This is a genomic window from Shewanella saliphila (assembly GCF_014648295.1).
In the GTDB taxonomy this organism is placed as follows: Bacteria; Pseudomonadota; Gammaproteobacteria; order Enterobacterales; family Shewanellaceae; genus Shewanella; species Shewanella saliphila.
This window is the reverse complement of the sequence record NZ_BMQV01000028.1, coordinates 1-57,671: the sequence shown is the minus strand read 5'-3', so window position 1 is coordinate 57,671 and position 57,671 is coordinate 1. Positions and strand designations below refer to the sequence as shown.

Sequence of the window (57,671 nt, the reverse complement as noted above, 5' to 3'; positions counted from 1 at the left end):
TTATTTCACTAATGCTCACTACTCCGTCGTTCCGGCAATGCTGTTAAGCCGGAATCTAGGTGTTGATTTTTTGCTTTTACTCAAGGTCAACAGAAACACCTAGATCGTCCCGGTAACGCTTATAAATCCGGGATCTAAGATCTCAGGGATGACGTGCGGTGGGGCAACACCTGGATCCTCAATAAAAGCTCTCGAGGATGACGGCATAGAGCAGTATCAAACACCGTCCACTACTCCGTCGTTCCGGCAATGCTGTTTAGCCGGAATCCAGGTGTTGATTTTACGCTTTTACATAAGGTCACAAGAAACACCTGGATCCTCGATAAAAGCACTCGAGGATGACGGCAAAAAAGTAAAGCATTAGAGCAACGCTAGGCCAGCTTCGTCATTTCACTAATGCTCACTACTCCGTTGTTCCGGCAATCCTGTTAAGCAGGAATCCAGGTGTTTAGTTTGTCATTCCGGTAACGTTTTTTAAAGCCGGAATCCAGGTGTTAGCTTTTAGGGTTTTAGGTCCTAGGTCCTAGGGCCTAGGTTCTAGGAACTCGCAAACTCGTCAGAGAGCGGACTTCGTCCTTCTAGAATCTAAGAAACACCCGGATCCCTGATACAAGCACTCGAGGATGACGGCATAGAGCAGTATCAAACACCGTCCACTACTCCGTCGTTCCGGCAATGCTGTTTAGCCGGAATCCAGGTGTTGATTTTACGCATTTAAGCAAGGTCAACAGAAACACCTGGATCGTCCCGGTAACGCTTATAAATCCGGGATCTAAGATCTCAGGGATGACGGGCTGTGGAATAACACCTAGCACCTAGAACCTAGCCCCTAATCCCTCGAGTCTTTAAGCGAAGCGTTTAGGCATGACGTTTTTTCTCGTCCCTTTGGTGGCTTTGGTATAAGATACTGCGCATAAAATGCGATGTGTAGTCGTTAAATTCGCTGACAAATAAGATACCCGATGAAAATAATTGCTGATGAAAACATGCCGTATGTTGATGCCTTGTTTGGCGATCTCGGTGAGATAGAATATGTTAATGGCCGTAACCTAACCGCTGAACAGGTGAGTGATGCAGATGTGCTGTTAGTACGCTCGGTAACTAAGGTCAACGCGGCATTGCTCAATAATGCACAAAAGCTTAAATTTGTGGGTAGTGCCACCATTGGTACAGACCATGTTGCTGTAGATTACCTCGCTGAACGAAAAATCCATTTTACTAATGCGCCAGGGTGCAATGCCACTGCGGTGGGTGAGTATGCATTTATCGCAATGCTAGAGTTAGCTCAACGTTTTGGTGACACCTTGCAAGGCAAAGTGGTGGGGATTGTTGGGGCAGGTAATACGGGCACTGCCGCAGCTAAATGTTTAGAGGCTTATGGCCTAAAGGTATTGCTGTGCGACCCAGTTAAAGCAGAGCAAGGCGATAACAGAGAATTTGTGTCACTGGACAGCTTAATCGCTCAGGCGGATATTATTAGTTTACATGTGCCAATTACTAAAGTTGGTGAGCATAAAACCTGGTATTTATTTGATGAGGCACGTTTAAATCAACTAAGACCCAATACCTGGTTGTTAAATTGCTGCCGTGGTGAAGTGATAGATAACCGGGCGTTAATTGCCTTTAAACAACAACGCGACGATGTAAAACTGGTGCTCGATGTATGGGAAGGTGAACCAAACCCTATGGCGGAGTTAGTTGCTTTAGCTGAGTTTGCGACCCCGCATATTGCAGGTTACAGCCTAGAAGGCAAAGCTCGTGGTACTTTTATGCTGTATCAAAAGCTGTGTGAAGTATTAGGCCTGGAGGCGAATAAATCGTTAGCCAGCTTGCTGCCGCCATTTCAATTTAGCCAGGTTTATCGTCAAAATGAATTGAGTGAAGGGCAGTTATTAACCTTGTCGCGCCTGGTATATGACTTACGTGATGATGATAGAAAGTTTAGAGGCTGTTTTGCTACGGCAGCAGGCTTTGATCAAATGCGTAAAAACCATACTTATCGTCGTGAGTACAGTGCCATTGCACTAAAGAGTGAAACATTGGTGGCTCCAGCAGATCATTCGATGTTACGTATATTAGGTTTTAATTAATTATACTGTTTATTCGCAGCGATAAATGGGCAGGGTAATGATAAAAGTACGCTTTTTTGCCCAGTTGAGAAAAAATCACTTGAAAGCCGGCTTTTTTAATACATTAACCCTAGTAAAGCACAGCGAAACTAGGGTAGATTGATTGCTCAAACAGGATAATAGGAGTCGAGCGTTAATTATGTCTCAGGAATTTAATGTAGTCGTTTTAGGTGCATCGGGCGCAGTGGGTCAAACTATGATTGAGATCCTCGAGCAGCGTAATTTCCCGGTTGCTAAGTTGTTTCCATTAGCGAGCAGTCGCAGTGCTGGCGAAACGGTCAGTTTTCACGGTAAACAAGTAGAAATTCTTGACGTAGAAACGTTTGACTGGAGCCAAGCACAAATTGGTTTCTTCTCTGCTGGTGGCGATGTGTCTGCTAAATGGGCACCCATTGCTGGCGATGCGGGTTGTGTGGTTATCGACAACACTTCACATTATCGTTATGACATCGACGTGCCATTAGTGGTACCAGAAGTTAACCCAGAAGCGATTGCAGATTTTCGTAACCGCAACATCATTGCCAACCCAAACTGTTCAACCATTCAAATGTTGGTTGCTCTAAAGCCAATTTATGATGCGTTTGGTATTTCGCGCATTAACGTTGCGACATATCAATCAGTGTCGGGTACCGGTAAAAAAGCCATTGAAGAATTAGCGGGTCAATGCGCTAAATTACTCCAAGGTTTACCTGCTGAGCCGTCTGTTTATCCTAAACAAATTGCGTTTAACGTATTACCGCAAATTGATGTGTTTATGGAAAATGGCTACACCAAAGAAGAAATGAAAATGGTGTGGGAAACGCAAAAGATTTTTGGTGATGACGAAATCGTTGTTAACCCAACTGCGGTTCGTGTCCCTGTGTTTTATGGCCACTCTGAAGCGATTCATATTGAAACACTTCAACCTGTTGATGCAGAAGATGTTAAAGCAGTATTACGCAATGCCCCAGGTGTCGAGTTATTTGAAAGCGATGACGAATACCCAACTGCTGTGACTGAAGCTGCGGGCAATGACCCAGTGTATGTAGGTCGTATCCGTAAAGATATTTCTCACTCACATGGTATAAATTTATGGGTTACTGCCGATAACATTCGTAAGGGTGCGGCATTAAACAGTGTGCAAATCGCTGAAATTTTGATTAGAGATTACTATTAATTGAGCGTTGCTCACGGTTAATTCATTAATCAATAAGTGATTTAGTTTAAAAAGCCTGCAGCCAGCAGGCTTTTTTGTTTTACTTGCGCCAGTAGTAGCAGGGCTGGCGGAACTAGTTTATAGTCGTAAATGTATCATTTTTAACATCTATACTGCCTTTTTAAGTGCAAAAGTTAGCTTAAAACCGATGTGATTTGATATAGTGATGGCATATACCCAATCAACTTGAAGAGACGTGTTTCAGAGCATCTTTAGGTTGATTGGGTATAAATATTAATGATAAAAATTGCCTACAGCCTGTTGCCAAGATGGCAACTCAATTGCGCTTAAAGGGAAGGATTGGATGACTTTGCGTACTTCTTATATTCTGGGTTTAATTGCCTGTACGACCGTTGGTTTCACCAGTTTACAGTTGATTGATTCTGCACATGCTGAAACATTGAACATCACTGGTCCAAATGGCGAGGTTAAGCAGCAAGCTAAGCGTCAGTATGGTCCAACGACGTCTAGAGACACCTTTTGGAGTATTGCCCAAAAAGTCAGACCCAATGATCGCGTCAGTGTTTACCAGGTAATGGCGGCATTATTTGACGCCAACCCACACGCCTTTAGTGGTAATAATTACAACACGCTCGAGCGAGGGATGATTTTATTAATCCCGTCTGCTGATGTGATGGCTGCCATTCCAGACAGTAAAGCGCGTCGTCGCGCTGAACAAGATGACCGCCAAGTGAGTCGCCCAGCTCCAGTTACCCCACAGCCCGTTGTCACTAAACCTTCTCCCATTGTTGAAGTGGCTAAAAAGCCTAATGCAGATAAACCGCTACAAATTGTGCAAAAAACCCCCGCCGTTGAAGTGCAAACTCAAGCATTAAAACAAGCCAATGCTGCAGAAATTAACGATCTCAATAGCGTGCTAGACAAAGCTAATGCTAAAACCTTGATGCTCACTGACGAGCTTGCCCGCGCGCAAGACGAATTAATGGTCAGTAACAATGACAATCAAGTGCTTAAAAATAAAATTGAGCAGATGTCGTTAAATATTTCATCGCTTGAAGAAGATTTACAACTGCTAAGCGAAAAACATGACAAATTAAGACGCGAATACGAAAAACTATTACAACAAGTTGATAATAAAGAACCTGTAGTAGAACAACCCGCAGATTTTTGGCGCAGTTTAACAGACAACACCATGATGCTGATTATAGCAGCGTCGGTGCCTCTTTTATTAATATTTGGATTGATTTTTTGGTTATTAACTCGCCGTAAAAAGGCTGCTCAACAAACTGAAAATGAAGCTCAATCAGACGAACAAACTGAAACGGTAGCAAAACAAGCCAATACAGAGACAGAGTTAAACGATGATAACGCTGATGATGTGGTTATTCATTTAGACTCTGATGACGACGAGTCTATAGACGACTTATTAGATTTAGACAGTGTTGATTTACAACCTGAAGCCTCAATGGCGGACGACAGTGAAATGGACATGGCGTCTGAAATGTTCGTGGGTGAAGACACCGAGGATGATGAAGGTTCGTCGTTAGATGACTTATGGGCCGAAGCCATGGAAGAGCAAGACTCTGAACTGGAGCCGCTCGATGACGATGATGACTTAGACAGCCTATTAGCCGGACTAGATGACTTACCCGCCTCAACTGTTTCGTCTGCTGCCCCAGAAGATGATTTGGACAGCTTATTAGCTGATCTTGATGATGGCAGTACAAATAATAATGACGAATTAGATGATTCTGCAGAAAACGACATTGACTCGCTGTTAGCTGAATTTGATATGCCGCCAGAAACCGCAGAGCCTACAGTAGATGAGCAACCTGAGGCTGTTGATGAGTCACTATCAAATGATGACGATATCGACTCGCTGTTAGCCGAATTTGATATGCCGCCAGAAACCGAAGAGTCTGCGGTTGAAGAGCAACCTGAGGCTGTTGATGAGTCACTATCAAACGATGACGACATTGATTCCCTGTTAGCTGAATTTGATATGCCAGCAGAAACAGAAGAGCCTGCAGAAGATGAGCAACCTGAGGCTGTTGATGAGTCACTATCAAACGATGACGACATTGACTCGCTGTTAGCTGAATTTGATATGCCGCCAGAAACAGAAGAGCCTGCAGTAGATGATCAACCTGAGGCTGTTGATGAGTCACTATCAAACGATGACGACATTGACTCGCTATTAGCTGAATTTGATATGCCGCCAGAAACCGAAGAGCCTGCGGTTGAAGAGCAACCAGAAATCGTTGATGAGTCACTATCAAACGATGACGACATCGACTCGCTGTTAGCTGAATTTGATATGCCTGCAGAAGAGGCACAGTCTAGTGCAGAGGCAGATGAGACGGAATCGAGTGAAGACTTAAATGAAGAATCAGCAGAAGAATCTGATGATGATTCAAATGTTACAGCCGATGACGACATTGATTCGCTGTTAGCTGAATTTGATATGCCGGCAGAAACCGAGGCCGAGCCTCAAAGCGAAACCTCACTAGACGCTGACGACATGGCAGAGACATCTGATACGGATGAGCTACTGGCAGAACTTGAAATTGATGATAGCGATGCAGAAGCCAGTGATGAAGATATTGATGCTTTACTCGCAGGGTTAGCCACAAATCCAGATGATGAAGCCGAAGAAACACTGAACAGTGAAACCGTTAACGATGAAGATGATATCGCAGCACTCATTGCGGCAGAGCTGCAAGATGAAGATGATATTGAAGATACTACAGAGGCAGATGATCAAGACATTGATGCCTTATTGGCAGGATTAAACGAGCCGGTTATTGAATCGAGCGTAGCCGATATCAGCGCTGCTGAAGAGACTCTCTTAAATGCGGATGATGAAGATTTAACTGAGCAAATTGTCGCTGAATTAGCCGATGAGTCTGAGGAAACTGAAACACTTGCTTCTGACAATGATGATATTGACGCCTTACTCGCAGGCTTTGAACAAGACGATGACGAAGATGATATTGCTGCGCAAATTACCGCAGAGTTAGATGATAGCGACGATGATGTGACAATATCTGCCGATGTGGCAAATAGCAGTGATGACGATATAGATGCACTTCTTGCCAGTTTAGATGAACCTGAAATCGTGCCATCATTAAACCTTGATGAGCAAAACGATGACTTACAAACCACTGATACAAATCAAGTAGATGATTCAAGTGACGTTGACGACCAGGATTTATTTAACGAGCTTGATGAATACTTAAACGATTTAGACAACTCGCGTAGTCAAGCTGACGCTGATGCACAACCTGAAGATGAGCATGACAAAAACTTTTTTGCCCCAGGTTTAGATGCCTTATTGGCAGAAAGCAGTGAGACTGAGTCAGCTGATGAAACCGATACTAAAACTGATGATACTGGTGTCAGTGATGAGATCGAATCATCAGATGATGAACTTGAATTTAGTCTAGAAGATGAAGATCTAGATGCGCCTTTAGTGGAAGACATCAGTGACGAAGATGCAGAAGATGAGCTTAATGCATTACTGGCTTCAATGGGTGATGACGATGTCAGCCTGTCGTTAGATGATGATGCACAAGAAACTGATGGTTCTACTCAAAACACTGGGGCGAAAGCCAATAGGGACTCTGGTTTCTTTAATGATTTAAAAGCCAATAAATCTAAACCTGCAATGCTTGATTGGGAAAGTGACTTACTTAAGGCTGCAGAAACTGCCGTGGATGAGCAAGAGCCGCAACCTACTGTCAGTGATGATGATTTATTAGCGGCGTTTTCACAGTCGTTAACAGAAGATGACAGCGATAACTATACTTCTGAAGATGATTATCTTCTCAATGATGACAACCTCACGGTCGACGAAGCACTTGCCGCGTTAGACGAAAATGAACGCAGTAAGTCAGCTCAATATAGTGTTAGCGATGACGACTTAATGAGTTTTGAGCGTGAAAACGGCTATATCGATATTGATAAACTGCTCAATGATGCCGATGAAGACATTGATAAAACGGATCAGTATAAAGACGTAGATGTTGATGTCGGTGAAGTTAACTCGTTAATTGGCAACGCGGATATGGTTGATGTCGATGACGAAGAAAACTCAGTTAATGCTAAATTAGATTTAGCCCGTGCCTACATCGAAATTGAAGATCAAGACAGCGCCAAAGCCTTGTTAAAAGAAGTGCAAATTGATGGTAATGATCGCCAAAAAGCAGAAGTGGCAAACTTACTTAAAGGTTTTCGTTAGCCATTAACGTGTTGAGGTTCAATTGATTAAACGGCGCAGATATCTGCGCCGTTTTTTTTAACCGCAAAAATAGCAACTTATGTCACCCCTGAGATCTTAGATCCCGGTTTTATAGAGTTACCGGGACGATATTGGTGTTGCTCTATGTTGTCATCCTCAAGTGCCTTAATTGAGGATCCAAGTGTTGTTCTATGCCGTCATCCTCGAGTGCTTTAATTGAGGATCCAGGTGTTTCTTTTAACCTTGTGCCAAAACGTAAAAGCCAACACCTGGATTCCGGCTTAACAGCATTGCCGGAACGACGGGGTAGTGGACGGTGTTTGATACTGCTCTATGCCGTCATCCTCGAGTGCTTTTATTGAGGAGCCAAGTGTTTCTCTATGCCGTCATCCCTGAGATCTGTTATCAGGGATCCAGGTGTTTCTTTTAACCTTGTGCCAAAACGTAAAAGCCAACACCTGGATTCCGGCTTAACAGCATTGCCGGAACGACGGGGTAGTGGACGGTGTTTGATACTGCTCTATGCCGTCATCCTCGAGTGCTTTAATTGAGGATCCAGGTGTTTCTTTTGATTTGGACTTTAGTTTTACGGCCTTCAAGCCTAAAAGCCAACACCCGGATTCCGGCTCTACAGCGTTGCCGGAACGACGGGGTAGTGAACGGTGTTCGATACTGCTCTTTGCCGTCATCCTCTAGTGCTTTTATTGAGGATCCAGGTGTTTCTCTATGCCATCATCGCTGGCTTAAATGCGAATCAATTCTTGCGGTAATCAAGAATATTCAGGTTAATTGAGAATAAGTTTGAAAGTAGGGGCTCTTATGTCATTGACTCGTCAATTCATTAGAGTCAACAAGAGTGCCGATATGCAATTACATAATGTCTCAAATTGGTATAAACTTCGCGGCATTAATGAGTTGAGGAAATTGAAATGCGAGTTGCGTTAGGTATTGAATATGATGGTAGTGGTTTTTTCGGATGGCAGCGCCAGGCCGATGTCGTTTCAGTGCAAGCTCAGCTTGAAAAAGCTTTATCCTATGTGGCAAATGAATCGATAGAAGTCTTTTGTGCTGGCAGAACCGATTCTGGGGTCCATGGTACAGGGCAGGTGGTGCATTTTGACACCACCGCCAAGCGTCCATTAACCGCATGGACATTGGGCATTAATGCTAATTTGCCTGACACCATTGCCGTGCGCTGGGCCAAAGAAGTCGATGACAGTTTTCATGCGCGCTTTAGCGCCACTGCGCGCCGTTATCGCTATGTGATTTACAATCATCAATTACGCCCTGGGATATTACGCTCAGGTGTAAGCCATTATCATGGTGATATCGATGAAACCTTAATGCACCAGGCTGCACAATTATTGCTAGGCGAAAACGACTTTACCAGTTTTCGTGCCATTCAGTGCCAATCCAATACGCCGTTTCGTAACGTACATAAAGTCACGGTTACCCGCCAGGGGATGTATGTAATGGTTGATATTCAAGCTAATGCATTCTTACATCATATGGTGCGGAATATTGTTGGCTCGTTGCTTGAAGTTGGCCTCGGCAATAAACCGATTGAGTGGATAACTGAGTTACTGGCACTTAAAGATCGCAATCAAGCCGCAGCAACGGCAAAGCCCAATGGTTTATATTTAGTCGATGTGACGTACCCAGAGCAATATCAACTGCCTAAACTGGCACTTGGGCCGTTATTTATGTTGGATTAAGCCATTGTTCATTAGCTTAATTAACGTATAACTAACCTGCTTTTGTGATACAAACTATGACACAATATCGACAATAAAAATCAATTACCCTTGCGGTGAATCAGACTCGCAATGTAATTGACCCATTAAGTTAAAATAAGCCAAATGTTGTTATTTTGGCTTATTTACCCCTTTTCTTAACCTGAGTTAAGGTTAAACAGGTAACGCGTCAGTAGAGTTTAAATGGTATTTATATATGTCGACCATCAATGAAGTCAATGTCCCAGAGCAAGATGCTAGCCTAGCACAATGGCTAGATTATTTACTGGCTATACACCCAAGCGAAATCGACATGGGATTAACCCGGGTTGAAAAGGTCGCTAAGCGGTTAAATTTATTATCGTTAGCCCCAAGTAAAGTGATTACCGTTGCCGGTACTAATGGTAAAGGCACAAGCTGTGCGATGTTAGAGTCTATTTTGCGTCAGTCTGGTCTGTCTGTTGGGGTATATAGCTCGCCGCATTTATTACGCTATAACGAACGGGTGCGAATTAACCAACAAGATGCCAGTGACGCAGCGCTAATCGAAGCATTTTGTGCGATTGAAGCGGCGCGTGATGATATTTCACTGACCTTTTTTGAATACGCAACACTCGCCGGTTTGTATTTGTTTAAAGCTGCAAACGTAGATGTGGCTATTCTTGAAGTGGGTTTAGGTGGGCGCTTAGATGCCACCAATATTATTGATTCAACGGCTGTGATCTTGACCTCAATAGATCTTGACCATCAAGAGTATCTTGGAGACAGCCGAGAATTGGTTGGCCGTGAAAAAGCCGGGGTATTTAGGCAACATTGTCTTGCCGTAGTGGGCGAACCTGACTTACCTAAGTCGGTTAAAGATTATGCCGAGTATATGCATACTCGCTTGTATCGCGTGGGTAATGAGTTTAACTATCAAGTGTCTGATAGTGATTCTGCACGGTGGGATTTTACATCAGCGCAAAGCAACTATTCTGGTTTACCTGTGCCCAGCTTACCCTTACCTAATGCTGCGAGTGTAGTGGCGTTAATCAGCCAGGTATGGCCGCAGATCACCGAGCAGCAAATTGCCGATGGCCTAGCCAAGGCCAAACTCGCAGGGCGCTTAGAGCAAGTGAGTCAGCAGCCAATCGTTTTACTGGATGTTGCTCATAACCCACATGCAGCTCGTTATTTAGCTAACCAGTTACAGGCCTATCAAGGCAAACGAATTGTCGCTGTGTGTGGCATGTTAAAAGATAAAGATATTAACGCGGTGATAGAAACACTTGCACCGCACATTAGCCAGTGGAATCTAGTGAGTTTAGATAATCCTCGCGGGGCATCGGCGCAATTGTTATATGATGCATTGCCACAGGCGAGTCAACAAAACGCACAACTATATCAAGATATGAGCAGCGCGTGGCACGGCTTACAAAAAGACATAAACGAAGACGATGTGGTTATTGTGTTCGGTTCTTTTTATACTGTTGCGGGCGTTAAATCATACATAGGTTAATTTTTTTAAAGGGAATTCGCTTTGAATCGTCAATTTCAAAATCGTTTGGTCGGAACCATTGTGCTTGTGGCTTTAGGGGTGATTTTTTTACCTGACCTATTAGATGGTAAAAAGACTCAGGTTGTAGAAGAATTTACTGAAATACCATTACGACCTTTAGCCAAAAACACCCACAATTCAAATGGTAGTGAACAGGCAGAGCAAACTGCAGACACCATTGAAGAGTTTCAGGTGTTAACTATAGCGGAGCCGCAAGACCTTGGCAGTGATGTGGTTGAGCTGGGTGACGATAAGCCTGCAGAGGTGGTTCAAAAAGTTGACCCAAAACCACAAGTAACAACACCCGTTAAACCCCAACCCAAACCGGCAGCCGTAGTGGCGCAAACCAAAACACCAGCCAAAGCCGCGATAACCGCAGGTTACACTTTACAACTAGGTGGCTTTAATAACGCTGCCAATGTCAGTGCGCTTGTGGCACAGCTGCGCAAAGCAGGTTTTACTGCTTATACCTTGCCTGTTAAACCGGTTGACGGAAAACTGACTCGGGTATTTGTTGGCCCTGAAGTGTCTGAAGCTAAACTTAAAGCTCGCCAGGAGCCTATCTTCAAACTAACCGGATTAAAGGGCAAGATCATCGCCTACAATCCTCAAGAACATTAACTCGTTCAGACGGTAGACTCAGTGCGTGGTTGAAAATATCAAATTGATTGTTCGCAATCGCGCATGAATAATTTATGCAATCAGGGGTGAGAAACATCTCTGTCTCTGTTAGAATCGCGCCGTCTTGAACCCTATACCGGATCCCCATTTTCATGGTTTGGATTGATTACGCAATTATTATCATTATCGGGTTATCAACTATTATTAGTTTGATCCGCGGATTCGCAAAAGAAGCCATGTCACTTGTGGTTTGGTTTGCCGCTTTCTTTATTGCTAGCCAGTTTTATCTCGATCTTGCCGCGCATTTAACCCAAATGCAGGACGAGTTAGTGAGAAACGGTGTCGCGATTGCCATTCTATTTGTCGTTACCCTGATCCTAGGGGCTTTAGTCAATTATTTATTAGGCCAGTTAGTGTCTAAAACTGGCTTGTCAGGCACAGACCGTGTACTTGGTTTGTGTTTTGGTGCCATTCGTGGCGCTTTGATTGTAAGCGCATTACTGTTTTTTATGGATGCATTTACTGCGTTCCCAGACACCGTTTGGTGGCAGGGCTCAGTACTTGTACCCGAATTTGGCGTGGTTATTCAGTGGTTTTTTAACTATCTCGAAAACACCTCAAGCTTTGTACCCAAAATCTAAAATTATAAACATAAAACACCTTACAGTGAGGAACCTTACCCATGTGTGGTATCGTCGGAATAGTAGGAAAATCAACAGTTAACCAAACCATTTATGATGCGCTGACTGTGCTTCAACATCGTGGGCAAGACGCAGCAGGCATTGTGACTGTAGACATCAATGCGTTTCGTTTACGTAAAGCAAATGGCTTGGTTAAAGATGTGTTTGAACCCAAGCACATGCAACGTTTACAGGGCAATGCGGGTATTGGCCATGTGCGTTATCCTACCGCGGGTAGTTCTAGTGCATCAGAAGCACAACCGTTTTATGTTAACTCGCCGTTTGGTATTTCGTTAGCGCATAACGGCAACTTAACTAACACGCTTGAGTTAGCTGAAAGCCTGGTCAAAAAACGCCGTCATGTTAATACCACCTCTGACTCAGAAATCTTGCTTAATTTATTAGCCGATGAACTACAAGAAACACGTAGCTTGTCACTAAGTGCTGATGAAGTGTTTGATGCAGTGGCTAAAGTACATGCGCAAACTCGCGGTGCTTATGCCGTGACAGCGATGATTATTGGCCAGGGTTTAGTCGCGTTTCGTGACCCATTTGGTATTCGTCCATTGGTGCTTGGTAAGCACGAAACTGCAACCGGTACTGAATACATGGTCGCATCTGAAAGCGTGGCATTAGATGCCGTTGGCTTTGAAGTGATGCGCGATGTTGCTCCAGGTGAAGCGATTTATATCTCACTTGATGGTCAGTTATTTACTCGCCAATGCGCTGTTGACCCAAGCTATGCGCCGTGTATCTTCGAGTTTGTGTATTTTGCTCGCCCAGATTCAAGCATCGACAAAGTGTCTGTTTACGCAAGCCGCGTTAACATGGGTGCCAAGTTAGGTGAAAAAATCAAAAAAGAATGGGATGATCACGATATCGACGTCGTTATTCCGATCCCAGAAACCTCTTGTGATATCGCGCTTGAAATTGCCCGTGGTATGGGCTTACCGTACCGTCAAGGTTTTGTAAAAAACCGTTATATTGGCCGTACCTTTATTATGCCGGGTCAGCAAGAGCGTAAAAAGTCAGTTCGTCGTAAGCTCAATGCAATTAATACCGAGTTTAAAGGTAAAAACGTGTTGCTAGTTGATGACTCTATTGTACGTGGTACCACGTCAGAGCAGATCATTGAAATGGCACGTGAAGCTGGCGCTAAGAAAGTATACTTTGCTTCAGCGGCACCTGAAATTCGCTTCCCGAACGTTTACGGCATCGACATGCCGACTTCAAATGAGTTGATTGCTCATGGTCGTGATGCAGATGAAATTGCAAAAATCATTGGTGCTGATGGGATTATCTTCCAGGACTTAACTGACTTAGTTGAAGCCGTAAGAATGGAAAACCCAGAGATTAAACGCTTTGAAACCTCTGTATTTGACGGCCACTACATTACCAACGATGTGAACCAGTCTTACTTAGACCATTTAACTCAGTTGCGTAATGACGACGCCAAAGCCAACCGCAGCAAAGACATTGGCACCAACTTAGAAATGCACAACGAGTGTCATCCATAAGTTAACCGCGTTATTGCTTCGACTTAAAAACCAGCATAAACATGCTGGTTTTTTTATGGGTTTAAAATAGCTTAAAACCTAAAACCTAAAACCTAAAACCTAAAACCAAAATCGACAGCAACACCTGGATCGTCCCGGTAACGCTTATAAATCCGGGATCTAAGATCTCAGGGATGACGGCATAAAAATACGTCGCCCCGGCAATGATTCCTACTCCGTCACCCCGGCAAATGCTGTTGAGCCGGGATCCAGGTGTTGCTTTTTCTACGTCGTCCCAGCAATGCTTCCTACTCCGTCGCCCCGGCAAATGCTGTTGAGCCGGGGTCCAGGTGTTGCTTTTTCTACGTCGTCCCGGCAATGCTTCCTACTCCGTCGCCCCGGCAATGCAGTTAAGCCGGGATCCAGGTGTTTGTTTATTGCGTTTAAGAACTGATGAAGCATTAAGGGCAACAGCAACACCTGGATCGTCCCGGTAACGCTTATAAATCCGGGATCTAAGATCTCTGGGATGACGGCATAAAAATACGTCGCCCCGCAATGCTTCCTACTCCGTCGCCCCGGCAATGCTGTTGAGCCGGGGTCCAGGTGTTTGCTTTACGCTTTTACAAGCCCACAAAACGGCACTCTTCTGATTTCTAAAAGCGGACCATTCGATAATCTTGCAGCGCTTGTGCTGCTTTTTGTGGGTTCGACATGCTGATTTTTTGATAATGTCTGAGCATTTTATCTAAATAACGCTGTGCAATATCAAGCTGTTGCTGTGTGTTTACTTGCCACAGTTTATTGCCCACAGGGCTAATAAGAGTGCTAGGGTCATTGTCACGTGACGAAGCTTTGCTGTGGCGAGACACATACAATATTTCATAAAAGCGGCGATTTTCTTCAAGCAAGGTTTCATCAATTAAACGGCAATCAAGTTCAATCAATTTTTGGCGTAATTCGTGCTGATGGTGCACTGGGCAGAGCATAAAATCAATTTTCAGTTCAGAGTTATTGTGGCAAATAGAATTAACAAGTTCGATCATCAAATCGCCACCCACGCCCGCGATAATAACCAATGGTGTTTCTGGATAATCTGACAAAGAAATTTGGGCAACATCCATACAATGAACTTGCCATTGAGGAGGATTTTGCAGTGGGTAAAAGCGTTCGAGCTTACGTTCAAGCTGTTGCATCAAATTTGGCACAATATCAACAAAATGAATCGTCGGTGCCGCTTGTCTTGATAATAACGCCGCACCTAATAAACCATGGTCACAGCAACAATCCCAAATGTGCGTATAGCCTGTTGGGATCATGTCATTAAGTTGGGTTAAGCGCTGTCCAAGTTTCATTGAGCGAATCGTTTATAAAAATAAAACCCGCATTGTAATGATTTTTGCCGTGAATACTATGTGATTTGCAGCAAGATAAATTAACAGGTAATCTACACTGTAATTTTATACAGTTAATTGGCGCGATTTATGTTTTGTTCATTGAATCTTTGCTGCCTGATAATGGATTATGATTTTATATATTGCTGAAAAACCCAGTTTAGGCCGAGCCATTGCTGATGTACTGCCAAAGCCTCACAAAAAAGGTGATGGTTTTATTACCGCCGCTAACGGTGATTGTGTGTCATGGTGTATTGGCCATTTGCTCGAACAGGCTGAGCCAGATGCGTATGACGATGCGTTCAAATCATGGAAGCTTGAGCATTTGCCCATCGTGCCACAAACCTGGAAGCTACAGCCAAAACCTAAAACCCGCAGCCAACTGACCGTGCTGCGTAAACTGGTTAAGCAAGCATCATCAATTATCAATGCGGGCGATCCAGACAGAGAAGGGCAATTGTTAGTCGATGAAGTGATTTCCTATCTGGGCGTAAAAGGCGACAAACTCAATCAAGTTCAGCGTTTATTAATTAGCGATTTAAACCCTCAGGCGGTAAAACGAGCTTTAGGGCAGTTACGCAGTAATCGTGAGTTTGTGCCGTTATCAACCTCAGCATTGGCACGCAGCCGCGCCGATTGGTTATACGGCATGAACATGACCCGTGCTTATACTATTCAAGGGCGTAAAGTGGGTTATAAGGGAGTATTGTCGGTTGGCCGTGTGCAAACGCCTGTGCTCGGATTAGTGGTTCGCCGCGACGATGAAATTGCCAATTTTACCCCCAAAGCATTTTACGAAGTGCTAGCCCATTTACTGACAGACCAACAACAAGCGTTTACTGCCAAATGGCAACCGAGCGAAGCTTGCCAACCCTACATGGATGAAGATGGCAGAGTGTTAGCCAAAGGGTTAGCTGAAAACGTAGTTTCGCGCATATCTGGTCAACCCGCTGAAATCACCAAGCTTGAAGCCAAAGATAAACGGCAAAATCCGCCACTGCCCTACAGCTTATCGGCGCTGCAAATCGATGCCGCCAAACGCTTTGGTTTGTCGGCTAAAGAGGTATTGGATACTTGCCAAAGTTTGTATGAGCGACATAAGTTAATTACTTATCCGCGCTCTGACAGCCGTTATTTGCCTAAAGAGCAGCATGCGTTAGCGCCTAAAGTGTTAGATGCCGTGCTTAAAGGTGCAGCTGGGTTAGTTGAAGGCTGCGATGGCCCTAATGCCAAGCTTAAATCTAAAGCCTGGGATGACAGTAAAGTGGATGCTCACCATGCCATTGTCCCTACCGAAAAAGTCGCTAACTTATCGGCATTATCAAGTAATGAGGCTAAGTTGTATCAACATGTGGCGCGCCAATACCTTGCACAATTTTACCCCGCTTATGTGTATGCCGAAACCGCCGTTGAAGTGACCATTGCTGGTGGCTTATTTACCACCAAAGCGCGTCAGGATAAAACCCTAGGCTGGAAACAGCTGTTTAAACGAGCTGCAGCAAGCCAAAACCAATCAAGTAGCAATGAAGATGAAAACGACGATGCCGTACAGTCATTGCCGCCGTTAGCAAAAGGGCAAATATTACAATGTGAGCGTGGTGAGTTATTAGAAAAAATGACTCAAGCCCCCAAGCATTTTACCGATGCGACCTTATTAGGTGCCATGACGGGTATTAGCCGTTATGTGACCGATAGTGAGATTAAAAAAATCCTCAAAGAAACTGATGGCCTCGGCACAGAGGCCACACGGGCAGGCATTATTGAGTTGCTGTTTAAGCGCGGATATTTGGTTCGCCAGGGGAAAGCCATTAAAGCGACGCCAGTGGGTGTTGGCTTAATACGCAGTTTGCCCGAATCATCCACGACACCCGACATGACTGCCTTATGGGAAAACAGCCTCGATGCCATCAGTCAAAAACGCTTAAAGTACGATGCCTTTATGCAGCCATTGCTGAGCCAGTTAGATGGGCTAATTACTCAAGCGTCAAATCAGTTACCCTCAGCATTACAAGGTGTTGCCAGTACTGCGCCAAAGCGCAGTTTTAAAAAAACGTATAAAAAGAAGACCAAAGCAAAAGCGAAATAATGGTAATGTAATGTAGCGCTTGAGGTTTTTCTCAGTTAAAGGGGTTTGCACCTGTTTTACCCGCATACTTAATGGAAACAATAAAATGGATCTTTTAACAAGAATAAAAAACTTGCTTAAGAAGCAAAATATTAATTTTGAAACTAATTTAGGTGACCTCGAGTCGAGCAATGATTTATTTCAAATTTTCGAAAGTCTGACACCAGATCGCTTTCTTCATTATGATCCAGAGTGTATCGATGGGATCGAATCCTATATCAACGTATTTAAGCAGCATGGAGATGTGACTCTTGGCGAATTTAAACCTAGCAATATTTTTGTTACTGGGAGTATAGATACAACAGTCACGTTACAGTTTGAATATAGGGAGAGAAAAAAGAAATTTAACATTTTTCAAGATGGGTCTAGCTGGGTTACAGATAGTTTTTATGACAAGCTAAATAATTATATTCAAAAAGAATTGCAAAGTAAGTACCTGATCCTTCCAACTAATGATCAAACGATGGCTGTGGTTTATTTACCTAAAAAAGCCGCTAATACAATTAATAAGCATTATATGGGCATGAGTAGTGCCGATGATATTGTCGCGTTTTTGGTTAAAGGCGGGCTTATTGAGCATATTAATTGGGAACATACCGCACCAGATGCATACAATGGTTATACCTCAGAAGGCGAAACCATTGCGACCGCAATACTAAAAGCAAAATTACCCGAAGGCACTCCTTACCCGCCAAATCCGCGTATAGATGGGATGTTTGAAATGTTCACTGAGACAACACCTGTTAATGTTCATCTACAGAATAAAAAGGGAGAAACACCTTACCGCTTGGCACTGACTGGTGACTCCGTATTTTTGAAAAAATCTTTAGGTGAAATAAGTCAAGATTGCATCAGTTTTTCTAAGTTACTCAGTCGGGAATTGCTTTCTATTAATCCGGCAATTTTGAAAGTTATTGAGCCAATGAAAGACAGTTTGCAGCGCGCTAAATTCCATTCTCACTCTGGTTTTTGTAGTGTGCTATTTTCTCTAGAAGACAATTTCATCATTAGTGAAAATGCATTTTCTATCGAGGGTAGAGAAAACGTTGAGGGTGTTTTTTATTATGAAGTGTTCATTCAGAAAGCTGGAAACGGTAATAACACGATATTAAGAAACTTCTCTGAAACAGAAATTGAAGATATCCAAGCTCTCATCAAGCAGTATTGCGATAATACCCTTTGGCACGAGAGTTAAGCGAAAAACACGTATGAGTCTTGTGCCGGTTAATGGGTTAGCGGAGGTTATTTGGCGACTGTGGCATTAAAGTTTAATCAATGCCATAGTGAACCTTTAGCCTTTTAAATCCATATTGTAGTGTTGTGATCGGTAGCATAATCAATAAAAAATTAAAGGAGGGTGCTATGAAAAGCACACTAGTGTTAACCGTGCTTGCCGCAAGTTTATTGGCTTATGCGTCGAATGCCAGCGCAGATAAAACCATTTTGGCTGGTGGTTGTTTCTGGTGCATGGAGTCTGATTTTGAAAAACTTGATGGTGTAACAGATGTTATTTCAGGATTTACTGGAGGAAACATCAAAGACCCTACCTACAACGGCAACCACCGAGGTCATTATGAAGCGGTTGAAATTACCTATGATCCTAACAAAGTTAGCTACAAAGAACTGTTAGATTATTACTGGGTTAACATTGACCCTTTTGATGCACAAGGGCAATTTTGCGATAAAGGCTCGAGCTATTTAAGTGCGATTTTTGTGGCAAACGATACCGAAAGAGCAATTGCACAACAGTCTAAAAGCCAGGTTGAAAAGCAATTCCCCAATAATAAAGTGGTCACGCCTATTTTAAATGCGTCTATCTTTTATCCGATAAAAGGCGATGAGAGTTACCATCAGGATTACTATAAAAACAACCCTATTAGATATAATGCTTACCGCTGGAGCTGCGGCAGAGACAAAAGATTAGCAGAGATTTGGGGCGATAAAGCAACACATTAAGTTTAACGTTTAAGAGCTTTTGAGCTGTTATGTATAATCTGCGGTGTCGAATGTCGTCACCGCAGGACATTAATGGTGTACATATGAAATCGCTGAACCTCAGCTTAACAATATTAATCCAGCACGCTTTTATCTAAAATGCCTTTAGCGATTAATTGTTGCAAAATAACTCTGGTTTTTTGTTTCAATGTATCGCGAAGTAGGCGGGCCGCAGGAGTGATGGATTGTCTGCTAGGGAAGATTAACCACAGTTCTGTCGCGTTGGCACTGTATTCAGGCAGAATATTGATGAGTTTTCCGGACAATAAATCATTTGAGATATCCAGAGATGACTTTAACCCGATCCCTTTGCCTGATAGGCTCCAGCGGTGGACTAGTTCGCCATCGTTAGACACTCGATTACCTTTCATTTTAATTTTAAACTGTTCATTATCTTTAGAAAACTCCCACACGTCGTAGGTTATATCATTCAGTTGGTATAATAATCCGTTGTGGGATGCTAAGTCTTGTGGGTGGGTTGGTGTGCCGTATTTATCTAGGTAGGCTTGAGATGCACACAATAAACGAGGCACGTTACAAATTTTAAAACCATATAAGTTGGCATCGTTTGGGGAGCCATATCGCAAGGCTAAGTCGACTGAATCGCGATAAAAGTCTAGGTTGCTGTCATTAATATTGGCTCTAAGGCTGACCTCTGGGTAAGTTGTCATAAAGTCATCAATCCATGGGATCACAATATTGCGGCCAAGGTCTGATGACATCGCCAGGCGTAAATCGCCGTCAATGATATCAAGCTCACCTTTCATATTTTGTTTGGCTTGCTCAAGCATCAACATGGCTTGTTCGCATTGCGGAATGTACTTTTCGCCGGCGCTCGACAAGCGTAATTGCCGCGTGGTGCGAATAAACAACTCAGCACCTAAATTGGCTTCTACTCGCTTTAAAGCCGCACTGGCTGTGGCTGTTCGCATGTCTAAATTGGTTGCTGCAGCAGTAATACTGCGAAATTCGGCAACCTTAAGCACCACTTGTAGGTCTTCTAATAGCATGATTATCCATTTTTGATTGATAATGTTTCAATTATTATGCTGTTTATGACAAATAAAACAAGCGCTAATATAGCTTCATCAAGTTTGAACCTTATTTAACACTTATTTTATAAATATTAGCTCCTCATTAGATTATTAGGAATAACAACATGAAAGCCATCGGATATAAGCAGTCTCTACCAATAAATAACCCAGAATCATTAATCGACGTTACTCTAGCGCAGCCTATTGCAACTGGTCGTGATTTATTAATTAAAGTCGCAGCCATTGCGGTTAACCCTGCAGATTATAAAGTACGTTTAAACATGCCACCTGCTGATGGTGAAGTTAAAGTGATTGGTTGGGATGCTGTAGGCGAAGTGATTGCTGCCGGTGACAAAGTGAGCCAATTTAAACCAGGTGATCTTGTATATTATGCGGGTGACATTACCCGTTCAGGTAGCAATGCTGAATATCAATTGGTTGATGAGCGTTTAGTGGGTTTTAAGCCAAAAAGCTTATCAAATGCAGAAGCCGCCGCTTTACCATTAACAGCCATTACCGCATGGGAATTATTGTTTGAACATTTAACCATTAAGAAGCAGAGCCCAACGTCAGTTGAAAAATCAAATGAAGTGATTCTAGTGGTTGGCGCAGCGGGTGGTGTGGGTTCTATTTTTGTGCAAATTGCTAAAGCCATTACAGGTGCAACTATTATTGCTACAGCATCACGTGAAAGCTCAAGTGATTGGGTTAAAAAACTGGGTGCTGACTATGTTGTTGACCACACTAAGCCACTGACCGCGCAAATCGAAGCATTAAACATTGGCCCTGTAACGCATGTTGCTAGCTTAAATAGCACTGATGCTTACTTTGAAAGTTACATAGAAGTGTTAGCGCCATTTGGCAAGATTGCCATGATTGATGATCCAGAAGCGCTTGATGTGACTAAACTGAAGTTAAAGAGCTTGTCATTGCACTGGGAGTTCATGTTTGCTCGTTCAATGTTTAATGCTGCAGATATGCAAGAGCAAAGCCGTTTACTAAACCGTGTGGCTGATTTAGTTGACCAGGGTTATATTCAAACGACTTTAGGCCAACACATGGGCGAAATTAATGCCGCTAACTTACGTGCCGCTCATGAAGCATTAGAAGCTGGTCGTTCTATTGGTAAAATTGTACTTGAAGGTTTTTAATTTTAAGTCATATAAAGTATATATATCAACATTATAAAAATATCAATTAGACTCAAAATAGAGGATTCAAGATGTCACAATTAACGATTGTTGCCAATATTAAAGCGAAAGCGGACAAAATCGAGTTAGTGAAAGCTGAATTAATTAAACTGGTTGAAGCCACGCGCGCTGAAGAAGGTTGCATTAACTACGACCTACACCAAGATAATGCTAACCCAGCTCATTTTATGTTTTATGAAAACTGGCAGAGCCGTGAGTTATGGCAAGCACATATGGGTAACCAGCATATTGCTGAGTACGCCTCCGCTGTTGAAGGTGCTGTTGTAGAGTTTGTATTAAATGAAATGACCATTATTGCGTAGTTTTTACCGTTGCTACAATTAACATAAAAAGCAGATCATAATCATGATCTGCTTTTTTTTGTTGTAAAGTTAATGCTTGATTGGACACTCAATCAATGTAACTGATATAACAGGCATATTTATCCCTAATTTAGATTGTTTAGTGTAAAGCGTATGGAAGGGTAACAATGGAAATTAGATTTGCACAACTGCAATGCCGTTCATCGAGCGTTACGATGAATATTGATGACTGGCTTATTGAGTCGCAACAATCTTGGGGGGTGTTTAGTACCGAAGGTGATGTGGGTGAAATGCTCGGGCAATTACTGACCCAAGATGCTGTCGACAAAACCCTTGCGTATTCGGGGCAAATCACTGGGGCCGACCTATCACAGGTTGCATTTGTGTCATTGCAACAACAGCAGCAATTGCTTGAAGATATTTTAGAGCAGGATGACAGCGAATCTCTGGGGTATACCGACCCTAAAACCACTGTTTTTAGAGTTATTTATGATCAGTGTCATGATAACAACTTAAGCCATCAATTATTGCAACAGTTAGATTTAACCCACCTCAGTCAAAGCAGCTTTAGCCAATTATCTACCGGTGAAGGTCGCAGAGTCATGTTGGCCAGAGCTTTGGCGACAAAAGCGCCTTTTTTAGTATTAGATGAACCCTATGCAGGGCTTGATGTTGAGCATCGAAGCACTTTGACCGCGTTTCTTGAGCAACTATCACACACCATGCAAATGTTGGTTGTGGTATCGCGCGAAGAAGATATGCCGCAATGGATAGAGAAAATTGCCTTGTTTAACCAGGGTAAACTTGACAGTGTGATGAGCAAAGATCAATGGGTTAATCATCCAGTTATTCATCAATTAACTGCACAGTCTGGGCAGCAAAGTGAAGAGCTATTAGCACTTATTCGACGTCATCGTCACAGTGCCAAGTTTGCCAACCCGGTATTTGAACTGCATAACGGCCGAGTTGCTTACAGCGATAAGGTGATTTTTTCTGGAGTGAATTGGCGTATCGATAATGGCGTGCACTGGCAAGTTAAAGGGCCAAACGGCTGCGGTAAAAGTACCTTATTAGGGCTTATTTTTGGCGATCACCCGCAGTGCTATAGTAATGATATCGATATTTTTGGTAAAAAAAGAGGTTCGGGTGAGAGCATATGGGAAATCAAACAGCATATTGGCATGGTGTCGTCTGCGCTGCATATGCAGTATCGCGTTAACTGTAATGCCATAGATGTGATTGTGTCGGGCTTTTATGACTCAATCGGTTTGTACCAAAAGCCTACGCAACAGCAAGTGGCTATCGCAACCGAATGGTTAGCCATGTTACATATGGGGCATTTAGCTAAAACCGCGTTTAAACAGTTAGAATATGGCCAACAACGTTTATTGTTAATTGCCCGGGCAATTGTAAAACAACCTACATTATTGATCCTCGACGAACCCTACCAAGGCTTAGATTACTTAGGCCGCAGGCTGATTAAAAACTCACTTGAGCTTATTGCCAAAGAGCAGTTAACCCAATTGCTATATGTATCACACTATCAACAAGATAGCCTTGATAGCATTGAGCACTTTATTGAGTTTGTTGCCGATGATAGCCATCAAGGTTATCGGGCCGAGGTCTCTGGGCCAACGCTAAAATAAATCCTTATATATGCCATTTATTTTGCTGTACCGCTTAAGGGGCTGGCAATTTTGTGGGTAATTTTCATCCGCCAAGATCGTTAGCCCTTCATTCGATTATTAAATAAAAATTGAAAATGTTTCAATTTTTATGATGTTTATGGCGATTTAAAATATCGGTATGATGACTTCAACAAAATATGGTTTGCCAAAGAGTTGATGTCAATGAACTCAAGTGCAGCATCAACCCATCAATATTGGTAAATAAATATGTTACTCGATACGCCGATTTGTGATTTTGGCTGGAAAGCACCCGATTTCACTTTAAAAAATCCTTATGGTGATGCGTTTACCATGAGTGAACATTTGGGTGAAAAGGGTTTGTTGATTATGTTTATTTGTAATCATTGTCCTTATGTTAAAGCCATCGCAACGCGTTTAGCTAAAGACACCCAGCAATTGATGGCAGAAGGAATTAACGTGTTGGCTGTGATGTCGAATGACTATCAAACAGTTGACGCAGATTCGCCAGCTAATATGCTTCGCTTTGCCGAGCAACACGGTTTCTCATTTCCGTATTTAGTGGATGAAGACCAACAAGTTGGCAAGCAATATGGCGCAGTATGTACCCCTGATTTTTTTGGTTTTAATCACCTTGGTGAGTTGCAATATCGTGGTCGCCTAGACGATGCACGTTTGCAAGATGATCCAAATCGTGAGCCTGAATTAGTCAATGCGATGCAGATGATTGCCGCCATTAATAAAGGCCCGAAACAGCAAACGGCCAGCATGGGCTGTTCAATTAAATGGCGTTAAAGCTGTTTACTGCATTGAAAAAGCAAACCTAAGCACCATATAGCTGTAATCACAAAATAGTGCTGATTAAACGGTGCTATCGAATACCGATTTTTTAACCATACAGCTCAGACTCGTTTGAATTGTATTATCCAGATTTTGCAAATTATCAGCACTCAATTGCTGAGCAGATAATGAGCATAAAAATTTATCGATAATCCAGTTGATATCGATATCTAAACATTATTAGTTGTTTAACATTTTTACGGAGCATCACATGACCCACGCTATTATTTCTGATTTAGAAAAACGTTACACAGCAAAACGCTACGATGCGACTAAGCGCGTATCAGCTGAAGACTTAGCCGTTATTTATGATGCAATGGTGTTATCACCTTCATCAATTAACTCTCAACCATGGAAGTTTATCGTGATTGAAAGTGATGAAGCCAAGCAACGTTTGCATGACTCTTTTGCTAACAAATTCCAGTTTAACCAACCACATGCTAAAGCGGCTTCGCACACAGTATTGTTTGCTTATAACCCTAAGTATACTCGTGACGATTACGCCAAAGTGGTAGATCAGGGTATTACTGATGGCCGTACTAAGCCAGAAGAGCGTGAAGGTGCATTTGGCGCGTTTGCGTTTGTGGATTTAAACACAGACGAAGCGGGTAATAACGCAGCTTGGACTAAGTCACAAACTTATTTAGCACTGGGTAACACCATGCACACACTTGCACGTCTAGGTATTGACTCTACTCCAATGGAAGGTGTTGACAGCGAAATGCTTGGTCAAATCTTTGCTAAAGAGCTTGATGGTTTTGTATGTGATGTGGCATTAGCTTTTGGTTACCATCATTCAGATGAAGACTACAATGCTAAATTACCTAAGTCTCGCTTAGCGGCTGAGCAAGTATTGCAAGTATTGTAATGGCTCAACCGTTGTAAAACGGTACAATCCCCATAAAAAGAGGCATAAGATTCAATCTTATGCCTCTTTTTTATGCTCGGGATATTTAGTATTGATTATCAGATCTTAACGCAAACAATGGCCGCGATTAAGGCTAATGAGCTTATCGAGAATACGTTCGCCATCCATTCTAATGCCGTTGTGCTCATACTCTGAGGTGAGCCAATATTTAAGGTTACCCACCTGTTTGGCTGTTTCTAGGCTGTATTGCATTTCAACATACATATCTTCACTATAAATGGCTGCAGCCACCGGAACCTTATTCGCGGACAGTGTTTCAAGGTTATACAAACTTGGCCAATCTTTTTTCGCGGCGATTAAATCTGCTGCTTGCTGTAAAGGCTCAAGTTGTTCAAATTGTGAAAACATCCACGGATATATCATTTCGCCAGTAAATAATAATGCCTTACCAGGTCGATAGTTAAATTGGTTAAACTCGGCCCTGACACGGTGCGCAGCCCAGGCTGAGGCGTGTTGTTGGCAATAAATCGACTCGTGCATTAAGGCAAAAATGGGGTTGGTGTTGTAATCAAGAAACTGGCTAAATTGATGTAAAAATAATGGGTTTACATCAATACCATGGGGCGTGTCTATTAAGGCCTGTTCCAGCAAATAGTAAACGGCTTCAGGGCCTTGCTCCATACCTAAATTAATGCCAAGGAGCTGGAGTTTTTCAACGGTAAGTAATTCGCCTGTCGCCAAATACACTTTATTGTCGAAAATATACTTGGCCAAATTGTCGACTAAGCTGCGCGCATCTTTAAAGCGAGTAAAAAAGTCGTTATTTTTGGCAATTACGCGCTGATAAGTCGCTCGATAAACTTCATCTGCCGTGCGGGTTAATGATGGAATACCGCCAGTAATGTAAGCTTCTTTTAAGCCATCTGGCGCGGCAGATAAATAATGCAATACACAAAAGCCGCCAAAACTTTGTCCTAAAATACTCCAAGGCTCACCGGGTGACAGCTTAGTGCGGATATACTCAGCATCGCGAATAATATTGTCAGCGCGAAAATTGCTTAAATAATCAGCCTGATCTGTAGCGCTCATGTAACTTAAGCTGGTGGCATTGACTGGTGTTGATAACCCCGTACCACGTTGGTCAAGTAATAATACTCGGTACTCGGTTAACGCACGTTTAATCCAACCACTATTGCTCACAGGCCTTACGGCAGCAAAGCCTGGGCCGCCTTGGAAAAACACTAAATAAGGCAGTTGCTTATGTTGATTTTCAACGCTAACGATTTCTCTCACAAAGACGGTAATTTGCTTACTGGGACTTTGTTGGTAATCGAGCGGTACCGAGAAAAAATGTTTACGAACTTTGATGTCTGATAAGGTGTTATCAATGTGCATATATCGCCTACTGAGTCTTTGCGGGTTGCAATCGCATTTTTTTATTACTTATATTGTACATCAACAATGCAAAGCTTGATGGGTATCACATTAAAAAGCTATCTAGATCAACACTGCCTAGGTAAAATTAACTGATAATCAACATATGATCATAAGCGCGAGGTTGTCGATGAAGTATCAAATCATCCCTGTCACCCCTTTTCAACAAAACTGCAGTGTTATTTGGTGTGAAAAAACCTTAAAAGCAGCGGTGGTTGACCCAGGTGGCGATATAGAACGCATTTTGGCGGAAGTGACCAAATTGGGGTTAACAGTGGAGAAAATTTTACTGACTCACGGCCATATTGATCATGTTGGTGGCGCTGCCAGTTTAGCGGCTAATTTATCGGTGCCCATTATTGGCCCGCATGAGGCAGATAAATTTTGGTTAGAAAACTTAGTGAAGCAGAGTCAAAATTTCGGTTTTCCGCGTACAGAACCCTTTGAACCCACGCAGTATCTTAAAGAAGGCGATGAGGTGAGCGTTGGTGAGCAAACCTTAAGTGTATTGCATTGCCCAGGCCATACTCCGGGCCATATTGTGTTTTACAACGCCAGTTCAAATTTAGCCTGGGTGGGGGATGTGTTGTTTCGTGGCTCCATTGGTCGTACTGATTTTCCGCAGTCTAATCACCAGGACTTATTACATTCTATTACCAGCAAACTATGGCCATTAGGGAAAAATGTAAGCTTTATTCCCGGTCATGGACCTATGTCGACATTTGATGACGAACGCCAGCATAATCCATTTGTTGCTGACCAGCTATTTGATTAAAAATTAATTATTTGCAAGTCATTCATAAAATTAAGACATAAATTGAAACCATTGATTCTTTGCATTGTAAAGGCAGTCTGTTAGCTTAGAAGACTGCGTTTATTATGATGGACAGTTTTCATGGTTCAACACCTTGTTGATTTACTCGATGCCTGGTTACCTACTTATCAAGAAGACTGGGTTGTAGCAGTATTAACTCAAGTGCAAGGGTCTTCTTATCGTAAACCCGGCGCTATCATGTTGTTTCACCCTATGGGTAAAAGTTTAGGCATGTTAAGCGGCGGTTGTTTAGAAGCCGATCTTCGTCGTCACGCTCAGCGTGCAATCCAAACCCAGCAAGTATTGCAATTAACCTATGATGCTACGGATGAGTCTGATACCAGTTATCAGCTTGGTTGTGGTGGTATTGTCAATATTATGATGGTGTCTCTGAATAAAGCGAATAATTACTTAGGCTTAGTGAACGTTCACGATGCGTTAATGCGCGGTGATAGCGGCTTCTATCAGCTTAATATTGCTGATGATGGCGCGCCGAGCAATGCGGTGTCTGGTCAGTTCATTGAAAAAAATCAAGATGGGCAGATTACGGTTACCCTGAATACCAAAACTCAAAAAGTGATTGAGCAAGATACGACGCTATTAAATATTCCACTTCGTCCTCCGGTGCACATTGGTATTTTTGGGGGCGGTTTAGACGCGAAACCCATTGCACAAATGGCCCAAACCATGGGTTGGAAAGTCATTGTTTTTGATGAGCGTACCGCTTATGCGCGCACTTATGACTTTCCCGGTTGCCAAATTATTAAGCACCCGTGCCCAAGTGTATCTAAAGATATACTCAACACTTTAGATGCGGCATTTGTGATGAGCCATAATTTGCAAATAGATGCTAAAACATTAGCCACTTTGCAACCTCTATCAATAGCGTATATCTCGTTATTAGGCCCAGTGCATCGCCGTGACAAAGTGCTTGAGTTAGCCCAATTAAGCCTTGATGACTTTAGTGGCTATTTTTCAGCGCCTGCTGGTTTAGCGCTAGGGGGGGAATTACCCGGCTCGGTAGCATTGAGTATTTTATCTCAGTGTCATGGCGTGCTGTATCACAGCAAATTAACCAGCCTTGATAGTGTGATGCTATAACGATGACAGCGCAATTAACGGCCAATATCACCACGGTTATTTTGGCTGCAGGTGCCAGTAACCGCTTTAATGGCTGTAAAATCACCGCCCAAATTCAGGGCGGGCAAAGCCTTTTAGCGCATAGCATTGAAACACTCAAACACGTGACTCAAACTGCCAACATCCCCCCCGCCGCGGTGGTGTTAGGCGCGCATATTAATGATGAGATTATGGCGATGACCGAGGGTTTGCCGAGGATAATGAATCCACACTGGCAAACTGGGTTATCGAGTTCTGTGAAACAGGCTGTGGCTTATGCGATTGATGCTAAAGCGGATGCCTTGTTGTTGGTATTAGCCGATCAAGTCGCCATTACTGCAAATGAGTATTTGAGTTTAATCGCGGCTTTTTTGCATAACAGGCAAACCTGCTGCAGTTTTTACCTGCAAGATGTGGGTGTGCCTGCCATTTTTCGCGCGGATGATTTTAGTGCGCTAATGTCGCTTGAAGGCGATAAAGGCGCTAAAAGCGTGTTAAAACAACATGCAAAAAACCATAGTGTCACTATATTGCCTATCGATAATGGCGCACGCGATATCGATACCCCTGCCGATTTAACTCATTGGTTAAATCAACAATAATCCGCTGAACTTAACTTAAGCCAGTTCAGCTAAGTTTAATCAAATTCAAGTAACGTGATGTAGCTGCAAGTCACTGCTACGAGACAGCAATAATTTATATCAGTATACCGTCTGCCCTAATTAAGGAGTGATTATGACAACCTCAATACAAAAACTACTGGTCAATGGTAAGGACTTTACCCTTGATGCCGACCCCAACATGCCGGTGTTATGGGCATTGCGTGACATCTTAGGTTTTACAGGGACCAAGTTTGGTTGCGGCGCGGGTTTATGTGGCGCGTGTACTATCCATGTGGATGGCAGCCCAATGCGCGGCTGTTTAACCAGCCTTAAGCAAGTACAGGGTAAGCAAGTGACCACCATTGAGGGCCTAGAAGCGCAAAATCTTAAGCAAGCCTGGTTAGAACACAACGTGCCTCAATGTGGTTATTGTCAGGCAGGACAATTAATGTCTGCAGCAGCGCTATTAAAAACCACAGCAAAACCAACCGATGCACAAATAGATGATGCCATGTCGGGCAACATATGCCGCTGTGGAACCTATCCGCGAATCAAAGCGGCAATCAAATCAGTATCGGAGGCTTAATCATGACGACATTTACCGCAGTTGAAAATATTAGCCGTCGTAATGTGCTTAAGTTATTTGGTGCAGTGGGTGGTGGTTTAGCCCTTGGTGGAACCAGTTTAGCTTGGAGCCCAATGGCGCTCGCCCAAGACAAACAAGCATTAATGAATTTATTTGTCGCCATAGGTGAAGACAACAAGGTTTACCTAACGTGCCATCGCTCTGAAATGGGCCAGGGTATTCGTACGGGTATTCCACAAGTATTAGCCGATGAGCTTGAAGCGGACTGGGATAAAGTGGTTGTGGTACAAGGCTTAGCCGATAAACGTTATGGCAGCCAAAATACCGACGGCAGTCGCAGTATCCGTAAGCATTACCACCGCATGCGCCAAATGGGCGCTACCGCGCGAACTATGTTAGAACAAGCGGCAGCACAACAATGGAAAGTGCCTGTTGCAGAGGTGTATGCCAAAGCACATAAAGTGCATCATAAAGGCAGTAATAAAACGCTATCTTATGGTGACTTAACACTTGCAGCATCCAAGCTTGCGATGCCTGAGTTAGCCACAGTGACATTAAAACCAGAAAGTGAATTTATCCATATTGGCAAATCACATACCATTGTCGATATGGACGCCATGCTCACTGGCAAAGCCAAGTATGGTTATGATATTAAGCTTGATGGCATGTTATACGCCAGTATTACTCGACCACCGGTTCTGGGCTGTGATGTTATCTCTTTGGATGACACTAAAGCGCGCAGCATTGCGGGCGTTGTCGATATTATTACCTTGCCTGTCCCTAAAGGTGCGCCGTTATTCCAGCCACTTGGTGGCGTCGCTGTGATTGCCACCAACAGTTGGAGTGCGATTGAAGCACGTAAAGCGTTAAAGATTACCTGGTCTGAGTCTGTCAATGACAGTCATGATTCTGATATGTACCTCAAAGAATTGGTTGAGCGAGTAAAACAGCCCGGCAAAGTGATCCGCCAATTGGGTACATCAATGACTGATTGGCCCACAGATAATACGGTTAATGCGGTGTACACCGTGCCTTATTTAACCCATGGCATGATGGAGCCTCCCGTGGCAACGGCGAGTGTGACCAAAGATGGTTGTGAATTATGGGCATCAAGTCAAACACCGCAAAGTACTCAGCAAAATGTGGCAGGGGCATTAGGGCTTAAAGAAGAACAAGTTAAGGTTAATGTCACCTTACTGGGTGGCGGTTTTGGACGTAAATCAAAACCTGACTTTAGTGTTGAAGCCGCTATTTTATCGCAAAGACTCAATAAGCCGGTTAAGGTTTGTTGGAGCCGTGAAGACGAAATTCAAAATGGTTATTACCACGCGATTAGTGCGCAAATGTACCAGGCCAAAGTTGATGACAACAAGTTGCCCACGGCTTTACTTGCGCGCACTGGATTTCCTGCAATTAGCTCAACCTTTGCTGAAGGAGTTGAATATCCGTCAGACGGAGAGCTAGATCTTGGGTTTCGCGATGTGCCATTAGCACTAGAGCATATTCAACTTGAAGCAGTTAAAGCCACTGCCAATACTCGTATTGGTTGGATGCGCTCAGTGTGTAATATTCAGCATGCATTTGGCATGGGCAGTTTTGTGGATGAACTTGCGGTCAATGCCAACAAACCCTGTATTGATATGTGGCGCCAATTATTAGGTAAACCGCGTATCGAAAACTTTGAAAATAATCACTTTAAATACGCAAACTATGGTGAAGCGTTAGCGGATCATCCGGTTGATGTTGCTCGATACCTTAAGGTGTTAGATGCTCTAGAAGCTGCGCTGGCCAAAGCCCCTAAAGCGACTAAAAACCAGGGGTGGGGCATGGCGGTACATCGCAGCTTTGTGAGTTATGTGGCGGTAGCCACTTTGGTTGAAGTGGTAAATGACCAGCTCAAAGTGATTAAATCTATCGCGGTAATGGATGCTGGTACTGTGGTGAACCCTGATCGCGTTCATTCGCAGTTAGAAGGCGCGGTGATTTTTGGATTAAGCCTTGCGATGATGGGCGATATTAGCTTTAAAAATGGCAAAGTGGTGCAGTCTAATTTTCATGATTATCCACTACTGCGTTTACCACAATGTCCAGATATTGAAACGCATATTGTCTCGTCGACGGCCAAACCTGCAGGTGTTGGTGAGCCAGGAGTACCGCCTGTTGCGCCAAGTTTAACCAATGCAATCTTTGCCGCAACGGGTAAACGTTATCGTGACTTACCATTAAATAAGGTGCTCGCGGTGTAGTGTTAACTGCCTTAGACAGTAAATTCACTGGATGTAGCACTTAAGTTTTACTCATTTAAGTCGATAAACATTAAGCCAAATGCCTAAGTGTATTCGCACTTAGGCATTTTTACTGTTTTTTGATTGGCTCAACAATGGAATCGACTCGCTCGGCTATACTGATATAGAGTTGAATCCCACAAGTAGATTGATTTTCCAATAAAGTTTTCGTTTGCATTAAATTGCCTTAGGAAGCGTAAAGATGAAGCAAATCCAGTTTAGAAAAATTGACGCAATCATGATTAAATTCAGCCTTAATGGTAAGTTTTGGATTGTGTGTTCAATGGTCGCGGCAATTACCTGTGTGATTGCATTACTTAACTACCAGCAAGCAAATGCTCTTATCGGACAGGCATCACAAGCCAGAGTCAGCGCCAGTGTGCAAAGTTTTGCTGTTGTCGCCAACCAACAGAATTTACCCGCAGCTGAACTTCAGCAATTTGCCTCTGACAATCAATTACAATTAACCTCTCGTGACAACACTGGCCGAATAGGGGATACCGTCACCGCTGCTGCAAGAGTTGGTAATCAGTATTTGTCTTTAAATCAGAATGTAGCCCAGTGGGAACAAGATCCTCTGAGTGATGCGCAATTTATGCTGATCATCGCACTAGTAGGATTACTGCCGCTGTTTCAATTAAGCTATTGGATTTCGACCTCATTAGGCGGCGGGCTGTGGGAAATGTACATGGCCATTAAACGCTTAGCCGATGGCGATTTAAGTTTTAGATTAAACTTTTTTGGCACCGATGATTTCAGTTTAATTGCCAAAGACATTGACCGCTGCGCTGATAACATGAGTGAAATGGTTAAGGCCATACGCAATAATGCGCAAACGTTAGCAACCGCGGCGAATGAGTTTAATCATCAAGCGGTGACAAATGATGAGTTAATAGATCAACAGCATCATTTTTTAGATTCAGTGTCTCATGCCATGGAGCAAATGACCTCAGCCATTGCCGATGTGTCTCATCATGCGAGCGAGACCTCATCATATACGCAAAATAATGCGCAGCACATGAAGCAAAGTCAGCAAAAAATTGACGACGCGGTTAAGCGGATTAATTACTTATCTGAGCGTATTGGCGAAGCGTTTTCATCGGTAGAACAATTGTCTCTTGATGCCACTCAAATTAATGACGCAGTGACCACCATCGACAGTATTTCTGAACAAACTAACTTATTGGCACTAAATGCTGCCATTGAAGCAGCGCGGGCGGGTGAACAAGGTCGCGGCTTTGCCGTTGTGGCTGATGAGGTGAGAACCCTTGCTGGCCGCACGCAGGAAGCCACGGTGCAAATTCAAAAAATGATTGAAGGGCTGCAAAAGGGCTCTAAAAATTTAACCCATATTACCAACGTGATTGTTGAACAGGCCGATCAGGGCAGTGTGAGTATTAAAGGCGTGGGTGATGATATTAAACAAATGGCGGGGTCTATCAATTCGGTGTTTGATATGAGCAGTCAAATTGCAGCATCCGCCGAACAGCAGAGCACGTCGGCGGGTGATATTTCAGGGCAAATTAATCGTATTCGCCAACAATCGGATACGATTAGAGCATCAGCTAAGCAGTCAACCGCATTAGCTAAAGAACTTAATGACTCGTCAACAGGGCTCGCTGAAATTTTAAGCCAATATAAAATATAACTAAAATGAAATAAATCATGCTGTTGTTTGGTCTATTATGATTGGTATGAGTCAAAGAATGAAAGCTTAGTTTAATAAAGGAGTGTTGATGGCTGTTTTGTGTGTAAGTGGTGCTAAATTAAAGTCTAGTTTTAGAATATTGTTGGCTAGTGTAATCGCTTTGTTGTTTACGCTCAGTGCCAACGCGCAACAAATTACTGTGCTCAATCAACAAGGTCAACCCGCCGCAGATTTGGTGGTGTACTTACAGCCGCATCATGATGCAAATCTTGTGGTTGATTTTGTGCCAGCAAAAGCGGAGGTGCATCAAAAAGATAAACAATTTTCACCTTATATTACAGTGGTGCAAAAAGGCCAAGAGGTTGCGTTTGTTAACCAAGATGACATCACTCACCATATCTATTCTGCTTTAGGCCCAAAGCGATTTTCATTTAAATTGCGTAATGAGCAAGCTCAAGAGTTAATTTTGTTTGAAAAGGCTGGACATGTGTCGATGGGATGTAATATTCATGACTGGATGTCGGGACATTTACTGGTGGTTGATACGCCATTTTATGCTATCACTGACAGCCAAGGGCAGGTTGTTTTTGACTCACTGCCAGAGGATGACTTTACTGTGCAGGTTTGGCATCCGCAATTAAAGCTCACCGACAACCAACAGTCACAAACATTTCATTTACCTCAAGAACAGCCACTGACCATTACCTTAGAGGCAGAATTTGATAGTATCCCTAAACAACAAAGTTTAGATGAATTCGAATTCCTAGAGGGATATTAATATTGGTTTTGTTTAATCGTCTGCAGACACGGATTTTTGCGTTTTTTGTATTGGTTATTATTGCGGTACTGGCCCTGTCTTTTTGGCTTTCATATCAATCTAATCAACGACTCGAACAACAATACGTTGCCAATCAACTTGAGGTAGCGAGTTTAGTGTTTGAGTCGCAATACGATAATCGTAATTATTATTTGGCGGCGTTTGCCTCTACCGCAGCAAAAGACTTTGGCTTAAAAGACATATTTATTGACGGTGACAACCGCAGTTTTCTGGTGGCGCTCAATAATCATCGTAGCCGAATTAATGCGTCTCTCGCCATGGCGGTGTCGGGTGACGGTACGGTAATAGGGCAGCTGGTTGCCACACAAGATGATTTAGGCCAAGAAGTTGTGGCGTTAGGTTCAGAGCAACATGCGCCTTTTCGTTACCAAATTGACACTGAATTTGACCAAATCAGTCCGTTTTATTTGCTTGATGACAAGTTATATCAAATCAAGTTTTCGCCGCTGACTAGCGGTGGTAATAGCGTGATTGGTTGGGTGGGTTTTGGTTTTTTAATTGGTGATTCATTAGCCAATTCTTTGCAAAAACTCACCGGGTTGAACAGTGGCTTTATGTTAATTGAGCAAGACGCAATCAGCCATGTAGGTCATTCTGGCTTGGCAATTGAACAACATGATACTCAGCTAGTGACCCAATATATTGTTAAAGATCAGCTCGATAACGACTTCATTTTATGGAAGCAATTTTTAGGTGAGGTGGATAATAAATCATTACATGCCTACATGTATAAATCGCGCTCTGATTTACTGGCCTCACTAGAGTCGCAATGGTTACAACAAGTGGCAGTGCTGCTGCTGATGCTGCCTGTATCATTATTATTGGCTTTTTGGATTTCGGGCACCATTACTCGGCCCATTAAGCAATTAATTGACCAAGCGCGGTTTATTGCTAAAGGAAACTACCATTCGAATGTGAGTGTCGATTCGAGCGTTGAGTTACAGCAACTGGCGAGTGAGTTTACCTCAATGCAACAGGCGATTGTGGCACGTGAGCAAGCCATTGAACATCAAGCCTTTCATGATCCCTTAACTAATTTAGCTAATCGAAACCAACTACACCGGGTGTGTGAGCCTTGGATTGAGGCGGGTTCATCGATGGCGATATGCTTAATCAATATTCGCCGTATGACCGAGGTGAACGTCACTTTAGGTCATGTTGTGGGTGATGAAGTGATAAAAGAAGTGGCTAAGCGCTTGTGCCATATCAACCCTAATGCCTTGGCATGTCGTTTGTCGGGTGATGAGTTTGTACTGGCTTTTAAAGAGTTTGAGCGCTCAACCTTTGACGCTTTTCTTGCCATGTTGCAAGTACAAATTGGTCAACACTATTGTTATAAAGATATCTCGCTGCATTTACAGTTTACCGCGGGAGTGAGCTTTTCTCAGCCTGGTGTTGATATTGTGACTTTATTAAGGCAAGCCGATACTGCGTTGCAGCATGCTAAAATGAACAAGCGCGATTATCAAATTTACGATGCTAATATCGATAAAAACAGTATTGAACGTTTTCAATTAATTAATGAACTGAAAGAAGCCATTGAACAAAATCAATTAGTGCTTTACTACCAACCTAAATTGAATTTAGCCCAGCAAAAAATTACCCATGTTGAAGCCTTAGTGCGCTGGATACATCCTAAGCGCGGCATTATTCCGCCTGATACATTTATTCCTATTGCAGAAAAAACCATGCAAATGGATGCGCTCACTCGCTGGGTTATTACCGAGGCAATCACCCAGTACCATCGTTGGCAGGCTAAAGGGATTGATATGTGTATCGCAGTGAATATTTCTGCCGAAAACTTAAAAGATGAGCAATTTTGTCATTGGGTTATTGATACGTTAGCGCACCACAGCGTTCCGGTGTCAGCATTGACGTTAGAAATTACCGAAGATGCGGTCGTGTCAGATCCTGAGCTTGCGATTAAACAGCTAACCTTATTACGTAACAATGGTTTGACCTTATCTATTGACGATTATGGAACGGGTTATTCATCATTAGCGCAATTAAAACAATTACCTGTAGATGAACTTAAAATTGATAAGTCTTTTGTGCAAAAATTACTGCATACCGAGGCTGACCAGATCATTGTGCAATCAACCTTACAATTGGCGCATAACCTAGGGCTTAAAGTCGTTGCAGAAGGTATTGAAGATAAAGAGACCTTGCAATGGCTCACTGAGCGTCATTGTGAAATGGGCCAAGGTTTTTATTTGTCTAGACCATTACCTGAGTTACAGTTTAACGACTGGCTCAGTCAATCAGAATTTAACTAGGAGTCGCTTATTTACCGCTTAATCATCATTGCTTGTGGTTTATTGTGTATCGTTCAGGCCAAAGCTGAGTCAAATGGAGTTGGTTTTAGTGATGTTGAACATAGCATCCATGGTGTCGTTGATATCCGGGTTGGCTATGCTGATACTATCGACTCGTACCTTGATGGCGGATTAGGTAAGCTCGCTGCCAACAATGGCGGCCAAATTGCGTTGTCGCAACTTGGACTGAATTACCAGGCTCAGTGGGGCGACGCGTGGTCGAGCCGTATTGTGGCTAATGCCTATGTCGATGGGATTAATAATGGTATTGGCTTAACTGAAGCCATGGTGCGTTATCGCGATATTCCAAGCGAGTCGGGTATTCGACTCGATGTTGAATTTGGCTTAATGTACCCCAAAATATCACTAGAAAACGTCGCCACAGCATGGGCATCGCCTTACAGTTTAAGTTATTCAACCATGAACAGCTGGCTTGCTGAAGAGGTAAGGCATATCGGTTTATCGACCACGGTTGAGTCTTTAGGTAAATACCGTCAATCAGCCCATGATTTTTCGTTAACAGCCGAAGCGTTTATGTATAACGACACCACGGGCGCGATGTTATCTTGGCATGGTTGGACCCAAAGTTCACGCCAAACACTGCTGCAAGAAACCCTTCCCATCACTGCCATACCAGCTATGCAACCTGGTGGTATGCTCGACGAGCAAGCGGCAAACTCAGACCCTTTTAAAGAGCTTGATGATCGTATTGGGGCGCATGTAGTGGCTAAGTGGACTTGGCGCAACAACGGCAGTGTGCAAGCGGGTTATTACGACAATAACGCGGATACCTTAATTGTTAAGCAAGGCCAATATGCGTGGTTAACTCAATTTGGTCATATAGGGGCTAAATGGCGCTTGCCTATGGGGATCAATTTAATCAGTCAGTATATGCAAGGCAGTACGATAATGACCAATACTGATGGTTGGCCTGTGGTCGATAATGACTTTCACTCAGGTTATATCATGCTAAGTAAGCGTTGGTCGCAGCATAGAGTCAGTCTACGAGTAGAGGATTTTTCGGTTACTGATAACGATGACACACCTGAAGATGATAACAACGAGGATGGGCAGTCGTTTACTGTGGCTTATCAGTATCAGCTTGATAGACCCTGGTTTATGCAGTTTGAATACAATGTGATTGACTCAACTCGGCCTGCAAGAAAGTATCTAAACCAGCCTATCGATCTTGTTGAACAACAATGGCAACTGTCTAGCCGTTACTTTTTTTAGGTTTAATAAAAAATGCTACACCAATAATGGCATAGCATTTTTTTGCCGAACTATTTCACTGCCGAACTATTTCACTGCCGAACTTAAGTACGCTGAGTGAGCTTAACTAAACGTGGTCCAGATAGGCGCATGATCAGACGGTTTTTCAATGCCGCGTAAATCATAATCAACATCAGATTCAACGAGGCGAGCAACCATAGGCTGAGTGACCAAAATCACGTCAATACGCAGGCCGCGGTTGTCATCAAAGCCTTTGCTGCGATAGTCAAACCATGAATAACGCTCAGTGCGACTTGGGTGTAAATGACGGAAACTGTCAATAAAGCCCCATTGTTGCAGACGCGCTAACCACTCACGTTCTTCTGGCTGAAAGCTGCATTTGCCGGTTTTTAACCAACGCTTTGCATTGACATCGCCAATGCCGATATCTAAATCAGTGGGTGAAATATTAATATCACCAATAATCGCGATGTCTTCATCTGCTTGATGGTGCTTTTCTAGGTGCAGCATCAAATCTTGATAAAACTTACGTTTGGCTGGGTATTTCGTTTCATGGCTAATGTTTTCGCCTTGGGGGAAATAACCATTGAATACGGTTAATGTACGGCCATTATCTTGTTTGAACTGACCAATGATTAAACGGCGTTGGGCATCTTCTTCGTCGGTTTCAAAGCCTTTAATAATGTTTAAAGGCTCAGCCTTAGACAGCATAGCCACACCATAATGGGCCTTACCACCATGATAGTGAACCTTATAACCCATGGCTTCAACGTCTGCCAATGGGAAGGCTTCGTCGTGCACTTTGGTTTCTTGCAGGCCAATAATGTCTGGCGAATGACTGTCGATCAGCGCTTGCAATTGATGCAAGCGTGCGCGCAGACCGTTAATGTTAAATGAAACAATCTTCATTAAGGCAATACTCGTTTAAATGGCTTAACGATAACGCTTTTATAAACGCCAGCAGCAATATACGGGTCAACGTCAGCCCAGGCTTGTGCGTCTTCTAAAGATGGGAAATCAGCAACCACCAATGAACCAGTAAAGCCTGCGTCACCTGGATTTTCGTTGTCAATGGTTGGGTGTGGCCCAGCGGTTAATAAGCGACCTTCATCAGCTAACGCTTGTAAGCGAGCTAAATGGTCTGCGCGAACTGACATACGCTTTTCTAAGCTATTTTCTACGTCTTGAGATGAAATCATGTACCACATGTTGACGGCTTCCTTATTGAAATACGAATTGATGATCACTGACCATCTTCAGGGTTAATTGGTTCTTCTTGCATATTTCTGTACAGATAAACAACGGTTATTACCGTATTAATTAAGGTGAGGGCAGTAAGGCCGAACACCTTGAAGTTTACCCAGGTTTCAAGTGGTAAACTAAAGGCAATATAAATATTTGCTAAACCACATAATACAAAAAAACTGACCCAATACCATGTGAGCTGAGTCCAGATTTTGTCGTCTACTGTCATTTCTTTTCCTAGCATGCTTTTCAGCGCAGGTTTTCCCATGACTTGTGACACAATTAATCCCATCGCAAACAAAGCATAGACGATAGTGACCTTCCATTTGATGAAGGCATCGTCATGAAAAAACAAGGTTAACGACCCAAATACTGTCACCATTGCAAAGGTGGCTAAATGCATTTTTTCAATGTGTTTATACAATAAATATGTGATCACCAATTGCACAGCTGTTGCTGCAATCAATACACCGGTAGCAGTGTAGATATCATAAAATTTGTATACAGCAAAAAAGATCACTAAAGGTAAAAAATCTAACAGTTGCTTCATAAATATCTCAAACAAAAAAAGGTCGAAAATCGCACTAGCACGGCGATCAACTAGATAATGATGCTCGATTGTACATGAGGCTACAGCGTTTATGAACAGCAAGCTCTAGGTGATTGGCAATTGAAGCAGGTTTTACCCTCGAATGTGATCCACTGATATGACTTGTAATGCAATGCGATATTTTTTAGTCGCACTAGAGAGGGTGGGAGAATAATCTTTGAAGCGTTTATTATCCCGAGCTCAGGTTATTTAGGTGTGATTATGTCATGGTCATAAAAAAAGGAGCAAACCTGTTGCTCCTTTTATTTGGCATATACTAAATCGACCTTAAGTTGCCGCTTTCATTGCGCGGGTAAACTCAGCAAGCTTAGCTAACAGTGTGGCTTCATCATGTTGATGCGCTTCAATAATTTTAACCACAGCAGACCCTGAAATAGCACCAGCAGCGCCTGCGCTAATCGCGTCACGAACCTGCTCAGGCTCGGCAATACCAAAGCCCAGTAATGGTGGTGGGGCATTAAACTCTGCAAGCTGAGCTAAAATGTTTTCAATCGGTTGGCCTGCTTTTGACTCAGTACCGGTCACGCCCGCACGAGACAATAAGTAGGTGTAGCCTTCGCCACTGTCACTGACAAGTTTTAATGTGTCAGCGTCGGCATTCGGAGGCGCAATAAAAATAGGCGCAATACCGTGAGCTTTAGCTGCTTGACCAAAAGGTGCTGACTCTTCAACAGGCACGTCGGCAATAAGCACTGAATCAACGCCAGCCGCTTGGGCTTTGGCATAAAATGCATCAATACCGTTAGCAAACACCAAGTTCGCGTACAGTAATAAGCCGATTGGTAAGTCTGGGTGTTGTGCGCGGATGTCAGCGATAAGCTCAAAACAATCATCAGGTTTAGTGCCTGCGGCTAAAGAGCGCAAATTGGCCCCTTGAATGACAGGGCCGTCAGCAAGCGGGTCTGAAAACGGAAAGCCTAATTCAAGGGCATCGGCGCCATTATCAACCAAGGTTTGAATAATTTTTAACGATAGCTCAAGGCCTGGGTCGCCAATGGTCACAAAGGGAACGAACGCGCCTTTTTGTTGGGCTTTAAGGGCTGCAAATCTGGCTTGATAACGGTTACTCATTGCCGCTCTCCTGTTGCTCTTTTTTAGCTGCTAAAATGTCCGATACGGTGAAAATGTCTTTGTCACCACGTCCTGATAAGTTAACCACCAGAATGGTTTCCTTAGTGGCCTCTTTGGCTAAACGTACCGCATATGCCAGCGCGTGAGCAGATTCTAATGCGGGAATAATCCCTTCGCTTCGAGCAAGTTCTTGGAACATGTCTAATGCTTCATCATCGGTGGCAGACTCGTAACGAGCACGGCCTATGGCATTCAAATGTGCATGTTGTGGTCCAACTGACGGGAAATCAAGCCCGGCTGACACTGAATATGATTCTTCAATTTGCCCTGAACTGTCTTGCATTAACGGTGACTTCATCCCAAAGAATATGCCTGTTTTACCGTGTTTAAGCGGCGCGCCGTGCATTGGGGTGTCGATACCTTTACCAGCAGGCTCTACACCAATCAGCTCAACTGATGGCTCGTCAATAAAGTCTGCAAACATACCAATGGCGTTTGAGCCACCATTTTCAAGTATTTGCTTTTTAGTTTCCTCGCCAATCATACGCTGGAACTCACGCACAATCGTTGGGAAAGGGTGTGGGCCTGCCGCCGTACCTAATAAATAGTGCGCTTTGTCGTAGCTTGCTGACCAGTCTCGCATGGCTTCGTTACAGGCATCTTTAAGGGTTGAAGAACCTGAGGTGACTGGAATAACTTCTGCACCCATTAGCTTCATGCGGAACACGTTTGGCGACTGACGTTCAACGTCTTTCGCGCCCATGTACACTTTACATTTTAAGCCTAAAAGCGCGCAGGCTAGGGCGGTTGCTACACCGTGTTGACCAGCGCCAGTTTCGGCAATAATTTCTTTTTTACCCATGCGTTTAGCCAATAATGCCTGGCCTAACACCTGGTTGGTTTTGTGCGCGCCGCCGTGGAGTAAGTCTTCACGCTTAAGGTAAATTTTTACCATAGGGTTAGGGCTTAAATTACGGGTTAAGGTTAATGCTGTTGGGCGACCCGCATAGTTTTTCAGTAAGTCGGTAAATTCAGCTTGAAAACTTTCGTCTTGCTGTGCGTCAACAAAGGCGGCTTCAAGTTGCTTTAAGGCTGGCACTAAAATTTGTGGTACATACATACCACCGTATTCGCCGAAATAAGGGTTAAGCTTGAGCTCGGTCATAAATGTTCCCTTCGAGTAATCGTGTTATCGCTAAAAATCGTGTCGTAATATACAAATTAGTTATGGCGTAATTGGGTAAATGCAGCAATCAGTTTTTGATGATCTTTATGACCAGGCGCTGATTCTACACCAGAGTTAATATCTACCCCATAAAAGCCTTGCTGACTGGCCTGATAAACATTGTCTGGGGTTAAACCGCCAGCCAACATGGCATCAGCTTTATTGTCGATGTCAGCTTGCCAATTAAAGGTTTGGCCGGTTCCACCAAATTGCTCGGCCGATTTGCTGTCATACAAATATCGGTCAGCACCTTGCGGTTTGTTTGCCACTGCACCGGTTTGATTGTCGATGGCAATGGCTTTCCAAATTTGCGTGCTGAGCTGCTTTTGTGTCAGCAATGCGCGCAGGGCATCAATTTCAAGTTCGGTTTCATTACCGTGTAATTGCACCGCGAATAATTTAAGCGACTGGGCAAGGTTCGCTATTACTTCAGGCTGTTCATTAACAAACACCCCGACCATCTTAAGTGCGATGTGTTGTTGTTGCATTTGGGCAATGAGTCGTGCGGCGGTGTCTGCGCTGACGGCTCGTGGCGATTTAGGGTGGAAAATCAATCCACCAAAAACGGCACCGGCTTTAGCGACTGCAGCAATGTCATCAATGCGGGTTAAGCCGCAGACTTTGTTGTTGCCATAAATCAGCTGACGACAGGCAAGGTCGATATCATCTTGTGCCATGATTGAACTGCCGACAAGGTAGCCATCGACCAACGGATTTAAGCGGCGGGTTTGTTGGTGGTTATAAATGCCTGATTCACTAATCACCACGCGATCTGCTGGGATATGTGGCGCTAAACGTTCGGTGGTGGCTAAATCAGTGCTTAAGTCACGTAGGTTGCGATTGTTAATACCAATAATCGGCGCATTAAGATCAATCGCTCGCTGTAGCTCTGGCTCATTACTGACTTCCGTTAAGGTATCGAGTTGATACTTAGCCGCTTCGTCGGATAATAGGCGATATTGAGCATCATCGAGTACCGACAGCATTAATAATATGGCATCTGCGCCTTGATGGGCTGCAAGCTTCACCTGATATGGGTCGACAAAAAAATCTTTACAGATGATAGGTTGGGTCACTCGAGCGCGAACCCGTGGAATGTAATCCATATCGCCCTGGAAGAATGCTTCGTCTGTTAACACCGAAATACCCGCAGCGTAGTGAGTGTAAATATCGGCAATAGCTTCGACGTTAAAATCGGTGCGAATGAGGCCTTTAGATGGACTGGCTTTTTTACATTCTAAAATAAACTGTGCATTAGGCGCTTTAAGCGCCGCGTATAAACTGCGATCAGATATCTTAGGCTGCAAACTGGCTTCAGGAAAGCGCAGTTTAAGGGCCGCGATATGGGCAACTTTAGTATCAACAATCCGCGTTAATACGTTACTTTCTGGGTTACTCATTGTTTTCTCCAGCTTGGCTTGCAGCGGCTAAATCGGTTAAAAGTGTATAGGCTTTGCCTGTGGCTAAGGTGGCTAACGCGAGCTGTGTGCCTTGTGCAACAGAGTCGCAAATGCCGCTAACATACAAGGCACAACCCGCATTGATGGCAACAGCATCACGATGAGCGGCTTGGCCTTGACCTTGTAAAATGGCTTGAGTAATCAGCGCATTGTCACTTGGCTCGCCGCCTGTTAGTGCGGTGATATCAGCGCGCGTGACCCCAAGGTCCTCAGGGGTGAGCTGATAAGTACGTACAGCGCCGTCTTTTAGTTCTGCTACATGGGTAATATCGTGCAGAGCCACTTCATCTAGGCCGCTTCCGTATACCACCATGGCGCGTTTTACCCCAAGGGCATTGAGCACTTGGGCAATCGGTTCAATCAGCTCAAGCTTGTATACTCCAAGTAGCATTGACTCAGGCTTGGCAGGGTTAATTAATGGCCCAAGTACATTAAAAATGGTGCGGGTTTTGAGTGCCGCTCTAACCGGTACTGCATGTCTGACACCGCCGTGATAATGCGGTGCAAATAAAAAACATAATCCTAATTCATCTAAACATTGGCTTGCTGCTTCTGGTGCCATGGTTAGGGCAATGCCGCAATGAGATAATAAGTCAGATGAGCCAGATTTACTCGACACGCTGCGGTTACCATGTTTGGCCACTTTAGCGCCAGCAGCGGCGGCCACAAAGGCTGCCGTGGTTGAAATATTAATGGTGTTATAACCATCACCGCCCGTACCGACAATATCCACAATACCGCTTTCAATCGATGCTTTAGAGCGAGGAAAAGGCTTAGCGGCGTGTCTTAAAGCATCTGCTGCACCGGTTATTTCGTCAATGGTTTCGCCCCGCATTTTAAGAGCCACTAACATTCCCGCCATGGTGGCCGGTTCCATTTCGCCCGCAATAATCGTGCTAAACAGCTGGGCGGTTTGTTCACGACTGAGTTGCTGACCTTGATAAAGGTGGTCGAATAAAGGTTGTAAGTTAGCCATTATGCGCCTCCAATAGCAGTATTGTCTTGGGTTAAATAAGCCAGTGTTTGCGTCAGCAATTGGCTACCTAGGGTGGTTAATATCGATTCTGGATGAAACTGAAACCCAACGGCTTGATGTTCAGGGTGCAAGATAGCCATCGGCATGTCCTCTGTGGTGGCGATAACCTCTAGACAATCTGGCACGCGAGTGGCCACTAAGCTGTGATAGCGGGCAACCGGCAGCGGAGAGGGTAAGTTAGCAAATACGCCCTGGCCATTGTGAAACGTTGGGCTGGCTTTACCGTGTACTACAAATGGCGCGCGCTCAACTTTGCCGCCATAGTATTCCGCCATGGCTTGATGACCTAAACAAATACCTAGCATTGGCACTTTACCTGCCACTTTACCAATCAGCTCCATCATGCAGCCTGCCTCGTGCGGAGCGCCTGGGCCTGGTGATAATACCAAAGCTGCTTTGCCGGTTTCGTTAATCAGTTTTTCAGCTAAATAGTCGGCGCTCACATCGTTACGATAAATTAATACTTCACAGCCTAAACTGCGGAATTGATCCACAAGGTTGTAAGTAAACGAGTCGAAGTTATCGAGTAGGTATAATTTCATTTTAGCGCTCGCTTGTTCGGTGGTGTTGCTCATAGTCCACCTCCCATTTTGATGGCAGAAATCACTGCCTGGGCTTTTTGACGGGTTTCATCGGCTTCGGCTTGTGGGTCTGAGTCAAACACCACACCTGCACCGGCTTGAATATAAGCGACGTCATTTTTGACAAATGCTGAGCGAATCACGATACAGGTGTCCATGTCGCCCAAACCGTTAACATAACCCACAGCGCCACCATAACTGCCACGACGAGCTTGTTCCGCTTCGCGCACCAATTGTGATGCGCGTACTTTTGGCGCTCCGACTAAGGTGCCCATGTTCATACAGGCCTGGTAAGCGTGTAATGCGTCTAAGTCCAGACGTAACTGGCCTGTGACTCGACTGACTAAATGCATCACGTGCGAGTAACGGTCTACTTTAAGTAATTCGGCCACTTTACGGCTACCGCTTTGGCTAATACGGGCAATGTCGTTGCGGGCCAAGTCGACCAACATAAGGTGCTCAGACAACTCTTTTTTGTCTAAACGCAGCTCAAGTTCAATACGGCTGTCTAAATCAAAATCGATATCACCTTGGGCATTTTTACCGCGTTTGCGGGTGCCGGCAATCGGATACACTTCTACCTGATTGCTGGCTGCGTCGTATTTTAAGGCGCTTTCTGGTGAGGCGCCGAATAAGGTGAAATCAGGGCCGCGGAAATAAAACATATATGGACTTGGGTTGGTCAGTCTTAAGGCGCGGTATGCTCCTAATGTATTAGGGCAAGGCAAACTGAAACAACGAGACGGCACGACCTGGAAAATATCGCCCGCGACAATGTGCTCTTTTAAATCTACTACCGTTTTTTTGAATTGCTCGTCACTGATATTCACACCAGTCTCTGCGTCGATAGGCTTTAGCGCTGCAACATCATCTAATGTTGTGCATTGCAAACTGACTGTGTCGACTTGCGCTTGCAGTTGCGCTTTAATGGCTGGGTCTTGATTAAATTGATGACTGACAATGTCAGCTTGTTGTGTTTGATGATCAATTAATATCAAGGTTTCTGCGAGGTAGAACAAATAATCTGGGCAATCGTTATTGGCATTAGGCGCAGCAGGAAGTGGCTCTACTGTGTCAATTAAGTCATAAGCCAGTACACCACCTAAAAATAAGTCTTCAAATTTAACCGCATTATTGGTGTGAATGTGCTGCACAAACATGCGTAAACCATCAAGCGGTGAGGTTGATTTTAAGCGTGCATCTTCATCTTGTAGCTCGGTGGCTTTTTGTAAGGTGACGATTAATTTATTTGGCTGACGTTGTAAGCCTGCGTGACTAAAAAATGTGGCTATTGGCTCAAGTAAGCTGGCGCCGTTATCGGTTAGGGCGCTAAACGTCAGTTGATAACCGTCACAGCGGATCATCATGGCGGCATGGGTTAATACGATGCTTTTAAGGTGATCTTTACTTTCGACTTCGGCGGATTCAAGCAGCATAGTATGCGGCGCGTTTTGGGTGACATGCTGATACAGATTAAGTGGATCAGTATGGTAGGTTAACGCCTGTTTTTGCGTACTAACCTGAGCGAGTTGAGATTGTGTGGTCACTATGCTGCCGCTCCTTGGGTAATTATGTTTATCATCTGGTTTGCCTTAACTGTTGTTTAACCCGGTAATCCTATGGGCCAAATAACAATAAAGCCCACATTTCTGCGGGCTTTTTGGTAAAATCTTGTCTCTTAAAATGAGCACAACGCTTCACACCACCCGTTAATTTGGGAAGTGCCACCACCAGGTAATGTGTAATGAAGCTAGAGAGTGTGTCATTGTTAATCGCTATTTTAGGGTTCATCTTTCGTGCCTATAGGAAAACCCAGCTGGACATTAAAGTCAATTGAATATTACTCAAAAACCATTAAAAAATGTGTTGAGCCGTGTCTGCTGATGATTTATTGAACGCAAAGCACGTTGTTAGTCTAAAAATAGTTATTATTTGCTCAGATTTAATCATTAATCCCAGCAGTATTTTTATTGGTATTCTTGTACAATAAACAAATGATTACAGAGACTCTATTGGCCGATCTTCATAGCCACACGACCGCATCAGACGGTCAACTGACACCAACTCAATTAATTTCTCGCGCCATTGAAAAGGGTGTCGAGATGTTTGCCATTACCGACCATGACACGGTTGATGGCTTAGCTGAAGCGCATATTGCAAACCAAGCACATGCAACGCCATTGAAGCTAATTAATGGCTGTGAAATCTCGACGCGCTGGAACAGTTTTGATATTCATATTGTGGGTCTTAACGTCGATATTACCCACACAGCGTTATTGGATTTTTTAACGCATCAACGCCAACTGCGTGAAGTGCGCGCCCAAGAAATTGGCGAACGCTTAGCCAAAGCAGGCATTGAAGGGGCGTATGAAGGCGCTAAAGCCATTGCTGGCGATGCTGCGCTAAGCCGTGGCCATTATGCTCGTTGGTTAGCTGATAACGGCCACGCAACAGATATGCCCAGTGTGTTTAAAAAGTATTTAGCCCGCGGTAAAACCGGTTATGTGCCCAATAATTGGGGCGACATGGCCAATGCCATTGAACATATTCATCAAGCGGGTGGTGTTGCTGTACTTGCGCATCCAAGTGGTTATAAATTGTCGGCAAAGTGGCTTAAGCGTTTAGTGCGCGAATATGCAGAAGCAGGCGGCGATGCAATGGAAGTTATTTTGGGGCAGCAAACGCTGGACGATCGAAATAACCTTATTGCACTGAGTAAACTCAATAACCTGCTTGCGTCTGTAGGCAGTGATTTTCATTTTCCTAGTAATTGGATTGAACTAGGCAAAAACTTATACCAACCCCAAGGTGTTGAGTGGGTTTGGCAATCTCAAAATTGGATGGAACGGACATGAGTCAATTTTTCTATATTCACGATGAAAACCCACAAGCTCGGTTAATTAACCAGGCTGTGGCGATTCTTAAACAAGGTGGGGTAATTGTATATCCTACCGACTCGGGTTATGCATTAGGTTGTATGATTGGCGACAAAAATGCCATGACGCGCATGGTGCGTATTCGTCAGATTGAAAACGACACTAACTTTTCGTTAATGTGTCGTGACTTATCTGAGCTGGCTAACTTTGCCCGAGTGGACAATCAAGCGTATCGCTTACTTAAAAGCTGCACTCCAGGGCCGTATACTTTTATTTTTAAAGCGACTAAAGAAGTGCCGCGCCGTTTACAGTGCGATAAAAAACGCACTATTGGTATCCGAGTGCCAAATAACTTAATTGCATTAGCACTGCTTGAAGCCCTTGATGAGCCGATGATGAGTACCAGTTTGGTGATGCCAAACGAAGAGTTTGCTGAGTCAGATCCTGAGCATATTCGCGATATTTTAGAGCATCAAGTTGATGGCATTATTCACGGTGGCTATTTGCCAGAAAATCAAACCACTGTAATAGATATGTCGGAAGACGACGTGGTGATTTTACGACGCGGTGCTGGCGATACCAGTACTTTTGAATAAGCGTCTGTCTAAACTGAATCCAAAGGGATAATCATGCAAGGCAATCAACAAAGTCTTCCGCTAGCGGTAGTGCGCGGCCAAGCGATGGACAGCATGCCGCTAGACTTGTTTATTCCGCCAGAAGCGCTAGAAGTCTTTTTAGAAACCTTTGAAGGTCCTTTGGATTTACTGTTGTATTTAATTCGTAAACAAAAGCTCGATGTAGTCGATTTGCCTATTCAGCAAATTACTCATCAGTATTTGGCCTACATTGAAATTTTAACCGAAGCCCGTATTGAGTTGGCTGCAGATTATTTGGTGATGGCGGCCACCTTAGCTGAAATTAAATCCAGACTATTATTGCCTAAAATGGCCAGTGAAGATGACGAGGAAGAAGATCCTCGTGTGGTGCTTATTCGGCAGTTAAAAGCCTATGAAGTGATTAAGCAAGCTGCGGCCGATTTAGATGAATTACCGCGAATTGATCGCGATGTCTTTCAAGCCTCTGTGGTTGCAGCGCCGGGCATTAAACCTGTCGTTGTTCCACCTGAAGTGTCTTTAGCCGATATTGCTCGCGCCTTTGGCGAAGTACTTAAGCGCATTGATGCCAATGAAGACCATCATGTTAAGCGCGAGCAATTATCAACCCGTGAGCGTATGAGCCAAATTTTGGCTAAGCTTTCGAGCACAGAATTTATTGGCTTTGAAAGTTTATTCGATGTCAGTGAAGGCCGTGCTGGCGTTGTTGTCAGCTTTTTAGCGTTAATGGAGCTGGTGAAAGAGTTGTTGGTTGAGCTTGTACAAAATGAGCCATTTTCACCTATTTACGTTAAAGCGTTTTAACGGCCGTTTACCATTGTTATTGAGTCCTGAGTGTTATGAATCAAATTAATGCCATTCAATTAAAACAACTTATTGAAGCCAGTTTGTTTGTGTTGGGTAAGCCTTTATCTATTAAGGCATTAAAAGAAACCGTATTGGCTGACTTTGCTGTCTCACGCGTGCGCATTCAAGAAGCCTTGGATGAACTGCAACAAGATTATCAAGAACGCGGGGTACAACTGGTTAAAGTTGCCAGTGGTTATCGTTTTCAAACCCAAGAAATTCTCAGTCCATTTTTACAGCCGCTATGGCAAGAAAAAGCGCCTAGGTATTCACGTGCCACCATGGAAACCCTTGCGGTGATTGCCTATAGGCAGCCGGTGACTCGTGGTGATATTGAGCAAATTCGTGGTGTGGCAATCAGTAGCCATATTATTAAAAGTTTACTTGATCGCCATTGGATTAAAGCGGTTGGTCATAAAGAAGTGCCCGGCCGACCAGCCCTGTATGCTACCACTAATCAATTTTTAGATTATTTTGGTTTAAAAAAATTGGCCGATTTACCGGCACTAACCGATGTTGCGTCATTGCAGGCATTATTTGATAAAGCCAGTATCGCCCTTGATGAACCACTGCCAGATAATGACAGTGAAAAACTCGATAGCAATAACAATCAACAGCCAGAATTCCCTGATAACCCCTAATTCAGTCGCTATTTTTTAAGTTATCAAATCCAAGGTTTGGCACCCATGCTTGAATCAGATGTGTTTTGGAGTGGAAACTCGGTTTGCATGTAATCCAATAAGCGTTGGCCTGTTAAGTTTAAAAAACGCCGCGATGGGTACACCAAAAACACCACCCCAATATAAGGGGGTAAATCATCAAATAAGCGCACCAATTTACCTTGTTGTACATCATCGACGCATAACCCTTTTGGTAAGTAACCAATACCTCTCCCGAGGCGAGTGGCTTCATAAGCCAGATGAATGCTATTGGTGCACAGATTGCCTTTTACCGCTTGCAAGACATCGTTTGCTAACGGCACCTCACTGAATGTTTTACCATTAGGGAAGCGAAATAATATTGAATTATGCTTCTCAATATCTGTTAGCTTTAAAGGCGTGCCTGCTTTTGCTAGGTATTCAGGGCTGGCAAAAAAGCACATTTCTTCACTGAGGATAGGTTTAGCCACCATATCAAACTCGGTAAAGGTTTCATTGACCATAAAGGCAATGTCAATGTTGTTACGCACCATGTCTAAGGGCTCTGTGCTAGTGATCATCTCGATAGAGACTTTGGGGTTTTCATCCATAAAGGCAAATATTTTGCGGATGACATCCATTATTTGCGGCACAGGGAATATCAAAATGCGTAAATGCGCGGTTAACTCAGCTTTGGTGTCGGTAATTTCTGCTAAAGTTTGCTCAAGTTCTGCCAGCATTGTTAATGTTTTTTGATAAAATTGACTGCCAGCAGACGTTAACGAAATTGAGCGGCTTAAACGATGAAACAGCTTAATATTTAAGGATTCTTCTAAAGAAATTAACCGCCGGCTAACGGTCGATTTTGGCAAATTGAGTAAGTTTGATGCTTCAAGTATGCTGCCAGTTTCGACAATTCGGTGAAATAAGGCTATGTCTTCGGTTTTCATTAATTATGCTCAAAATGATGACGGACAAGTCAAACTCAAATAGTGGGATTGATATTCCCAAACAAACCCGTTTAATGCAACTGTAAATCAGCGTATTGTTCATGTACTTCTGTAAAATTTACCTCCTTCGGACTTATTATCAATATTTTTATGTCTGTCGCATCACTATCACCAAGGATTTACCGATGAAATATCACTCAATGTTACCACTAACATTGCTTGTTTCTGTGTTTTTTGCGGGTTGCTCGCAAGCAGAAAAAACCGTAGAAAAAGACGTTATTCGCCCAGTTAAATTATTTGAAGTCTCAGAATCGGCGGCTAATCAAATACATAAATTTCCAGCTAAAGTGGCGGCTAATAGCCGTGCTGAATTATCGTTTAGAGTCTCTGGTCAACTCGTCAAACTTGATCTTGTTGAAGGAGAGCAAGTTAAACAAGGTTATTTACTGGCAAAGCTAGATGATCGCGATGCCAAAAATAACCTCATGACCAGTGAAGCCAATTACGAGTTTTTGTCGGCTGAATATACCCGTAACCAAGCCATGTTTAGCCGTAAATTGATTTCTCAAGCAGCCTTTGACAGCAGTAAAGCGCAATTAAAAACGGCTAAAGCAACCTTAGAAGCCGCTAAAGATCAACTCAGCTACACCCGCCTTGAAGCCCCTTTTAGTGGCACCATCGCCAAGCGTATGGTTGATAATCATCAAATCGTACAAGCTAATCAAGGTATTTTGACGTTACAAAATAACCATTTATTGGATATTAGTATTCAAGTACCAGAAGTGATTGTGGCCAAGTATGCACAAAAAGTGAATCACGACTTAAAAGCCAAAGTACGTTTTAGTGCGATGAACGACAAAGAGTTTGAAGCAAGTTTTAAAGAATACTCTACGCAAGTGACACCCGGTACTCAGGCGTACGAAGTGGTATTTTCTTTAGCGCAACCAAAAGACGTACAGCTACTGCCTGGTATGAGCGCTGAATTAACCATAAGCCCAACGACGCTTGATCAAAGTGTTTTTACCGCCGTTGTGCCTGTGACTGCAGTGGATAAAGCCGATACCAATGGCCAAATGACCGTATGGAAGTTTGATCAACAAAGCGGTGTTGTGAGCCCAGTAAATGTCACTATCGGCCGAGTGAGTAGTGAAGGCGTAGAAGTTTTAACCGGCTTAAATAAAGGCGATTTTATTGTTGCTGCAGGCGTCTCTCAACTGAGCGCTGGTATGAAGGTCAAGCCATTACATTGGCAGCGAGGAGTATAAGCGATGAGTGTTGCTGAGTACTCCATTAACAACAAGGTCATTAGTTGGATGTTTACGCTGTTGCTGCTCATCGGCGGTAGCGTGGCATTTACCGGTTTAGGTCAGCTCGAATTTCCTGAATTTACCATCAAGCAGGCGTTGGTGATTACCTCATACCCTGGTGCATCACCAGAGCAAGTTGAAGAAGAAGTGACCTTGCCGCTTGAAAATGCCTTACAGCAGTTAGATGGGGTAAAACACATTACCTCAATTAACAGCGCGGGTTTATCGCAAATTCAAATCGAAATTAAAGACAGTTACGACAAAACTCGTTTGCCGCAAGTGTGGGACGAAATGCGTCGTAAAGTGAGTGATACTGAAGGCCAATTACCGCCAGGAACTGCCACCCCACAAGTAATTGACGATTTTGGTGATGTCTACGGTATTTTACTTAATTTATCGGGTGATGATTTTAATAACCGTGAATTAAGCAACTATGCAGACTTTTTACGCCGTGAACTCGTGTTGGTTCCAGGGGTTAAAAAAGTATCAGTTGTGGGCAATATTACAGAACAAGTAGTCATTGAAATATCACAACAAAAGCTGTCTGCTTTAGGGTTAGATCAAAGCTACATTTATAGCCTAGTCAATAATCAAAACGTAGTGTCTAATGCCGGTAGTATCGTTATTGGCGATAACCGCATTCGATTACACCCAACAGGTGAGTTTAGCTCTGTAAAAGAGCTGTCTCGTCTGGTGGTGAGTTCACCAGGCAGCACCGAGCTGATTTATTTAGGCGACATTGCTCATATTGCCAAAGATTATGATGAAACACCGAGCGTGATTTACCATAACCGTGGCCAATTGGCGCTCAGTTTGGGGATTTCATTTTCAGGTGGTGTCAATGTGGTTGACGTAGGTGAACGCGTAAATCAACGTATACAAGAGTTAGAGTCGCAACGACCTATCGGTATGGCGTTAGATACTGTTTATAACCAAAGTCATGAAGTGGATAACACAGTACAAGGCTTTTTGATCAACTTACTAGAGTCGATCGGCATTGTAATAGCCGTATTGTTGCTCTTTATGGGGCTACGTTCAGGCTTATTGATGGGGCTTATTTTACTGCTCACCATTTTAGGTACTTTCATTATGATGAAAGTATTAGGCATTGAGCTACAGCTTATTTCGCTAGGGGCACTGATTATTGCACTCGGGATGTTGGTGGATAACGCCATTGTGATCACTGAAGGGGTGTTAATTGGTTTACAGCGTGGTAAAACTCGCCTAGCAGCGGCGAAGCTGATTGTATCGCAAACCCAGTGGCCGTTATTAGGTGCAACCATTATTGCCATTATCGCTTTTGCGCCAATTGGTTTATCACAAAATGCCGCAGGTGAGTTTTGTCGTTCGTTATTCCAAGTGTTGATGATTTCGTTGTTCATTAGCTGGATTACCGCCATCACCTTAACGCCGTTTTTCTGTAATGTGTTGTTTAAAGATGCTGAGCCTAGTGATGAAGAAAGTGACCCTTACAAAGGCTGGTTATTTACCGCTTATCGCGGCACATTATCATTCGTGCTTCGTAATCGCATCGTCACCTTGTTGCTAGTTCTGGCTATGTTGGTGTCGGCGGTGTTTGGTTTTGGCTACATTAAAAATGTGTTTTTCCCGGCTTCAAATACGCCTATTTTCTTTGTCGATGTATGGATGCCAGAAGGCACAGACATTAAAGCGACTGAGCGTTTTGTATCAGATATTGAACAAAAACTGATGCAGGAAGATGAGAAAAACAATACTGGCATGGTGCATTTGTCGAGTGTGATTGGCCAAGGTGCACAACGTTTTGTATTGCCATATCAGCCTGAAAAAGGTTACGCCGCATTTGCTCAAATGATCATCGAAATGGAAGATTTAGATGCCGTTAAAGCGTATATGCCCGAAGTTGAACGTTATTTAGCAGAGCAGTTCCCACAAGCACAATATCGCTTAAAGATGATGGAGAATGGCCCTTCGCCAGCAGCCAAAATTGAGGCGCGTTTTTACGGTGAAGACCCACAAGTGCTTCGTGCTTTAGCAACAAAGGCCAAAGCTATTTTTAATGCTGAACCCACAATGGATGGTGTGCGTCATGACTGGCGTAATCAAGTGCCCGTTATCCGCCCGCAATTACTCAATGCTCAAGCGCGTGAAACAGGCATAAGTAAGCAAGACTTAGATAATGCACTGTTGCTTAACTTTAGCGGTAAGCAAATTGGCATCTACCGTGAAACCAGCCATTTATTACCCATTATTGCTCGTGCACCTGCAGAAGAGCGTTTACACGCAGACAGTTTATGGAAAATGCAAATTTGGAGTACCGAGAACAATACCTTTGTACCAGCAACTCAAGTTGTTAGTGAATTTAGCACTGAATGGGAAAATCCTTTGGTGATGCGCCGCGACAGGATCCGCATGTTAGCAGTGTTGGCTGATCCTAAATTGGGCTCAAATGAAACCGCTGACTCAGTACACCGCAAGGTTAAAGCGAAAGTTGAAGCCATTGAGTTGCCTGCGGGTTACCGTCTAGAGTGGGGCGGCGAATATGAATCAGCAGGTGAAGCACAAACGGCGGTATTTAGCTCAATTCCATTAGGGTATTTGGCGATGTTTTTAATTACCGTATTATTATTTAACTCGATAAGACAACCTTTAGTGATTTGGTTCACTGTGCCACTTGCGGTAATTGGTGTATCTGCAGGCTTATTGTTGTTTGACGCACCATTTAGCTTTATGGCCTTGCTTGGCTTATTGAGCTTATCGGGCATGGTGATCAAAAATGGCATTGTATTGGTTGAACAGATAAACCTTGAACTTCATGACGGCGCCGCACCCACAAATGCATTGGTTCACTCTTGTGTGAGTCGTGTTCGTCCGGTAATGATGGCGGCAATTACGACCATGCTTGGGATGATCCCACTTATCAGCGATGCTTTCTTTGGTTCGATGGCGATTACAATCATCTTTGGTCTTGGGTTTGCGTCATTGTTAACCCTAGTGGTATTGCCAGTGATGTACAGCTTATTGTTTAACATTCGTTTTGATAAACAAGACATCACTCACGGTTAAACACTGGTTGAGCGAAACTTAATGACCGCCGACCCGTTTAGTTGGGTCGGCGGTTTCTTTTGTTATTTTTTGCTCGTTTGCCATATTCAGCGTATAATCAGCGCACTTTTCTTATTGTATGCGCCATAGGCGGGTACAATCCTAAAAAGACAATAAAGCAAAATGTAATTAACCTTTTGCTTTCTATAGAATTTCTTTAAAGAGTCCCCGCTAATGAGTGAAAAATTGCAGAAAGTCTTGGCCCGTGCAGGCCATGGCTCCCGTCGTGAGATGGAGGCATGGATTGCTGCAGGCCGAGTTAGTGTTGACGGTGAAATTGCCAGTTTAGGCGATCGTGTTGAAGCTGATGCTAAAGTACGTATTGATGGCCGCGCGATTTCATTAAAATCAGCAGATGACATTGTTTGTCGTGTGCTTGCTTACCATAAACCTGAAGGTGAAATTTGCTCGCGCAAAGATCCTGAAGGTCGTACGACCGTGTTTGAGCGTTTACCTAAAGTGCGTGATGCTCGCTGGGTTGCTGTTGGTCGTTTAGATATTAATACCTCGGGTTTATTGTTGTTTACCTGTGATGGTGAATTAGCGAACCGTTTAATGCATCCATCAAACGAAGTTGAGCGTGAATACGCAGTGCGAACTTTTGGTGAAGTGCCAGAAGCCGCAGTACAGCGTTTACGTACTGGCGTGACTTTAGAAGACGGCCCAGCACAATTTGACAGCATAAAAGCTGCTGGTGGTGAAGGGATTAACCAATGGTGGCATGTGACCCTACGTGAAGGACGTAACCGTGAAGTACGTCGTTTATGGGAATCACAAGAAGTGCAGGTAAGCCGTTTGATCCGTGTGCGTTACGGCCAAGTTGAGTTACCTAAAACACTGCCTCGTGGAGGCTGGGTTGAACTACCTATTGATCAAGTTAACTATTTACGTCAACTTGCCGGTTTAGAGCCAGAAACACGTTCGATGCTGGGTACAGACAAACACAGTGTAGCGCGCTCTAAAGTGAAGAGTGCCAAAATTCGCCGTGCGGTACGTAAACATAAAGTGGGTTCAAACCACGGAAAACCAACTCGCCAACGAGACTAATTACCTGGTGAAGGTTTTATCTTTAAAGGTCGCTAAAGCGGCCTTTTTTATTGTGTTAATTTATAGATTAAATCTAAGTCATCCTGCTTGTATAAAGTCCAATTTCAGATATTATCCGCAACATTAATAAACGCTATACCTTACAAGCGCTTTGCAAGACTTGGGTATTATTGTGAGTGATTGAAAATGATGAAGAAACTGTTTGCTGGTCTATTGGTGTCATTGGTTGTTGGCTGTGCTTCAGCACCAAGCTGGGAAGGCATGTCTGAGCGTGAAATTAGCCAATGGAAATCGATAGGGTTTGATGCGATTCAGGCTCAAAACTGGCGTGTCCGTGGTTTTGGTGCCACCGAAGCTGATGGTTGGGTGCAAGCTAATTTTAGTTTAGACACTGCCACTATTTGGGCAAAAGAATCTTTTAACGTAGAAGAGGCGCAAGTTTGGTCGCAAGCGGGTTTTGACATTGAAGATGCTGTGACCAATCGCAGTAAAGGCTTAACACCAGTTAGAGCGAATTAATTACGCAGCTTGTATTGGGCAATATAGAGAACTGCTGGCGTTAACTTACTCAGTTTGCTGTAATTTAAATCGAATTGACGAATTTTGAAGCGTTCGGTTCGTTCAGGTAAATATTTTTGTTGCCTGGCGTAAAAAAATCAGTAAAGTATGCACCAAGTTAAGCGGGACGCGAAAAACGACCTAAATTAACTTACTGGAAATCAAAATTTAGTGCCTTGATATTTGATATCAAAACACAACAAGTTTTGCCCGAGTGGTGGAATCGGTAGACACAAGGGATTTAAAATCCCTCGCTGAATAAGCGTGCCAGTTCAAGTCTGGCCTCGGGTACCATTCTTTACATACGTAAGTATGGTGTAAAAGAGCCTCAACATAAGTTGGGGCTTTTTTATATCTGAAATTTGAGTTTTATCGTTAAGATTTAAAGCTAAAAGGCTAAGGGCAAAATCCCTCGCGCTCTGGTTGAACATCAGGCGTGCAAGTGCAAGTCTGGCCTCGGGTACCATTCTTTACATACGTAAGTATGGTGTAAAAGAGCCTCAACATAAGTTGGGGCTTAATTAGATGGTCCGCCTCACCCCTAAGCTAAGCTAAACTTAGGGTAGGCTAATCAAAGAGGCGAACCATCATGTCTACTATTAAAGTAATTGGGATCGATTTAGGCAAATCTTCTTTTCATCT

Annotated in this window: 46 protein-coding genes and 1 tRNA gene; 34 read left to right on the top strand and 13 right to left on the bottom strand. The window is 43.5% G+C overall.

The annotated features are described in order from the left end of the window. Positions 1-962 precede the first annotated feature (962 nt). The 8 genes from IEY48_RS13405 to purF all read left to right on the top strand — a co-directional run bounded on the left by IEY48_RS13405 (position 963) and on the right by purF (position 13,613). Positions 963-2,090, top strand: coding sequence for a 4-phosphoerythronate dehydrogenase (locus tag IEY48_RS13405; protein ID WP_188921120.1), 1,128 nt, complete (start codon positions 963-965; stop codon positions 2,088-2,090). Between the two features lie 178 nt (positions 2,091-2,268). Next, positions 2,269-3,285 (top strand): aspartate-semialdehyde dehydrogenase, encoded by a 1,017-nt coding sequence (locus IEY48_RS13400; protein ID WP_188921118.1) that lies wholly within the window; start codon positions 2,269-2,271, stop codon positions 3,283-3,285. Positions 3,286-3,628: 343 nt separating this feature from the next. After that, positions 3,629-7,525 carry a FimV/HubP family polar landmark protein gene (locus tag IEY48_RS13395; protein ID WP_188921116.1) on the top strand — a complete coding sequence of 1,299 codons (3,897 nt, stop codon included), beginning with the start codon at positions 3,629-3,631 and terminating at the stop codon, positions 7,523-7,525. Positions 7,526-8,454: 929 nt separating this feature from the next. Beyond that, positions 8,455-9,240, top strand: a complete 786-nt coding sequence (truA, locus tag IEY48_RS13390; RefSeq protein WP_188921114.1) for a tRNA pseudouridine(38-40) synthase TruA — start codon at positions 8,455-8,457, stop codon at positions 9,238-9,240. Positions 9,241-9,475: 235 nt separating this feature from the next. Beyond that, positions 9,476-10,756, top strand: coding sequence for a bifunctional tetrahydrofolate synthase/dihydrofolate synthase (folC, locus tag IEY48_RS13385; protein ID WP_188921112.1), 1,281 nt, complete (start codon positions 9,476-9,478; stop codon positions 10,754-10,756). Between the two features lie 21 nt (positions 10,757-10,777). Further along, positions 10,778-11,416: a cell division protein DedD gene (gene dedD, locus IEY48_RS13380; RefSeq protein WP_188921110.1), complete on the top strand. Its 639-nt coding sequence runs from the start codon at positions 10,778-10,780 to the stop codon at positions 11,414-11,416. A 152-nt stretch (positions 11,417-11,568) separates the two neighbouring features. Further along, the gene (locus tag IEY48_RS13375) at positions 11,569-12,057 is read left to right on the top strand and encodes a CvpA family protein (RefSeq protein ID WP_188921108.1); all 489 of its coding nucleotides are present in this window, start codon (positions 11,569-11,571) and stop codon (positions 12,055-12,057) included. A gap of 41 nt (positions 12,058-12,098) precedes the next feature. Next, positions 12,099-13,613: an amidophosphoribosyltransferase gene (gene purF, locus IEY48_RS13370; RefSeq protein WP_188921106.1), complete on the top strand. Its 1,515-nt coding sequence runs from the start codon at positions 12,099-12,101 to the stop codon at positions 13,611-13,613. Positions 13,614-14,248: 635 nt separating this feature from the next. Here the strand turns inward: purF and IEY48_RS13365 are convergent. Then, a complete protein-coding gene (locus IEY48_RS13365; RefSeq protein WP_188921103.1) occupies positions 14,249-14,947 on the bottom strand; it encodes a tRNA (adenine(22)-N(1))-methyltransferase in 699 nt (232 codons plus the stop codon). Positions 14,948-15,116: 169 nt separating this feature from the next. Here IEY48_RS13365 and IEY48_RS13360 point away from each other — a divergent pair, with 169 nt between their 5' ends. The 3 genes from IEY48_RS13360 to msrA all read left to right on the top strand — a co-directional run bounded on the left by IEY48_RS13360 (position 15,117) and on the right by msrA (position 19,067). Then, entirely contained in the window at positions 15,117-17,072 is a 1,956-nt protein-coding gene (locus IEY48_RS13360) for a DNA topoisomerase III (protein WP_188921102.1), read from the top strand. A gap of 85 nt (positions 17,073-17,157) precedes the next feature. Continuing rightward, positions 17,158-18,306, top strand: coding sequence for a hypothetical protein (locus IEY48_RS13355; RefSeq protein ID WP_188921100.1), 1,149 nt, complete (start codon positions 17,158-17,160; stop codon positions 18,304-18,306). A 167-nt stretch (positions 18,307-18,473) separates the two neighbouring features. Beyond that, entirely contained in the window at positions 18,474-19,067 is a 594-nt protein-coding gene (gene msrA / locus IEY48_RS13350) for a peptide-methionine (S)-S-oxide reductase MsrA (RefSeq protein WP_188921097.1), read from the top strand. A 113-nt stretch (positions 19,068-19,180) separates the two neighbouring features. On the opposite strand, the gene IEY48_RS13345 is transcribed toward msrA, so the two are convergent. Next, on the bottom strand, positions 19,181-20,116 hold the full coding sequence (locus IEY48_RS13345) for a LysR family transcriptional regulator (protein WP_188921096.1): 936 nt from the start codon (positions 20,114-20,116) through the stop codon (positions 19,181-19,183). Between the two features lie 149 nt (positions 20,117-20,265). Here IEY48_RS13345 and IEY48_RS13340 point away from each other — a divergent pair, with 149 nt between their 5' ends. From IEY48_RS13340 to IEY48_RS13320, 5 genes are all read left to right on the top strand, one after another. Further along, a complete protein-coding gene (locus IEY48_RS13340; protein ID WP_188921094.1) occupies positions 20,266-21,291 on the top strand; it encodes a zinc-binding alcohol dehydrogenase family protein in 1,026 nt (341 codons plus the stop codon). A gap of 71 nt (positions 21,292-21,362) precedes the next feature. Beyond that, a complete protein-coding gene (locus IEY48_RS13335; RefSeq protein WP_188921092.1) occupies positions 21,363-21,653 on the top strand; it encodes a putative quinol monooxygenase in 291 nt (96 codons plus the stop codon). Between the two features lie 167 nt (positions 21,654-21,820). After that, positions 21,821-23,299, top strand: a complete 1,479-nt coding sequence (locus tag IEY48_RS20595) for an ATP-binding cassette domain-containing protein (protein WP_188921090.1) — start codon at positions 21,821-21,823, stop codon at positions 23,297-23,299. Between the two features lie 249 nt (positions 23,300-23,548). Then, positions 23,549-24,094 carry a thioredoxin family protein gene (locus tag IEY48_RS13325; RefSeq protein WP_188921088.1) on the top strand — a complete coding sequence of 182 codons (546 nt, stop codon included), beginning with the start codon at positions 23,549-23,551 and terminating at the stop codon, positions 24,092-24,094. Positions 24,095-24,350: 256 nt separating this feature from the next. Beyond that, positions 24,351-25,007 (top strand): nitroreductase family protein, encoded by a 657-nt coding sequence (locus IEY48_RS13320; protein ID WP_188921086.1) that lies wholly within the window; start codon positions 24,351-24,353, stop codon positions 25,005-25,007. 105 nt (positions 25,008-25,112) lie between these two features. On the opposite strand, the gene IEY48_RS13315 is transcribed toward IEY48_RS13320, so the two are convergent. Continuing rightward, positions 25,113-26,402, bottom strand: coding sequence for an alpha/beta fold hydrolase (locus IEY48_RS13315; RefSeq protein ID WP_188921084.1), 1,290 nt, complete (start codon positions 26,400-26,402; stop codon positions 25,113-25,115). A 169-nt stretch (positions 26,403-26,571) separates the two neighbouring features. On the opposite strand from IEY48_RS13315, the gene IEY48_RS13310 reads away from it, so the two are divergent. From IEY48_RS13310 to IEY48_RS13270, 9 genes are all read left to right on the top strand, one after another. Next, entirely contained in the window at positions 26,572-27,216 is a 645-nt protein-coding gene (locus tag IEY48_RS13310; RefSeq protein WP_188921082.1) for an MBL fold metallo-hydrolase, read from the top strand. A 120-nt stretch (positions 27,217-27,336) separates the two neighbouring features. After that, positions 27,337-28,356: an XdhC family protein gene (locus IEY48_RS13305; RefSeq protein WP_188921081.1), complete on the top strand. Its 1,020-nt coding sequence runs from the start codon at positions 27,337-27,339 to the stop codon at positions 28,354-28,356. A 2-nt stretch (positions 28,357-28,358) separates the two neighbouring features. Next, positions 28,359-28,976 carry a nucleotidyltransferase family protein gene (locus IEY48_RS13300; RefSeq protein WP_188921079.1) on the top strand — a complete coding sequence of 206 codons (618 nt, stop codon included), beginning with the start codon at positions 28,359-28,361 and terminating at the stop codon, positions 28,974-28,976. Positions 28,977-29,109: 133 nt separating this feature from the next. Then, positions 29,110-29,562: a (2Fe-2S)-binding protein gene (locus IEY48_RS13295; RefSeq protein WP_188921077.1), complete on the top strand. Its 453-nt coding sequence runs from the start codon at positions 29,110-29,112 to the stop codon at positions 29,560-29,562. A 2-nt stretch (positions 29,563-29,564) separates the two neighbouring features. Continuing rightward, complete coding sequence (locus tag IEY48_RS13290; RefSeq protein ID WP_188921075.1) at positions 29,565-31,808, top strand: xanthine dehydrogenase family protein molybdopterin-binding subunit; 2,244 nt, start codon at positions 29,565-29,567, stop codon at positions 31,806-31,808. Positions 31,809-32,049: 241 nt separating this feature from the next. Next, a complete protein-coding gene (locus tag IEY48_RS13285) occupies positions 32,050-33,495 on the top strand; it encodes a methyl-accepting chemotaxis protein (protein WP_188921073.1) in 1,446 nt (481 codons plus the stop codon). An 88-nt stretch (positions 33,496-33,583) separates the two neighbouring features. After that, positions 33,584-34,273 (top strand): cupredoxin domain-containing protein, encoded by a 690-nt coding sequence (locus tag IEY48_RS13280; RefSeq protein ID WP_229786464.1) that lies wholly within the window; start codon positions 33,584-33,586, stop codon positions 34,271-34,273. A gap of 8 nt (positions 34,274-34,281) precedes the next feature. After that, positions 34,282-36,609 (top strand): bifunctional diguanylate cyclase/phosphodiesterase, encoded by a 2,328-nt coding sequence (locus IEY48_RS13275; protein WP_229786458.1) that lies wholly within the window; start codon positions 34,282-34,284, stop codon positions 36,607-36,609. Positions 36,610-36,651: 42 nt separating this feature from the next. Then, the gene (locus IEY48_RS13270) at positions 36,652-37,881 is read left to right on the top strand and encodes a hypothetical protein (RefSeq protein ID WP_188921069.1); all 1,230 of its coding nucleotides are present in this window, start codon (positions 36,652-36,654) and stop codon (positions 37,879-37,881) included. Between the two features lie 102 nt (positions 37,882-37,983). Here the strand turns inward: IEY48_RS13270 and xthA are convergent, their stop codons facing one another. The 9 genes from xthA to IEY48_RS13225 form a co-directional block, all read right to left on the bottom strand. Continuing rightward, positions 37,984-38,790, bottom strand: a complete 807-nt coding sequence (gene xthA / locus IEY48_RS13265; RefSeq protein ID WP_188921067.1) for an exodeoxyribonuclease III — start codon at positions 38,788-38,790, stop codon at positions 37,984-37,986. Next, positions 38,790-39,089, bottom strand: coding sequence for a YciI family protein (locus IEY48_RS13260; RefSeq protein WP_188921065.1), 300 nt, complete (start codon positions 39,087-39,089; stop codon positions 38,790-38,792). The genes xthA and IEY48_RS13260 overlap by 1 nt, the downstream gene beginning before the upstream one ends. A gap of 35 nt (positions 39,090-39,124) precedes the next feature. Further along, positions 39,125-39,676 carry a septation protein A gene (locus IEY48_RS13255; RefSeq protein WP_188921064.1) on the bottom strand — a complete coding sequence of 184 codons (552 nt, stop codon included), beginning with the start codon at positions 39,674-39,676 and terminating at the stop codon, positions 39,125-39,127. Positions 39,677-40,003: 327 nt separating this feature from the next. Then, positions 40,004-40,807 carry a tryptophan synthase subunit alpha gene (trpA, locus tag IEY48_RS13250; RefSeq protein WP_188921062.1) on the bottom strand — a complete coding sequence of 268 codons (804 nt, stop codon included), beginning with the start codon at positions 40,805-40,807 and terminating at the stop codon, positions 40,004-40,006. After that, entirely contained in the window at positions 40,800-41,972 is a 1,173-nt protein-coding gene (gene trpB, locus IEY48_RS13245) for a tryptophan synthase subunit beta (RefSeq protein ID WP_188921060.1), read from the bottom strand. Before trpB ends, trpA begins: the two co-directional genes overlap by 8 nt. Positions 41,973-42,028: 56 nt before the next feature. Beyond that, complete coding sequence (gene trpCF / locus IEY48_RS13240) at positions 42,029-43,432, bottom strand: bifunctional indole-3-glycerol-phosphate synthase TrpC/phosphoribosylanthranilate isomerase TrpF (protein WP_188921058.1); 1,404 nt, start codon at positions 43,430-43,432, stop codon at positions 42,029-42,031. Next, positions 43,425-44,468 (bottom strand): anthranilate phosphoribosyltransferase, encoded by a 1,044-nt coding sequence (gene trpD / locus IEY48_RS13235; RefSeq protein WP_283106260.1) that lies wholly within the window; start codon positions 44,466-44,468, stop codon positions 43,425-43,427. The genes trpCF and trpD overlap by 8 nt, the downstream gene beginning before the upstream one ends. Continuing rightward, positions 44,468-45,070 carry an aminodeoxychorismate/anthranilate synthase component II gene (locus IEY48_RS13230; protein WP_188921125.1) on the bottom strand — a complete coding sequence of 201 codons (603 nt, stop codon included), beginning with the start codon at positions 45,068-45,070 and terminating at the stop codon, positions 44,468-44,470. Before IEY48_RS13230 ends, trpD begins: the two co-directional genes overlap by 1 nt. A gap of 29 nt (positions 45,071-45,099) precedes the next feature. Next, entirely contained in the window at positions 45,100-46,656 is a 1,557-nt protein-coding gene (locus IEY48_RS13225; protein ID WP_188921056.1) for an anthranilate synthase component 1, read from the bottom strand. Between the two features lie 447 nt (positions 46,657-47,103). On the opposite strand from IEY48_RS13225, the gene rnm reads away from it, so the two are divergent. The 4 genes from rnm to scpB are packed head-to-tail and all read left to right on the top strand — an operon-like array spanning position 47,104 to position 50,086. Further along, the gene (gene rnm / locus IEY48_RS13220) at positions 47,104-47,964 is read left to right on the top strand and encodes an RNase RNM (RefSeq protein ID WP_188921054.1); all 861 of its coding nucleotides are present in this window, start codon (positions 47,104-47,106) and stop codon (positions 47,962-47,964) included. Next, on the top strand, positions 47,961-48,581 hold the full coding sequence (locus tag IEY48_RS13215) for an L-threonylcarbamoyladenylate synthase (RefSeq protein ID WP_188921052.1): 621 nt from the start codon (positions 47,961-47,963) through the stop codon (positions 48,579-48,581). The genes rnm and IEY48_RS13215 overlap by 4 nt, the downstream gene beginning before the upstream one ends. 33 nt (positions 48,582-48,614) lie before the next feature. Then, on the top strand, positions 48,615-49,403 hold the full coding sequence (locus IEY48_RS13210) for a segregation and condensation protein A (RefSeq protein WP_188921050.1): 789 nt from the start codon (positions 48,615-48,617) through the stop codon (positions 49,401-49,403). Positions 49,404-49,438: 35 nt separating this feature from the next. Beyond that, positions 49,439-50,086 (top strand): SMC-Scp complex subunit ScpB, encoded by a 648-nt coding sequence (gene scpB, locus IEY48_RS13205; RefSeq protein ID WP_188921048.1) that lies wholly within the window; start codon positions 49,439-49,441, stop codon positions 50,084-50,086. Positions 50,087-50,109: 23 nt separating this feature from the next. Here the strand turns inward: scpB and IEY48_RS13200 are convergent, their stop codons facing one another. Beyond that, the gene (locus tag IEY48_RS13200; RefSeq protein WP_188921047.1) at positions 50,110-51,033 is read right to left on the bottom strand and encodes a LysR family transcriptional regulator; all 924 of its coding nucleotides are present in this window, start codon (positions 51,031-51,033) and stop codon (positions 50,110-50,112) included. 185 nt (positions 51,034-51,218) lie between these two features. Between IEY48_RS13200 and IEY48_RS13195 the strand changes: the two genes are divergently transcribed. From IEY48_RS13195 to IEY48_RS13175, 5 genes are all read left to right on the top strand, one after another. Then, positions 51,219-52,298 (top strand): efflux RND transporter periplasmic adaptor subunit, encoded by a 1,080-nt coding sequence (locus IEY48_RS13195; RefSeq protein ID WP_188921045.1) that lies wholly within the window; start codon positions 51,219-51,221, stop codon positions 52,296-52,298. Positions 52,299-52,301: 3 nt separating this feature from the next. Beyond that, positions 52,302-55,385, top strand: coding sequence for an efflux RND transporter permease subunit (locus IEY48_RS13190; protein WP_188921043.1), 3,084 nt, complete (start codon positions 52,302-52,304; stop codon positions 55,383-55,385). A gap of 213 nt (positions 55,386-55,598) precedes the next feature. Next, the gene (rluB, locus tag IEY48_RS13185; RefSeq protein WP_188921041.1) at positions 55,599-56,471 is read left to right on the top strand and encodes a 23S rRNA pseudouridine(2605) synthase RluB; all 873 of its coding nucleotides are present in this window, start codon (positions 55,599-55,601) and stop codon (positions 56,469-56,471) included. A 186-nt stretch (positions 56,472-56,657) separates the two neighbouring features. Then, positions 56,658-56,990, top strand: coding sequence for a hypothetical protein (locus tag IEY48_RS13180; RefSeq protein ID WP_229786457.1), 333 nt, complete (start codon positions 56,658-56,660; stop codon positions 56,988-56,990). Between the two features lie 247 nt (positions 56,991-57,237). Further along, positions 57,238-57,323, top strand: a tRNA-Leu gene (locus IEY48_RS13175). The last annotated feature ends 348 nt before the right edge of the window (positions 57,324-57,671 follow it).

Excerpts from the sequence above, each read along its gene's own strand:
- IEY48_RS13200 (WP_188921047.1), bottom strand. The coding sequence starts at position 51,033 with ATGAAAACCGAAGACATAGCCTTATTTCACCGAATTGTCGAAACTGGC.
- msrA (WP_188921097.1), top strand. The coding sequence starts at position 18,474 with ATGAAAAGCACACTAGTGTTAACCGTGCTTGCCGCAAGTTTATTGGCT.
- rnm (WP_188921054.1), top strand. The coding sequence starts at position 47,104 with ATGATTACAGAGACTCTATTGGCCGATCTTCATAGCCACACGACCGCA.
- IEY48_RS13295 (WP_188921077.1), top strand. The coding sequence starts at position 29,110 with ATGACAACCTCAATACAAAAACTACTGGTCAATGGTAAGGACTTTACC.
- IEY48_RS13255 (WP_188921064.1), bottom strand. The coding sequence starts at position 39,676 with ATGAAGCAACTGTTAGATTTTTTACCTTTAGTGATCTTTTTTGCTGTA.
- IEY48_RS13215 (WP_188921052.1), top strand. The coding sequence starts at position 47,961 with ATGAGTCAATTTTTCTATATTCACGATGAAAACCCACAAGCTCGGTTA.
- IEY48_RS13395 (WP_188921116.1), top strand. The coding sequence starts at position 3,629 with ATGACTTTGCGTACTTCTTATATTCTGGGTTTAATTGCCTGTACGACC.
- truA (WP_188921114.1), top strand. The coding sequence starts at position 8,455 with ATGCGAGTTGCGTTAGGTATTGAATATGATGGTAGTGGTTTTTTCGGA.
- trpA (WP_188921062.1), bottom strand. The coding sequence starts at position 40,807 with ATGAGTAACCGTTATCAAGCCAGATTTGCAGCCCTTAAAGCCCAACAA.
- IEY48_RS13400 (WP_188921118.1), top strand. The coding sequence starts at position 2,269 with ATGTCTCAGGAATTTAATGTAGTCGTTTTAGGTGCATCGGGCGCAGTG.
- IEY48_RS13195 (WP_188921045.1), top strand. The coding sequence starts at position 51,219 with ATGAAATATCACTCAATGTTACCACTAACATTGCTTGTTTCTGTGTTT.
- IEY48_RS13280 (WP_229786464.1), top strand. The coding sequence starts at position 33,584 with ATGGCTGTTTTGTGTGTAAGTGGTGCTAAATTAAAGTCTAGTTTTAGA.
- rluB (WP_188921041.1), top strand. The coding sequence starts at position 55,599 with ATGAGTGAAAAATTGCAGAAAGTCTTGGCCCGTGCAGGCCATGGCTCC.
- IEY48_RS13310 (WP_188921082.1), top strand. The coding sequence starts at position 26,572 with ATGAAGTATCAAATCATCCCTGTCACCCCTTTTCAACAAAACTGCAGT.
- IEY48_RS13190 (WP_188921043.1), top strand. The coding sequence starts at position 52,302 with ATGAGTGTTGCTGAGTACTCCATTAACAACAAGGTCATTAGTTGGATG.
- IEY48_RS13325 (WP_188921088.1), top strand. The coding sequence starts at position 23,549 with ATGTTACTCGATACGCCGATTTGTGATTTTGGCTGGAAAGCACCCGAT.
- IEY48_RS13180 (WP_229786457.1), top strand. The coding sequence starts at position 56,658 with ATGATGAAGAAACTGTTTGCTGGTCTATTGGTGTCATTGGTTGTTGGC.
- IEY48_RS13345 (WP_188921096.1), bottom strand. The coding sequence starts at position 20,116 with ATGCTATTAGAAGACCTACAAGTGGTGCTTAAGGTTGCCGAATTTCGC.
- IEY48_RS13230 (WP_188921125.1), bottom strand. The coding sequence starts at position 45,070 with ATGAAATTATACCTACTCGATAACTTCGACTCGTTTACTTACAACCTT.
- IEY48_RS13320 (WP_188921086.1), top strand. The coding sequence starts at position 24,351 with ATGACCCACGCTATTATTTCTGATTTAGAAAAACGTTACACAGCAAAA.
- IEY48_RS13290 (WP_188921075.1), top strand. The coding sequence starts at position 29,565 with ATGACGACATTTACCGCAGTTGAAAATATTAGCCGTCGTAATGTGCTT.
- IEY48_RS13360 (WP_188921102.1), top strand. The coding sequence starts at position 15,117 with ATGATTTTATATATTGCTGAAAAACCCAGTTTAGGCCGAGCCATTGCT.
- trpD (WP_283106260.1), bottom strand. The coding sequence starts at position 44,468 with ATGGCTAACTTACAACCTTTATTCGACCACCTTTATCAAGGTCAGCAA.
- IEY48_RS13365 (WP_188921103.1), bottom strand. The coding sequence starts at position 14,947 with ATGAAACTTGGACAGCGCTTAACCCAACTTAATGACATGATCCCAACA.
- xthA (WP_188921067.1), bottom strand. The coding sequence starts at position 38,790 with ATGAAGATTGTTTCATTTAACATTAACGGTCTGCGCGCACGCTTGCAT.
- IEY48_RS13305 (WP_188921081.1), top strand. The coding sequence starts at position 27,337 with ATGGTTCAACACCTTGTTGATTTACTCGATGCCTGGTTACCTACTTAT.
- IEY48_RS13405 (WP_188921120.1), top strand. The coding sequence starts at position 963 with ATGAAAATAATTGCTGATGAAAACATGCCGTATGTTGATGCCTTGTTT.
- IEY48_RS13355 (WP_188921100.1), top strand. The coding sequence starts at position 17,158 with ATGGATCTTTTAACAAGAATAAAAAACTTGCTTAAGAAGCAAAATATT.
- trpCF (WP_188921058.1), bottom strand. The coding sequence starts at position 43,432 with ATGAGTAACCCAGAAAGTAACGTATTAACGCGGATTGTTGATACTAAA.
- IEY48_RS13315 (WP_188921084.1), bottom strand. The coding sequence starts at position 26,402 with ATGCACATTGATAACACCTTATCAGACATCAAAGTTCGTAAACATTTT.
- IEY48_RS20595 (WP_188921090.1), top strand. The coding sequence starts at position 21,821 with ATGGAAATTAGATTTGCACAACTGCAATGCCGTTCATCGAGCGTTACG.
- purF (WP_188921106.1), top strand. The coding sequence starts at position 12,099 with ATGTGTGGTATCGTCGGAATAGTAGGAAAATCAACAGTTAACCAAACC.
- trpB (WP_188921060.1), bottom strand. The coding sequence starts at position 41,972 with ATGACCGAGCTCAAGCTTAACCCTTATTTCGGCGAATACGGTGGTATG.
- IEY48_RS13300 (WP_188921079.1), top strand. The coding sequence starts at position 28,359 with ATGACAGCGCAATTAACGGCCAATATCACCACGGTTATTTTGGCTGCA.
- IEY48_RS13340 (WP_188921094.1), top strand. The coding sequence starts at position 20,266 with ATGAAAGCCATCGGATATAAGCAGTCTCTACCAATAAATAACCCAGAA.
- IEY48_RS13335 (WP_188921092.1), top strand. The coding sequence starts at position 21,363 with ATGTCACAATTAACGATTGTTGCCAATATTAAAGCGAAAGCGGACAAA.
- scpB (WP_188921048.1), top strand. The coding sequence starts at position 49,439 with ATGAATCAAATTAATGCCATTCAATTAAAACAACTTATTGAAGCCAGT.
- IEY48_RS13285 (WP_188921073.1), top strand. The coding sequence starts at position 32,050 with ATGAAGCAAATCCAGTTTAGAAAAATTGACGCAATCATGATTAAATTC.
- IEY48_RS13260 (WP_188921065.1), bottom strand. The coding sequence starts at position 39,089 with ATGTGGTACATGATTTCATCTCAAGACGTAGAAAATAGCTTAGAAAAG.
- IEY48_RS13210 (WP_188921050.1), top strand. The coding sequence starts at position 48,615 with ATGCAAGGCAATCAACAAAGTCTTCCGCTAGCGGTAGTGCGCGGCCAA.
- IEY48_RS13375 (WP_188921108.1), top strand. The coding sequence starts at position 11,569 with ATGGTTTGGATTGATTACGCAATTATTATCATTATCGGGTTATCAACT.
- folC (WP_188921112.1), top strand. The coding sequence starts at position 9,476 with ATGTCGACCATCAATGAAGTCAATGTCCCAGAGCAAGATGCTAGCCTA.